Source organism: Phenylobacterium sp., assembly GCF_035475775.1.
Lineage (GTDB): Bacteria > Pseudomonadota > Alphaproteobacteria > Caulobacterales > Caulobacteraceae > Phenylobacterium.
In genome coordinates, this window is the sequence record NZ_DATIMC010000070.1 from 1 (window position 1) to 49,433 (window position 49,433).

General features: G+C 70.8%; 47 protein-coding genes and 1 pseudogene. 29 read left to right on the forward strand and 19 right to left on the reverse strand.

Annotated elements, in window-relative coordinates:
- Positions 1-792 (reverse strand): acyl-CoA thioester hydrolase/BAAT C-terminal domain-containing protein (locus tag VLI41_RS08895; protein ID WP_325267718.1); only part of this gene is annotated, 792 nt, incomplete at its 3' end.
- Positions 793-914: 122 nt separating this feature from the next.
- Between VLI41_RS08895 and VLI41_RS08900 the strand changes: the two genes are divergently transcribed.
- Both VLI41_RS08900 and VLI41_RS08905 read left to right on the forward strand, forming a co-directional pair.
- Positions 915-1,691 carry an ABC transporter ATP-binding protein gene (locus tag VLI41_RS08900; protein ID WP_325267719.1) on the forward strand — a complete coding sequence of 259 codons (777 nt, stop codon included), beginning with the start codon at positions 915-917 and terminating at the stop codon, positions 1,689-1,691.
- Positions 1,688-3,277, forward strand: coding sequence for a glycine betaine ABC transporter substrate-binding protein (locus VLI41_RS08905; RefSeq protein ID WP_325267720.1), 1,590 nt, complete (start codon positions 1,688-1,690; stop codon positions 3,275-3,277). Before VLI41_RS08900 ends, VLI41_RS08905 begins: the two co-directional genes overlap by 4 nt.
- Here VLI41_RS08905 and VLI41_RS08910 read toward each other — a convergent pair.
- Positions 3,240-3,728 (reverse strand): hypothetical protein, encoded by a 489-nt coding sequence (locus tag VLI41_RS08910; RefSeq protein WP_325267721.1) that lies wholly within the window; start codon positions 3,726-3,728, stop codon positions 3,240-3,242. The two genes, VLI41_RS08905 and VLI41_RS08910, sit on opposite strands and share 38 nt — an antisense overlap.
- Positions 3,729-3,933: 205 nt before the next feature.
- Between VLI41_RS08910 and fliQ the strand changes: the two genes are divergently transcribed.
- From fliQ to VLI41_RS08940, 6 genes are all read left to right on the forward strand, one after another.
- Positions 3,934-4,197 carry a flagellar biosynthesis protein FliQ gene (fliQ, locus tag VLI41_RS08915; RefSeq protein WP_325267722.1) on the forward strand — a complete coding sequence of 88 codons (264 nt, stop codon included), beginning with the start codon at positions 3,934-3,936 and terminating at the stop codon, positions 4,195-4,197.
- Positions 4,198-4,210: 13 nt separating this feature from the next.
- Positions 4,211-4,969 (forward strand): flagellar biosynthetic protein FliR, encoded by a 759-nt coding sequence (gene fliR / locus VLI41_RS08920; protein WP_325267723.1) that lies wholly within the window; start codon positions 4,211-4,213, stop codon positions 4,967-4,969.
- A gap of 5 nt (positions 4,970-4,974) precedes the next feature.
- On the forward strand, positions 4,975-6,057 hold the full coding sequence (gene flhB / locus VLI41_RS08925; protein WP_325267724.1) for a flagellar biosynthesis protein FlhB: 1,083 nt from the start codon (positions 4,975-4,977) through the stop codon (positions 6,055-6,057).
- A gap of 4 nt (positions 6,058-6,061) precedes the next feature.
- Complete coding sequence (cckA, locus tag VLI41_RS08930; protein WP_325267725.1) at positions 6,062-8,182, forward strand: cell cycle histidine kinase CckA; 2,121 nt, start codon at positions 6,062-6,064, stop codon at positions 8,180-8,182.
- A gap of 75 nt (positions 8,183-8,257) precedes the next feature.
- Positions 8,258-9,316 (forward strand): tetratricopeptide repeat protein, encoded by a 1,059-nt coding sequence (locus VLI41_RS08935; RefSeq protein WP_325267726.1) that lies wholly within the window; start codon positions 8,258-8,260, stop codon positions 9,314-9,316.
- Entirely contained in the window at positions 9,303-9,545 is a 243-nt protein-coding gene (locus VLI41_RS08940) for a hypothetical protein (RefSeq protein ID WP_325267727.1), read from the forward strand. Before VLI41_RS08935 ends, VLI41_RS08940 begins: the two co-directional genes overlap by 14 nt.
- On the opposite strand, the gene VLI41_RS08945 is transcribed toward VLI41_RS08940, so the two are convergent.
- The gene (locus VLI41_RS08945) at positions 9,542-10,435 is read right to left on the reverse strand and encodes a phytanoyl-CoA dioxygenase family protein (protein WP_325267728.1); all 894 of its coding nucleotides are present in this window, start codon (positions 10,433-10,435) and stop codon (positions 9,542-9,544) included. The two genes, VLI41_RS08940 and VLI41_RS08945, sit on opposite strands and share 4 nt — an antisense overlap.
- Before the next feature lie 128 nt (positions 10,436-10,563).
- On the opposite strand from VLI41_RS08945, the gene VLI41_RS08950 reads away from it, so the two are divergent.
- Positions 10,564-11,385 carry an SDR family NAD(P)-dependent oxidoreductase gene (locus VLI41_RS08950; protein WP_325267729.1) on the forward strand — a complete coding sequence of 274 codons (822 nt, stop codon included), beginning with the start codon at positions 10,564-10,566 and terminating at the stop codon, positions 11,383-11,385.
- A gap of 7 nt (positions 11,386-11,392) precedes the next feature.
- Positions 11,393-12,130, forward strand: a complete 738-nt coding sequence (locus VLI41_RS08955; RefSeq protein ID WP_325267730.1) for a dienelactone hydrolase family protein — start codon at positions 11,393-11,395, stop codon at positions 12,128-12,130.
- Between the two features lie 43 nt (positions 12,131-12,173).
- Here VLI41_RS08955 and VLI41_RS08960 read toward each other — a convergent pair whose 3' ends face one another.
- Positions 12,174-13,004, reverse strand: a complete 831-nt coding sequence (locus VLI41_RS08960; RefSeq protein WP_325267731.1) for a phytanoyl-CoA dioxygenase family protein — start codon at positions 13,002-13,004, stop codon at positions 12,174-12,176.
- Between the two features lie 32 nt (positions 13,005-13,036).
- Positions 13,037-14,104 (reverse strand): serine hydrolase, encoded by a 1,068-nt coding sequence (locus VLI41_RS08965; protein WP_325267732.1) that lies wholly within the window; start codon positions 14,102-14,104, stop codon positions 13,037-13,039.
- Between the two features lie 75 nt (positions 14,105-14,179).
- Between VLI41_RS08965 and VLI41_RS08970 the strand changes: the two genes are divergently transcribed.
- Both VLI41_RS08970 and VLI41_RS08975 read left to right on the forward strand, forming a co-directional pair.
- The gene (locus VLI41_RS08970; RefSeq protein ID WP_325267733.1) at positions 14,180-15,997 is read left to right on the forward strand and encodes a DUF885 domain-containing protein; all 1,818 of its coding nucleotides are present in this window, start codon (positions 14,180-14,182) and stop codon (positions 15,995-15,997) included.
- 164 nt (positions 15,998-16,161) lie between these two features.
- Positions 16,162-16,809: a glutathione S-transferase family protein gene (locus VLI41_RS08975; protein WP_325267734.1), complete on the forward strand. Its 648-nt coding sequence runs from the start codon at positions 16,162-16,164 to the stop codon at positions 16,807-16,809.
- A gap of 100 nt (positions 16,810-16,909) precedes the next feature.
- Here VLI41_RS08975 and VLI41_RS08980 read toward each other — a convergent pair whose 3' ends face one another.
- The gene (locus VLI41_RS08980; RefSeq protein WP_325267735.1) at positions 16,910-17,854 is read right to left on the reverse strand and encodes a LysR family transcriptional regulator; all 945 of its coding nucleotides are present in this window, start codon (positions 17,852-17,854) and stop codon (positions 16,910-16,912) included.
- 151 nt (positions 17,855-18,005) lie between these two features.
- Here VLI41_RS08980 and VLI41_RS08985 point away from each other — a divergent pair, with 151 nt between their 5' ends.
- The 3 genes from VLI41_RS08985 to VLI41_RS08995 are packed head-to-tail and all read left to right on the forward strand — an operon-like array spanning position 18,006 to position 22,088.
- Positions 18,006-19,088 carry an HlyD family secretion protein gene (locus VLI41_RS08985; protein WP_325267736.1) on the forward strand — a complete coding sequence of 361 codons (1,083 nt, stop codon included), beginning with the start codon at positions 18,006-18,008 and terminating at the stop codon, positions 19,086-19,088.
- Positions 19,089-19,099: 11 nt separating this feature from the next.
- Complete coding sequence (locus VLI41_RS08990; protein ID WP_325267737.1) at positions 19,100-20,629, forward strand: DHA2 family efflux MFS transporter permease subunit; 1,530 nt, start codon at positions 19,100-19,102, stop codon at positions 20,627-20,629.
- On the forward strand, positions 20,613-22,088 hold the full coding sequence (locus VLI41_RS08995) for an efflux transporter outer membrane subunit (protein ID WP_325267738.1): 1,476 nt from the start codon (positions 20,613-20,615) through the stop codon (positions 22,086-22,088). Before VLI41_RS08990 ends, VLI41_RS08995 begins: the two co-directional genes overlap by 17 nt.
- 71 nt (positions 22,089-22,159) lie before the next feature.
- Here the strand turns inward: VLI41_RS08995 and VLI41_RS09000 are convergent, their stop codons facing one another.
- From VLI41_RS09000 to VLI41_RS09015, 4 genes are all read right to left on the reverse strand, one after another.
- Entirely contained in the window at positions 22,160-22,600 is a 441-nt protein-coding gene (locus tag VLI41_RS09000) for a hypothetical protein (RefSeq protein ID WP_325267739.1), read from the reverse strand.
- A 71-nt stretch (positions 22,601-22,671) separates the two neighbouring features.
- Positions 22,672-24,021 carry an MFS transporter gene (locus tag VLI41_RS09005; protein WP_325267740.1) on the reverse strand — a complete coding sequence of 450 codons (1,350 nt, stop codon included), beginning with the start codon at positions 24,019-24,021 and terminating at the stop codon, positions 22,672-22,674.
- Positions 24,022-24,249: 228 nt separating this feature from the next.
- A complete protein-coding gene (locus VLI41_RS09010; RefSeq protein WP_325267741.1) occupies positions 24,250-26,280 on the reverse strand; it encodes an elongation factor G in 2,031 nt (676 codons plus the stop codon).
- Positions 26,281-26,465: 185 nt separating this feature from the next.
- Positions 26,466-26,738: a hypothetical protein gene (locus tag VLI41_RS09015; protein ID WP_325267742.1), complete on the reverse strand. Its 273-nt coding sequence runs from the start codon at positions 26,736-26,738 to the stop codon at positions 26,466-26,468.
- A gap of 109 nt (positions 26,739-26,847) precedes the next feature.
- On the opposite strand from VLI41_RS09015, the gene VLI41_RS09020 reads away from it, so the two are divergent.
- Together VLI41_RS09020 and VLI41_RS09025 are read left to right on the forward strand one after the other, a co-directional pair.
- Positions 26,848-27,330: an NUDIX hydrolase gene (locus VLI41_RS09020; protein ID WP_325267743.1), complete on the forward strand. Its 483-nt coding sequence runs from the start codon at positions 26,848-26,850 to the stop codon at positions 27,328-27,330.
- Positions 27,331-27,375: 45 nt separating this feature from the next.
- Positions 27,376-28,476 carry a phosphatidylinositol-specific phospholipase C1-like protein gene (locus VLI41_RS09025; protein ID WP_325267744.1) on the forward strand — a complete coding sequence of 367 codons (1,101 nt, stop codon included), beginning with the start codon at positions 27,376-27,378 and terminating at the stop codon, positions 28,474-28,476.
- Here VLI41_RS09025 and VLI41_RS09030 read toward each other — a convergent pair.
- Positions 28,451-29,053, reverse strand: coding sequence for a hypothetical protein (locus VLI41_RS09030; RefSeq protein WP_325267745.1), 603 nt, complete (start codon positions 29,051-29,053; stop codon positions 28,451-28,453). The genes VLI41_RS09025 and VLI41_RS09030 overlap by 26 nt on opposite strands.
- Positions 29,054-29,186: 133 nt before the next feature.
- On the opposite strand from VLI41_RS09030, the gene VLI41_RS09035 reads away from it, so the two are divergent.
- Entirely contained in the window at positions 29,187-29,882 is a 696-nt protein-coding gene (locus tag VLI41_RS09035) for a DUF1345 domain-containing protein (protein ID WP_325267746.1), read from the forward strand.
- A 134-nt stretch (positions 29,883-30,016) separates the two neighbouring features.
- Here VLI41_RS09035 and VLI41_RS09040 read toward each other — a convergent pair whose 3' ends face one another.
- Positions 30,017-30,238 (reverse strand): cold-shock protein, encoded by a 222-nt coding sequence (locus tag VLI41_RS09040; protein ID WP_414692540.1) that lies wholly within the window; start codon positions 30,236-30,238, stop codon positions 30,017-30,019.
- Positions 30,239-30,385: 147 nt separating this feature from the next.
- Positions 30,386-30,583 (reverse strand): annotated as a pseudogene (locus tag VLI41_RS09045) (cold-shock protein); the annotation flags it as partial.
- Positions 30,584-30,771: 188 nt separating this feature from the next.
- Between VLI41_RS09045 and VLI41_RS09050 the strand changes: the two are divergent.
- Positions 30,772-31,359, forward strand: a complete 588-nt coding sequence (locus VLI41_RS09050; protein WP_325267747.1) for a TIGR00730 family Rossman fold protein — start codon at positions 30,772-30,774, stop codon at positions 31,357-31,359.
- A gap of 4 nt (positions 31,360-31,363) precedes the next feature.
- On the opposite strand, the gene VLI41_RS09055 is transcribed toward VLI41_RS09050, so the two are convergent.
- Genes VLI41_RS09055 through VLI41_RS09065 form a run of 3 tightly spaced genes read right to left on the reverse strand, consistent with a single transcriptional unit; the run spans position 31,364 to position 34,710 of the window.
- Entirely contained in the window at positions 31,364-32,425 is a 1,062-nt protein-coding gene (locus VLI41_RS09055; protein ID WP_325267748.1) for an amidohydrolase family protein, read from the reverse strand.
- 52 nt (positions 32,426-32,477) lie between these two features.
- Positions 32,478-34,340, reverse strand: a complete 1,863-nt coding sequence (locus VLI41_RS09060) for an alkyl/aryl-sulfatase (RefSeq protein ID WP_325267749.1) — start codon at positions 34,338-34,340, stop codon at positions 32,478-32,480.
- A gap of 46 nt (positions 34,341-34,386) precedes the next feature.
- Positions 34,387-34,710, reverse strand: a complete 324-nt coding sequence (locus tag VLI41_RS09065; protein ID WP_325267750.1) for a DUF2061 domain-containing protein — start codon at positions 34,708-34,710, stop codon at positions 34,387-34,389.
- Positions 34,711-34,837: 127 nt separating this feature from the next.
- Here VLI41_RS09065 and VLI41_RS09070 point away from each other — a divergent pair, with 127 nt between their 5' ends.
- The 5 genes from VLI41_RS09070 to VLI41_RS09090 all read left to right on the forward strand — a co-directional run bounded on the left by VLI41_RS09070 (position 34,838) and on the right by VLI41_RS09090 (position 42,697).
- Positions 34,838-37,219, forward strand: a complete 2,382-nt coding sequence (locus VLI41_RS09070) for a TonB-dependent receptor (RefSeq protein WP_325267751.1) — start codon at positions 34,838-34,840, stop codon at positions 37,217-37,219.
- A gap of 56 nt (positions 37,220-37,275) precedes the next feature.
- Positions 37,276-38,094 (forward strand): SDR family NAD(P)-dependent oxidoreductase, encoded by an 819-nt coding sequence (locus tag VLI41_RS09075; RefSeq protein WP_325267752.1) that lies wholly within the window; start codon positions 37,276-37,278, stop codon positions 38,092-38,094.
- Positions 38,095-38,098: 4 nt separating this feature from the next.
- The gene (locus VLI41_RS09080) at positions 38,099-39,700 is read left to right on the forward strand and encodes a GMC family oxidoreductase (protein WP_325267753.1); all 1,602 of its coding nucleotides are present in this window, start codon (positions 38,099-38,101) and stop codon (positions 39,698-39,700) included.
- A gap of 99 nt (positions 39,701-39,799) precedes the next feature.
- Positions 39,800-41,647 carry a PBP1A family penicillin-binding protein gene (locus VLI41_RS09085; RefSeq protein WP_325267754.1) on the forward strand — a complete coding sequence of 616 codons (1,848 nt, stop codon included), beginning with the start codon at positions 39,800-39,802 and terminating at the stop codon, positions 41,645-41,647.
- Positions 41,648-41,701: 54 nt separating this feature from the next.
- Positions 41,702-42,697 carry a hypothetical protein gene (locus tag VLI41_RS09090; RefSeq protein WP_325267755.1) on the forward strand — a complete coding sequence of 332 codons (996 nt, stop codon included), beginning with the start codon at positions 41,702-41,704 and terminating at the stop codon, positions 42,695-42,697.
- 4 nt (positions 42,698-42,701) lie between these two features.
- Here the strand turns inward: VLI41_RS09090 and VLI41_RS09095 are convergent, their stop codons facing one another.
- The 3 genes from VLI41_RS09095 to VLI41_RS09105 form a co-directional block, all read right to left on the reverse strand.
- On the reverse strand, positions 42,702-43,433 hold the full coding sequence (locus VLI41_RS09095; RefSeq protein ID WP_325267756.1) for a hypothetical protein: 732 nt from the start codon (positions 43,431-43,433) through the stop codon (positions 42,702-42,704).
- A 32-nt stretch (positions 43,434-43,465) separates the two neighbouring features.
- Positions 43,466-44,839 carry a DEAD/DEAH box helicase gene (locus tag VLI41_RS09100; RefSeq protein ID WP_325267757.1) on the reverse strand — a complete coding sequence of 458 codons (1,374 nt, stop codon included), beginning with the start codon at positions 44,837-44,839 and terminating at the stop codon, positions 43,466-43,468.
- 322 nt (positions 44,840-45,161) lie between these two features.
- Positions 45,162-45,371 carry a cold-shock protein gene (locus VLI41_RS09105; protein WP_297695865.1) on the reverse strand — a complete coding sequence of 70 codons (210 nt, stop codon included), beginning with the start codon at positions 45,369-45,371 and terminating at the stop codon, positions 45,162-45,164.
- Between the two features lie 286 nt (positions 45,372-45,657).
- On the opposite strand from VLI41_RS09105, the gene VLI41_RS09110 reads away from it, so the two are divergent.
- The 5 genes from VLI41_RS09110 to VLI41_RS09130 all read left to right on the forward strand — a co-directional run bounded on the left by VLI41_RS09110 (position 45,658) and on the right by VLI41_RS09130 (position 49,345).
- Entirely contained in the window at positions 45,658-45,870 is a 213-nt protein-coding gene (locus tag VLI41_RS09110; protein WP_325267758.1) for a hypothetical protein, read from the forward strand.
- 95 nt (positions 45,871-45,965) lie between these two features.
- Positions 45,966-46,472: a MaoC family dehydratase gene (locus VLI41_RS09115; RefSeq protein ID WP_325267759.1), complete on the forward strand. Its 507-nt coding sequence runs from the start codon at positions 45,966-45,968 to the stop codon at positions 46,470-46,472.
- Positions 46,469-46,948, forward strand: a complete 480-nt coding sequence (locus VLI41_RS09120) for a MaoC family dehydratase (protein ID WP_325267760.1) — start codon at positions 46,469-46,471, stop codon at positions 46,946-46,948. The genes VLI41_RS09115 and VLI41_RS09120 overlap by 4 nt, the downstream gene beginning before the upstream one ends.
- Before the next feature lie 26 nt (positions 46,949-46,974).
- Positions 46,975-48,189 (forward strand): CoA transferase, encoded by a 1,215-nt coding sequence (locus VLI41_RS09125; RefSeq protein ID WP_325267761.1) that lies wholly within the window; start codon positions 46,975-46,977, stop codon positions 48,187-48,189.
- 247 nt (positions 48,190-48,436) lie between these two features.
- The gene (locus tag VLI41_RS09130) at positions 48,437-49,345 is read left to right on the forward strand and encodes a CoA ester lyase (protein WP_325267762.1); all 909 of its coding nucleotides are present in this window, start codon (positions 48,437-48,439) and stop codon (positions 49,343-49,345) included.
- Positions 49,346-49,433: the final 88 nt, after the last annotated feature.

Consider the following 49,433-nt stretch of genomic DNA (forward strand, 5'->3'; position numbering starts at 1 on the left):
CTCGCGATCCGCCGCGGGCGAGCCGCCCCAGGCGCGGTCCGCCGGTTCCGGATGTTCAGCCTCCCCGGGCAGGATCGTCCGGTGGCCGGCGCTCGGATGCGCCACGAGATCGCATCTGCGCCCGTGCGCGGCCAGTCTGCGCGCGATCTGCGCGGCGAAGGTGTCGGAGGGCCACAGCACGTCGCCTGCGCCCGCGACGAGCATGATCCGGCCACGCGCGGCCTCCACCGGGATCGTCGCGGCAGGAATGTCTTCCGCGAAGGTGGCGAGGCTCTTCTCGAACAGCGCGCGGAAGCGGACGCGGCCGGTCTCGGCGGGTCGCCACCTGGGGTCCACCGCAACGAAGGGCAGGGCTGTTCCGCCACGCGTCCACGACGAGCGCGCGAAGAAGGCATAGCCGTCGAACCCGGGTCCCGTGCTCGCCCAGGCGACGGAGCTCGGGCTGAAGGCGACCGCGAGATCGATGCGTGGATCGCTGGACGCCACGAGCAGCGTCGCCTCCGCGCCCTTGGAGACGCCGAGGAAAGCGATCCGCCGGCACCCCTCGGCGAGGAGGCGCTCGACGGCCGGCGTGAAGGTCTCCAGCGGGATTTCGCAGATCCCGGGGCTTTGACCCTCCCCGCCCCACCAGCGCTGCGCCAGCGCCGTGACGCCGCGCTCGGCGAACAGCCGCGCCCGGCCCGTCTCCAGGCGGCCGCTGGAGCCCGATAGGACCACGAGGCCCCAGCCGTTCGCCCGGTCCGGCTTGACGAGCGCGCCCTGCAAAGCGCCGGAAAGGGCGACCTCTTCCATCACCCCAGGTTCTTTCGAGCACCACGCGTTCGTCAAACGACATCCATGCAGCGCGTCTGTGATCCGCGCGCACCCAAAGGCTGCGGGTCTTGCGGCGCGGCGAACCGTGCTAGGCCATAGCCATGGCCGGGGCGGCGATCGAGCTCGAGGGGGTTGCAAAGCGCTATGGCGCGCAGGTGGCGCTCGCCGGCGTCGACCTGTCGGTCGGGCAGGGCGGGTTCACCGCCCTGGTCGGCGGATCGGGGTCCGGCAAGACCACGCTCCTGAAGACCATCAACCGCCTGATCGCGCCTGACGGCGGCCGCATCCGCATCGGGGGCGAGGACGCCGGTGGGCTGCCGCCGCACGAGCTTCGGCGGAGAATCGGATATGTTTTCCAGGAAATCGGTCTCTTTCCTCACCTGAGCGTCGGTGAAAACATCGGCGTCACGCCCCGGCTCCTGGGCTGGGACCGGGCGCGGATCGCCGCGCGCGTCGAGGCGCTGCTCGCGCTGGTCGCCCTGCCGCCCGACGTCGCCGGACGCGGGCCGGCCGAGCTGTCCGGCGGCCAGCGCCAGCGGGTCGGAGTGGCCCGCGCGCTCGCGGCGGAGCCGGCGATCATGCTGATGGACGAGCCGTTCGGGGCGCTCGATCCGCTGACCCGCGACCAGCTCGGCGCCGACTACCGGGCGCTGCACGACCGGCTGGGCCTGACCACGCTCATGGTGACCCACGACATGGCCGAGGCGGTCCTGCTGGCCGATCGCATCGTGGTGCTCTCCGCCGGTCGCATCCTGGCGCAGGGCCGGCCAGCCGAGCTGCTGGCGGGCGCGACGGACCCGGAGGTCCGCGCGCTGCTGGAGGCCCCGAAGCGGCAGGCCGACCGGCTGCAGGCCCGGCTGGCCGGAGAGCCGGGATGAGCGCGCGCCTCGCCGCCGCCTGGGCGCTGCTGCCCGATTATCTCGCCTGGCACGTGGTGCTCAGCCTGAGCGCGCTGGTGCTGGGCGTGGCGATCAGCCTGCCGCTGGCGGTTGCGGCCAGCCGCAGCGCGCGCCTGCGCTGGCCGGTGCTGGCCTTCGCCAGCCTGATCCAGACCATCCCCAGCCTGGCGCTGCTGGCGCTGTTCTATCCGCTGCTCCTGGCGCTCTCGGCGCTGGCGCGCGCGACGCTCGGCGCGGGGTTCCCGGCGCTGGGCTTCCTGCCCTCGCTGCTGGCGCTGACGCTCTATTCCATGCTGCCGATCCTGCGCAACGGCGTGGCGGGGATCCTGGGTGTCGATCCGGCGATCCGCGAGGCCGCCGACGGCGTCGGCATGACGCCTGGCCAGAAGCTCACGCAGGTGGAGCTGCCGCTCGCCGCCCCGGTGATCATGGCCGGCGTCCGCACCGCCGCGGTGTGGACCATCGGGGCGGCGACGCTGTCCACGCCGGTCGGCCAGACCAGCCTCGGCAACTACATCTTCGCCGGCCTGCAGACCGAGAACTGGGTGTTCGTGCTGTTCGGCTGCGCGGCCTCGGCCGGGCTGGCGCTGATCGCCGACCAGCTGCTCGGGCTGCTGGAGGTCGCGGCGCGGCGCCGCTCGCGCCCGCTGGCGCTCGGCGCGGCCGCGGCTCTGATCCTCGGCGCCGCCCTGGCGGTCGCGCCGCTGGCGAGCTTCGGGCGGCCCGCGGCCTATGTCATCGGGGCCAAGAACTTCTCCGAGCAATACATCCTGGCCGAGCTGATCGCCGAGCGGCTGGAGGCGCAGGGCGCCCGCGTCACGCGCAAGGAGGACCTCGGCTCCGCGGTCGCCTACCGCGCGCTGGCCGCCGGCGAGATCGACGCCTATGTCGACTACTCCGGCACCCTGTGGACCAATGTGCTGCAGAGCACCGACAACCCGGGCCGCGCGGCGGTGCTGCGCGAGCTCACGGCCGAGCTGAAGCGGCGCGACGGCGTCACCGTGCTGGGCTCCCTCGGCTTCGAGAACGCCTACGCCTTCGCCATGCGCCCCGACCGCGCGAGCGCGCTGCACATCGCCTCCATCGCCGACCTCGCCCGCGAGGCGCCGCGGCTGACCCTGGGCTCGGACCTGGAATTCCTCTCGCGGCCGGAGTGGAAGGCGGTGAAGGCGGCCTATGGACTCGCCTTCCGGGCGGAGCGCTCCTACCAGCCCACCTTCATGTACCGGGCGCTGGCCGACGGCGAGGCCGACGTGATCTCCGCCTTCTCCTCCGACGGCCGGATCGCGGCCCAGCACCTGGTGGTGCTGTCCGACCCCAAGGGGGCCATCCCCCCCTATGACGCGGTGGTGCTGATCTCGCCGCGGCGCGCCGACGATCCGCGGCTCAGGGCCGCCCTGCAGCCCCTGATCGGCAGGATCAGCGTCGAGGCCATGCGCGCGGCCAACTACAGCGTCGACCGCGACCGGGCCAAGGCGACGCCCGCCGAGGCGGCGCGGGCGCTGGCCGCGGCGATCGGCGCAGCGCCTACTTCGCCTCCACCTGCTCCTCGTCCGTCGCGTTGACGAGCTTGGCGAGCGCGTTGGCGTAGGCGCCGGTCACGTCGCCGAACGAGCCGGAGACGGAGATCGGCCAGGCCTTCTTGCCGCAGGCGTACTCCCAGGTGAGCTCGCCGCGCGATCCGGGAACGACCGGCTGGAACGGCTCCTTGGCCTTGGCCATCCAGGTGTCCTTGCTCTTCAGGTCGCCGTCGAACCAGATCACCATCTGCGGGCGGATGCGCGGATCGCCGTTGCAGGAGACCTCCCAGCGCGCCTTGACCACCGGCTCGTCCTTCTCCCCGACCTTCACCGAGGAGGTCCAGACGCTCACGTCGCCGTTCGAGTGCACGAAGCGGGTGTCGGTCTCCATCAACAACAGCTCCGCCGGGGTCGCGCCCATGACATGCCAGGTCTCGGCCAGGGCCGGCTTGGCGACGAGCAGGAGCGCCGCGGCGGAGGCGAGGCTTTTCCACATGCCTGTCAGCCTTCCAAGTTGTTCTCCGGCGGGCTGAACGCGGCGTGCGAGCCCTTGGGTCCCGCCGGGTCGCGGAAATGTGTTGCGCGCCGGCCGAGGCGTTCCCGGGGCGAGGGGCCCGGGTAGCCGTTCGTTAACCATACCCGGACGAAGGTGCCGGAGCGGTCCCCGCCCGCCGAATCCTGTTGCTTTCGAAGAGGTTCCCATGAACGGCGCCGAGGTTCTGGACGTCGGCCGCGACGCCATCTGGCTGACCATCCAGCTCTGCGCGCCGGTGCTGATCGTGGGCCTGGTCGTCGGCGTGGGCGTGGGCCTCTTCCAGGCGCTGACCCAGATCCAGGAGGCGACGCTGGTCTATGCGCCCAAGATCGTGGCGATCTTCGTCAGCCTGCTGATCTTCCTGCCGCTCATGGGCGCGCTGATGAGCGGCTTCATGCACCACATCGCCGAGCGCATTGCGGCCATGTAGCCGCGCGCAGGCCATGCAGCACTACGCCACCGCCCAGCAGGTCTACGCCGCCGCCCTGGTCTTCGCCCGGCTGGGGGCGATCGTCATGCTGATCCCGGGCATCGGGGAAGGCTACGTGCCGCCGCGCATCCGGCTGTCGTTCGCCTTCGTCATGGCGCTGATGCTGTTCCCGGTCCTCTCCGCAGGCGCGCCCGCCGTCCCCGCCGACCTGGGCGGCCTGGGCGGCTCGATCATCAAGGAGGTGCTGATCGGCCTGATGCTGGGCGGCATCCTGCGCCTGTTCATGACCGCGCTGGCGGCGGCCGGCGAGGTGATCTCGATCCAGACCACGCTCTCCTTCGCCCAGACCGCCAACCCGGCGGAGGCGCTGCCGTCGACCAGCCTGGGGACGTTCCTGGGCCTCCTGGGCCTGCTGCTGATCATGACCACCGACCTGCACCACCTGTTCCTGAGCGCGATCGTGCGCTCCTATGCGATCTTCCCGTTCTCCAGGGCCGTGCCGGTGAACGACGCCGGCCAGCTGGCGGTCCGCACGCTCGCGCAGGCCTTCGCGCTCGGCCTGCAGCTCTCCGCGCCGGTGATCGTCTTCTCGCTGGTGTTCAGCATCGCCACCGGCCTGGTCGGCCGGGTGATGCCGCAGTTCCAGGTGTTCTTCGTGGCCACGCCGCTGCAGCTTTTGCTCGGCCTGTCGGTGTTCGCGCTCAGCCTCGGCGCAATCGGCCTCGTCTGGGTCGAGCGCTACCGCGACATGGTCGCGGCCTTCGGAGCCTGAGCGGCATGAGCGACGCCAACGACGCCGCCTCGCGGACCGAAGAGCCCACCCCCCGAAAGCTGCAGCGCGCCCGCGAGCAGGGCGATGTGGTCAAGACGCCGGACCTCGCCTCGCTCGCCTCCCTGGCGGCCGTCGCAGCGGTGATCGCCATCTCCGGCGGAGCGCTGGCGCGCAACCTGGCGGCCGCGCTGGTCCCGTTCCTCGCGCGGGCCGATGCGATCCGGCTGCAAGGCGATGGAATCGGCGAGGTGGCCCGCCGGGCGATGATGGCCGCCGCCCCGGTGCTGATCGCGGTGATGGCGGCCGCGGCGTTCGCCGGCGCGGCCGGCAACCTCGTGCAGACCGGATTGCTGTTCACGCCCTCGCGGCTGCGGCCGCAGCTTTCCAAGCTTTCCCCGATGGCGGGCCTGCGCCGGATGGTCGGCCCTGACGGCCTCGTCCACTTTCTCAAGTCGCTGCTGAAGGTGGCCGCGACCGGGGCGATCGGCTGGTGGGTGCTCGCGCCGCACTGGTCCGAGCTGGCGGGCCTGGCGAGCCTCGATCCCCTCGCCATGCTGCCGTTCGCCGCCGAGGTGCTGCGGCGGCTGGTGTTCGCCACCGTCGGCTTCCTGCTGGTGGTGGCCGGGGCTGACTGGCTCTTCCAGCGCCAGCGCTACATGGCCCGCATGCGGATGAGCAAGGCGGAGGTCAAGGAGGACTTCCGCCAGTCCGAAGGCGATCCGCAGATCAAGGGGCGCCAGAAGCAGATCCGCGCCGAGCGGGCGCGCCGGCGGATGATGCAGGCGGTGCCGAGCGCGACGGTGGTGGTCGCCAACCCGACGCACTACGCCGTGGCGCTGCGCTACGAGCAGGGCGAGACCGCCGCGCCGATCTGCGTGGCGAAAGGACTCGACACGCTGGCCCTGAAGATCCGCGCCGTGGCGGAGGAGGCCGGCGTGCCGGTGATCGAGGATCCGCCCCTGGCGCGCGCACTCTACGCCGCGGTCGAGGTCGACGAGATGATCCCTCAGGCCCACTACCAGGCGGTCGCCAAGATCATCGGCTTCATCCTCACCGGCGCGCGCCGTGCCAGAGCGCGGGCCCTGTGACACTATGCGACTGAGACCGTTGGATGATTCGGAGGCCGCCCTGGCCAGGCCGTCTGCAGACAAAAGGCGCGGAGCGGGGTTCGACCCGCTGGCGGCGGCCGCCGTGGTGTTCTTCCTGATCGCCGTGGCGTTCGCCGGCGCGCCGCTGCTCAAGGCCGGTTCCGCCACGCAGGCGGGCCTGCTCCTGCTGATCGGGCTGGCGGGCGTCTCGCTGCTCGGCGTGTTCGTCCTGCGCGCCGGGGCCGAGCCGGCGGACGAGAGCGAGCCCGGTGCGGAGAAGCTGATCGCCGCCCTCTCCGAGGCGGCGGCGGTGGCGGCCCCGGACGGCCGGATCATCGCCGCCAATGCGGCCTGGAAGAGCCTGGTCGGCCCGAGCCCGCGGCTGCCCAAGGGCGGCGCCTCCGCGGCCAGCCTGTTCGCGGCGCTGTCGGCGGCGCGCCGTGGCGAGCCCGCCCGCGCCAGCCTGAGGACGGCCCGAGGCGAGCAGGAGGCGCTGGTGGCGACGCTCGCGCCGCGCCGCTTCCTGGTGCGGCTGACGGGGCCTGGAGCAGGGACGCTCGCCCTGCCGTCCGCCGCCATGGAGGTGATCGCCGCGGTCGCCAACGCCGGGCGCGCTCCGCCCGCCGTGCTGGACGCGTTCGCCGCGGCTTCGCCGTTCGGCGCGGCGCTGCTCGAGGGTGAGGATCCCTTCGCCGCCACCATCGTCGAGGCCAATCCGGCGCTGAAGGCGGTGGCCGGCGCGGGCGGCGAAGCCGGCCAGGTGTTCGGTCAGCTGATCGAGGCCGCCTCCCGGGTCGACGCGGTCCAGCGCCGGGGCGAGGGCCGCGGCGCGGGCGCGCCGCTGGAAGTCCGGCTGGCGCACGATCCGGCGCGCATCGCCCACCTCTACCTGACCCGGACGGACGCTCGCTGGGTCGCCTACCTGGTCGATGTCTCCGAGCAGAAGCAGATCGAGCTGCAGCTCGCCCAGAGCCAGAAGATGCAGGCCATCGGCCAGCTGGCGGGCGGCGTGGCGCACGACTTCAACAACCTGCTCACCGCCATCTTCATGCAGCTCGATGTCCTGGCGGCGCGGCATCCGGTGGGCGATCCCTCGTACGAGGGCCTGAACGAGATTCGCCAGATCTCGACGCGCGCCGCCGATCTGGTCCGCAAGCTGCTGGCGTTCTCGCGCAAGCAGACGGTGCAGCGTGAGATCCTCGACCTGGGCGAGCTGATCAGCGAGTTCGAGGTGCTGCTCCGGCGCGTTCTCTACGAAGACGTGAAGCTGGAGACCGAATACGGCCGCAACCTGCCGCAGGTCCGCGTCGACCGCGGGCAGCTCGAGACGGCGGTGATGAACCTCGCCGTCAACGCCCGTGACGCCGTGCGCGCCCACGGCGGCGGCAAGGTCAGGATCCGCACCGCCCGCGTCACGCAGGAGCAGGCCCGCGAGATGGGCTACGCCGTGGCCCAGGGCGACCAGGCCTTGATCGAGGTCTCCGACGACGGCCCCGGCATCCCGGCCGAGGTGGTGGACAAGATCTTCGATCCCTTCTTCACCACCAAGCCGGTGGGCGAGGGCACGGGGCTCGGTCTCGCCACGGTCTATGGCGTCATCAAGCAGTCGGATGGCTGGATCTCCGTCGAGTCGAGGCCGGGCGAGGGTGCGGCCTTCCGCATCTTCCTGCCGGTCTGCCACATGGCGGCGGTGATCCAGGCCGCACCGGAGCCGATCCGGTCGAAGCGGCCGGCGGCGCGCGACCTCTCGGGCGCGGGGCGCATCCTGTTCGTCGAGGACGAGGACGCGGTCCGCGGCGTCGCGGCCAAGCTGCTCAGAGCCCGCGGTTACGAGGTCATCGAGGCGGCGAGCGGAGAAGAAGCGCTGGGTCTCGCCGAGACCCACGCCGGCCAGATCGACCTGATGATCTCCGACGTCGTCATGCCGGGCATGCAGGGGCCCGATCTCCTGAAGCAGGCGCGGCAGTACCTGGGCGCGGCGCCGGTGATGTTCATCTCGGGATATGCGGAGAGCGAGTTCTCCGACCTGTTGGAAGGCGAGGCCAACGTCTCCTTCCTGCCCAAGCCGATCGACATCAAGACCCTGGCCGAGCGGGTCAAGCAGGAGCTTCAGAAGGCGGCCTGAGCCGTCAGGCCGCGCTTGCCTTGGGCGCGTTCCGCCCTCAATCATCGCCCCGCCCAAGCCACTCACCCAGCGCTCGTGTCCGACACCGCCCCCGGCCAGACCCGCACCCTCAGCGTCCAGCAGGCCTTCGACCTCGGCTTCACCGCCTTGCAGGCCGGCCGGCCCGACGCGGCCGAGCAGCTCTTCCGGCCGGTCTGGACGGCGACCCGCGCCCCCCACGTCGGCCTCAGCCTGGGCCTGGTGCTGGAGCAGCTCGGGCGCTTCGAGGAGGCGGAGGCGGTCTGCCGCGAGGTGCTGCGCGAGCACCCCGGCGATCCGACAGCCGAACGCCAGCTCGGTTTTCTCGTGATGCGCTTCGGCCGTTACGCCGAGGGCTGGCCGCTGCTCGAGGCGCGCATGCGGATCGCCGGCGACAGGCGCCGGCCCGACCTGGCGACCCCGGAATGGGACGGCGGCGCGGTCCGCACCCTGCTCGTCTGGCCGGAACAGGGATTCGGCGACCAGATCCAATACGTCCGCTTCGTGAAGGTGCTGCAGGCACGCGGCATCCGCCCCATCCTGGTGTGCGGCTCCTCCACGGCGCGGCTCTTCCAGCATCTCGGGTGCGAGGTGGCGCAGGCCCGCGGGCAACCGCTCCCCGGCCACGACGCATGGGTCATGCTGGCGTCGCTGCCCTTGCGCCTGGGTGCGACGCTCGAGACCGTTCCGCAGCCGCCCTACCTGCCGGGCGGCCCGGTCGGCTCAGGCGTGGGCTTCGTCGCCAAGGGGAGCCCGGCGCACGTCAACGACGCCCATCGCTCGCTGCCGCCGCCGCTCGCCGCCGAGATCGCCGGCTGGCCGGGCGTGGTCAGCCTGCAGCCCGAGGACACCGGCGCCTCCGACTTCGAGGCCACCCGCCGGCTGGTCGAGCGCCTGGAGCTGGTGATCAGCGTGGACACGGCCGCCGCGCACCTGGCCGGCGCCATGGGCAAGCCCTGCTGGCTGCTCCTGCCGCATCTGGCCGACTGGCGCTGGATGCAAGACCGACTCGACAGCCCCTGGTATCCTTCGCTCCGCATTTTCCGTCAGCCCGCACCGGGCGATTGGGCGAGCGTCATGGCCGCGGTTCGAGGAGCTCTCGATGAATGCGCTTAGGCCCCGCTACTCGCGGCGAGAGCCGCTGCCGTTCCGCAAGCCGCCGCCGCCGGCGGCGTTCTGGACCGTTTCGGCCTTGGGCGCCGCCGCCCTGGGCGCGCTGGCGTTGGGCGCTGTCGCGATCGGGCGCATGGCGATCGGCCGCCTCGCGGTGGGACGGCTCAGGATCGGCCGCCTGGACGTGGACGAGCTGACGGTGCGCCGCCTGAACATCCGCGAGCGGGCCTAAGCCTCCGCCGCCGCCGGCGCAGCCGCCTTCGCGCCATACGGCGTCAGATCGATGCCCGGATACCGCAGGGCGACATCGGACAGCGTCTGCGCGTTCCAGTACGGATGCCCGGCGGGAGGCCAGCCGAACAGGTCCCGCTGGCGCGGAGTCATCCTCACCATGGCCTCCTTCCAGCCGGGATTGAGCGCGCGGTCGGGCCAGGCGAGCTTGCCCTGCCATTGCCAGCCGCGCTTCTTGAAGTCGATCGGCATGACGAACCGCGAGCGGCCGGGGGCCTTGAAGTTCGAGCCGCGGTGGAAGACGTCGGTCTTGTAGATCAGGATCGAGCCCGCCGGGCCGGTGACCGCCACCTCGTCGTCGAAGAACTCGCCCATCTCCGTGCGCGTGACCCCGAGCGGGATATGGCGGGTCTTGTCCAGCGGCACGGCCTTGGTCGGCCCGTCCAGCTCGGTCACGTCGGAGAGCAGGATGAAGCAGGTCATCTGCGGCATCAGCTGATCGGCGCGGGGCACGACGATGGTGTGGTTCTCGTAGTCGCGGTGATGCGCCTGGTCGTAGTCGACCGCGCCCGAGTACTTGGCCCACAGCTCGATCTTGTAGCAGTCGATCTCGGTGGTCTGCAGGAAGCGCTCGGCCGCCTCGATCAGGTCCGGATAGACGCACACCCGGTTGATCGCCCAGGCGGGGTAGGGGAAGAACCGAAGCCCGGCGAACTGGCTCCTGGCGTACCGCGGGTGCGCTTCGGGATCGGCGAAATAGGCCTCGGGGCGGGGATAGATCTCCCAGAGCGCCTCCTGGCAGGCGCTCAGCGTCTCCGGGTCGAGGAAGCGCTCCACCACGGTGAAGCCGCGGTCGAACACCTCGGCGAGATTGGCGTCGGGTATGCGCATGGGGACCGCTCCTGAAGAGCGCCGATTGATAGCCGAGGCGAACGGTTTCGCAACGCCGGCCTTGCGCTCGGGCTCAGGCCGCGCTTCCGTTGGGACATAGCGAGGAAACGGATTTCAGGGAGGTCCCCATGGCCAGCATCAATCCGAACGGCAAGCTCACCGGCAAGGTCGCCATCGTCACCGGCGCGAGCCGCGGCATCGGCGAGGCGATCGCCACGCGCCTGGCCATGGAGGGGGCCAAGGTGGTCGCCTCCGCCCGCACCGCCGAGGCCGGCGAGAACACCCGCCTGCCCGGCACGCTGCACGAAACGGTGGACCGCATCCGCAAGGCGGGCGGCGAGGCCACCTTCATCAAGGCCGACCTCGCCCAGGCGGTCGACCGCGAGCGGCTGGTCGCCGATACGGTCGACAGCTACGGGCCGGTGGACATCCTCGTGAACAACGCGGCGATCACCTACTTCATGCCGGTCACGGAGTTCACCGAGAAGCGCTTCAAGCTGATGATGGAAGTGCAGGTCTACGCCCCCTTCCATCTGTCGCAGATGGTCCTGCCCTCGATGCGCGAGCGCAAGCAGGGCTGGATCGTCAACATCTCCTCCGGCGCGGGCATCCACCCGAAGCAGCCCTACCAGCAGCGCGGCGGCCGTGGCGGCACTGTCTACGGGATGTGCAAGGCCGCGCTGGAGCGCTTCACCACCGGCCTGGCCTCGGAGGTCTATGACGACAACATCGCCGTCAACGTCGTCTCGCCGGGCCTCGTCGAGACCCCCGGCACCCTGCTGCACGGGCTGGTCAACGATCAGACGCGCGCACGCGTGCAGCCGATCGAGTACATCGCCGAGGCCGTCTTCCGGCTGGCCTCGGGCGATCCGAAGACCATGACCGGCCGCATCGACTACGCCGAGCCGTTCCTCAAGGAGTTGTCGGTCCAGCCGGCGGAGCTGGTGTAGCGGCCGGATGATCGAGCAGACCGTCGATATCGCCACCAAGGCCGGGGCGAGCACGACCTTCATCGTCCATCCGGAGCGGAACGGGCCGCATCCGGTCGTGCTGTTCTTCATGGATGCGCCGGCCATCCGCGAGGAGCTGCGCGACATGGCTCGGCGGATCGCCGCGGTCGGCTACTACGTGATGCTGCCCAACCTCTACTACCGGCGCGGCGTCATGGAGCTGAAGGACCTGCCGCCGCTGCCCGAGGCGGGGTCCCGCGAGCGCATGTTCGAGCTGATGAACTCGCTCAGCATCCCGCTGGTGATGGACGACGCCGACGCCCTGCTCGACTTCGCCGATCGCGATCCGGCGGCGGCCTCGGGTCCGATCGCCACCCTCGGCTACTGCATGAGCGGTCAGTACGCGATCGCCTTCGCGGCGCGCTGGCCGGAACGGGTTGCGGCGGCGGCCTCGATCTACGGCGTGCGCCTGGTCACCGACGAGGCCGACAGTCCGCACCTGGCCGCCGCCAGGGCCCGAGGCGAGCTCTACTTCGCCTGCGCCGAGCACGACACCTGGGCGCCCCTGGAGACGGTGGAGGCGCTGGACCAGTCGGTGAAGGCGCGAAACCTCAACGCCGAGGTCGAGCTCTATCCCGGCGTCCACCACGGCTTCGCCTTCCCGCAGCGCCCGGTCTACGACAAGCCCGCCGCCGAGCGGCACTGGGAGCGGCTGTTCGCGCTGTGGAAGCGGAACCTGGGATGATCGAAGCCTCTCCCCCTCTCTCGCTTCGCCCGGGGAGCGGCTTTCAGGGCTTTTGCGCCACCACCGGCGGGATCCAGCCGGGCTCCAGAGCCTTGGCCGGATGCGAGGCGGTGACCATGCCGAGGAACGGCGGGGCGATCTCATAGCCCAGCAGCTTCTGCGCCTGCGGGCTCATCTCGCGCACCATCTCCTTCGGCACGGACAGCCAGAAGTTCTCCTGCGGCCGCGCCCAGGGCTCGCAGTACTGGTTGGTGAAGGCGAGCCGCGGCCGGTCGGTCAGGTTGGCGCCGCCGCGGTGCAGCAGCGTGCCCGGGAAGACCAGCGCCGCCCCCGCCGGGATCTCCATCGGGACCAGCCTGTCCGCGAGCTCGGCCCGGTCCTTCGGCCAGCCCTCGCCGTCGGGCTCGCCCCACAGATGGCTGCCCGGGATGACCTCGGTCGCGCCGTTCTCCTTGGTGAACGCGGAGATCGCCCCGATCACGCTCACCCCGATCGGCGCCCTCGGCCGGCGCTGGTGATAGAAGCCGTCGTCGGAATGGATGTTCTGCGGCGTCTCGCCCGGGCCCAGGTCGATCGCGTGACTGGCCGAGAGCAGGAAGTTGGGCCGCAGGAAGCGCCCGATCAGCGCCATCAGCCGTGGATCGGCGGCGATCTCCTCGAACACTTTGCCGCGCGCGACCAGGGTGTAGATGCGTTCGGTCTTGAAGCCCTCGAAGTCGTTGCGGCCATGGTGGCTGCCGAGATAGGGCGCGAGGCCCTCCCGGAAGGCGGCGAGCCCCGCCTCGTCGAGGAAGTCCTCGATGACCGTGTAGCCGTCCTTGCGCAGGCGCTCGGCGTGGGCGTCGACATCGAAGCGGGTGGCGATCGCGTCCATGACTGCAGCCTCCGCGCCCAGCATACGCCCGCTCAGGCGCGACGGAAGCACTCGACGAGCTGGGCGGTCCAGGCGCGCAGGTTCTGCTTCTTGTCGAGCGGCGTCGCCCCGTGCCGGACGAGCACCAGGTCGAGGTCGGGAACGCAGACGATCGACTGGCCGTCGTAGCCGAGCGCCGCGAACGAGCCTTCGCCGCCGCGATCGAGCCACCAGTGCGCGCCGTAGCGGCCGTCGACGTCTTCCGCCCCGGGCTGCTGGTAGGTCGGCGTCCGCGCGTGGTCGACCCAGCCCGCGGGCAGCAGGCGTCGCCCGTCCCAGACGCCGTCCCTGAGATAGAGCAGGCCGAAGCGGGCGAAGTCGCGCGCCGTGCAGAAGCAGAAGGACGAGCCGATGAAGGTTCCGGCGGCGTCGAACTTCGGGACCGGGCTCATCATCCCGATCGGCTCGAACAGCCGCGCGCGCATGTGCGTCTCGAAGTCCGGGCCGAACGCGTCCACGGCCCGCGCCAGCGTCCGGCTCACGATGTTGGTGGTCCCGCTCGAGTAGTAGAAGAACGTCCCGGGCTCGTGCGCCAGCGGGACGGAGGCCGCGTAGGCCGCCACGTCCGCCTGGCCCGCCCCGAACAGCATCTCGATCACATCGGAGGGCTCGCCCGGCACGTACTCCTCGATCCAGCGCAGCCCGCTCGACATGCGCAGCAGCTGATTGAGCGTGATCGCCCCGCGGGGATCGCCGGCCGCACGCCACTCGGGGACATCGGCCGGCGAGCCGATCTCGAGGCGGCCATCGCCCACCGCGATCCCGACCAGGGCGTGGGTGATGCTCTTGCCCATCGACCACGACGGATAGGTCTGGTCCGCGCCGAAGCCCTCGCCGTACCGCTCGTAGATGAGCCGCCCCTGCTGGACGATGACCAGCGCGTGGGTCTCGCCCAGGCGCTCGGAGCTTGGCGCGCCGAACGCGTCCTCGATCAGCGCGGCGAAGGGCGTCGACGAAAGGTCGGGCAGCGGGCCATCCGGCCAGGACTCGGTCGGCCAGGCGACGCCGGCCGGCTGGGCGGGAAGCGGGGCAAGGCGGCGGTTCGTCAGGGTCTCGCTCATGGGCTGCAGCCTCTCAGCTTTTCAGCAGCCCATCCAGCGTCGTAAGGCTTTTCCGCCAGCACGCCCGGGTCCGTCATGCTCAGCCGCCGAGACGTCCTCCTCACCGCCGCGAGCGCGGCGCTTGGCGGCCGCGCCGCCGCCGCGCCTTCGCCGGTCGCGTCCGGGGTGGAGCAGAAGCTCTCCGCCCTGCTCGACGCCTTCTTCGCCGAGGACCTGCAGGAGAGCCCCGAACTCGCCACCTCGCTCGGCCTCGATGTCGGCGCGCACGCCGATCTGAAATCGAGGCTGCAGCAGGCCTCCGTCGCCGACCTCGAGCGCCGCAAGCGGCGCACCGCCGACCAGCTCGCCCGGCTCTCCGCCATCGATCGCAAGGCGCTCACGGCCATGCCGGCGGTGAACTACGATTCCGTGTTCTACGACCTGCAGACCACCGACGCGGCCAACCGCCGCTTTCATTACGGCCACGAGGGCGCGGGCTCGCCCTATGTGCTGAGCCAGATCACCGGCGCCTACCAGAGCGCGCCCGACTTCCTCGCCACCCAGCACACCATCACCACGCGCGCCGACTGCGAGGCCTATGTGGCGCGGCTTTCCGAGCTCGCCCGGGTGATGGACCAGGAGATCGAGCGGGTGCGCCGCGATGCGGGCCTGGGGGTCATCCCGCCGGACTTCGCCCTCCAGGCCGCGCTCGGCCAGATGAAGACCATGCACGTGCCGGCCGAGCAGTCGACGCTGGTCACCTCGCTGGTCGGTCGCGCCAGGGCCAAGGGGATCCCCGGCGACTGGCAGGGGCAGGCTTCCGCGGTCTATCGCGAGAAGGTCGCCCCGGCGCTCGCGCGCCAGATGGGCTTGCTGGCGGAGCTCCTGCCGAAATCCGTCCACGAGGCCGGGGTCTGGCGGCTTCCGGACGGCGAGGCCTACTACGCCGCCGCGCTCGCCTCCGAGACGACCACGCGCATGACGCCGCAGGAGGTGCACAAGCTGGGCCTCGAGGTGGGCGCGCAGCTTTCGGCGCGCGCCGACGTGCTGTTCAAGAAGATCGGGATGAGCCAGGGCACGATCGCCGACCGCTACCGGGCGCTCTTCAAGGACCCGAAGTACGTCTATCCGAACACCGACGCTGGCAAGGCGAAGCTGATCGCCGACCTCAACCAGCTGGTCCAGGCCATGCAGCGGCGGCTGCCGGCCTACTTCGACACCCTGCCGAAAGCCGGGCTGGAGATCCGCCGCATCCCCAAGGAGACCGAGCAGGGCGCCTCGACGCATTACACCGAGGGCAGCCTCGACGGCACGCGGCCGGGCATCTACTGGCTGAACCTGCGCGACACCGCCGAGGCCCCCTGGTGGGACATGCCGACCACCACCTACCACGAGGGCATCCCCGGCCATCACCTGCAGCAGTCGCTGCAGCGCCAGGCGGACCTGCCGATGCTGCGCAAGGTGGCGAACTTCGACGCCTATGTGGAAGGCTGGGCGCTCTATGCCGAGCAGCTGGCCCAGGAGATGGGCGCCTACGCGACCGATCCGGCCGGCGAGCTGGGCTACATCCACGACGCCCTGCTGCGCTCGGGCCGGCTGGTCACCGACACCGGCATCCACGCCTTGCGCTGGAGCCGCGAGAAGGCCGTCGCCGTCCTCTCCGACACCGACGGCGACCCGGCCTCGCTGGCCGGGCAGGAGATCGAGCGCTACGCGGTCTGGCCGGGCCAGGCCTGCAGCTACATGGTGGGCAAGATGGCCATCCTGCGGCTGCGCGATGGGGCGCGCGCAGCGCTTGGAGCTGGCTTCGATATCCGCAAATTCCATGACGCGGTGCTGCTCGCCGGCGCCCTGCCGCTGGGCGTTCTGGAGACCAAGGTCGGCGACTATATCGCCGCCGCCCGGCGCGCCTGAGGGACCGGCCGCGGCCGTTCAGGTCCGGAGGGACGTCGTCGGGGCCGGGCGCCCCGCCGAGGCTCAGCTCGCATGGCCGATCACGGCTTGCTGACACGAGGTTGTCAGTAGAGGCGTCTAAAGTGGCCGGGTGGGCAACGACAACCGCTGAGAAAGGCTCCGCCATGTCCGAACAGCTCGTCTTCTACACGAACCCGCAATCGCGCGGCCGGATCGTCCGCTGGATGCTGGAGGAGGTCGGCCAGCCCTACCGCACCGAGATCCTCGACTACGCCACGACGCTGAAGCAACCGGCCTACCTGGCCATCAACCCGATGGGCAAGGTGCCGGCGATCAAGCACGGCGAGGTGGTGGTCACCGAGTGCGCCGCGATCTGCGCCTACCTGGCCGACGCCTTCCCGCAGGCGGGGCTCGCGCCGCCCGTGACCGACAAGCGGCGCGGGACCTACTACCGCTGGCTGTTCTTCGGGGCCGGGCCGCTGGAGGCCGCCGTCACCAACAAGATGCTGGGGTTTGAGACCAAGCCCGAGCAGGGCCGCATGGCCGGCTACGGCTCGCTGGAGGACGCCCTCAGCACCGCCGAGACCGCGCTCAAGGCCGGCGACTACATCCTGGGCGACACCTTCAGCGCGGCGGACGTCTACTTCGGCTCCGAGCTCGGCTTCTTCACGCAGTTCGGCGCCATCGAGACGCGGCCGGCCTTCGAGCGCTACCTGGGCCGGCTGATGAGCCGGCCGGCCGCGGTCCGCGCCCGCGAGATCGACGACGCGCTGTCGCCGCCCCAGCCGCAGCCCACGCCCGAGCCGGCGTAAGCGACGGCCTTCACCGGACTTCTCCTCCGTCGCGGGCGAGCCTCGCGGCGGAGGAGCCCCGTCGGCCCGTCCGCCTGGCGCGCCTGAGGCGCGCCCGAGCCTAAAGGGTCGAAGCGACCTCGTCGATGAGGTCGCGCATCCAGGCGATGGCCGGCTCGTTCAGCCGCTCCCTCAGATAGACCAGGGCGACCTCCACGGTCGGCTGCGGATAGGGCGCCTCGATGATTCCGACGCGCCCGCTCTGGGCCGAGACCTGGGCGAGGCGCCTGGGGGCGAGCGCCGCCATCTCCGACCGCGCGGCGACGGCCAGGGCGGAGTAGGTGTCCGGCACGCTCACCCCGATGCGCCGCTTCAGCTTGGCCGTGGTCAGCGCCGATTCGAACGCGCCGGCGTCTTCCCAGCTCGCCTGGACCACCAGGCCCGGGCGGCTGGGGGACGATTCCGTGGCTCCCGGCGCGATGACGATGTGCGGAACGCTCGTCAGGACCTCGAGCGTGATCGGGCTGCGCGACAGCAGCGGATGGCCCGCGCGCACCACCCACACCAGCGACTCGGTGAGGATCACGTCGCGGGCGAAGCGTTCCGGAGCGGCGGTCACGCCGCCCACCAGGAAGTCGACCCGCCGGCTGTCGATCCGCTCGAGCACGTCGGGCGCGTTCTCCACGACCGCAAGCTCGGAAAGCGGCGCCTCGCGGCCGAGCCGGCTCACCAGGGTGGGCGCCAGGACAGCGCAGGCATAGGCTCCGGCCGAGAGGGTGAAACGTCGTTCACTGGTGGCCGGATCGAAGTCCGGGAAGCTCAGGGCCGCCTGCAGCTGGTTGAGCGCCGCGTGCACCTGCGGCCCCATCTCCAGCGCCCGCGGCGTCGGCTGCATGCCGGAGGGACCTCGCACGAACAGTTCGTCGTTGAGCGCGTAGCGCAGGCGGTTGAGCGCGTGGCTCACGGCCGACTGGGTCAGCCCGAGCCGCGCGCCCGCTCGCGTGACGTTCCGCTCCTCGAGCAGGACGTCGAACACGCGCAGCAGGTTGAGGTCGGGCGTGGTCATGCAAGTGGCTCATTTACATCGTGACGACATATCATTTTGATCATCAAGGAACGCACACTATCTGAACTTGCAACGGGAGCCGGCGGCGCAGCTTTGCGCGCGCCCGATCCTGCTTTGTCCGTCGAAGACTCCGGGGCCCCCGATGCGTGACATGAGCGATGCCGAGGCGATCCCTGCCCAAGGCAACGCCGAAGTCGATCCCAACGCCGGCAGGCCCAGCCTGCTGCGCCGCTGGCGCTGGCCGCTGATGATCGCCGGGCCGCTGCTGATCCTGGCGGCGGTCGGCTATTTCGTCCTCACCGGCGGACGCTATGAATCCACCGACGATGCCTATGTGCAGATCGCCAAGGCGCCGGTGGCCCCCTCGATCGGCGGTCGGGTGACCGACATCTACGTCCATGAGAACCAGTTCGTCCGCAAGGGCCAGGTGCTGTTCCGGCTGGATTCCCGCGACTACCAGGCCAACGCCGCGGCCGCCCAGGCGCAGCTCGCCGGCGCGAAGCTGCAGCTTCGCGCGCAGCGCGCCGCCTACCAGCAGCAGGAGGCGAACGTCCGCATGGCCCAGGAGGCGGTGAGCTACGCCACACGCGAAGCCGCTCGCCAGCACCAGCTCTCGAGCGCGGGGGTCGCCTCCCAGCAGCAGGTCGACCAGGCGGTGCACGCGGCGCAGCAGGCCCGCGACCAGCTCGCGGCCGCGCAGCAGCAGGCCGCCCAGGCGCTCGCCGCGCTCGGCGGCGACCCGAACATCGGCGACCAGGCCTACCCCGCCGTGCTGCAGGCGCAGGCTCAGGCGCAGCGGGCCGAGCTCAACGTCTCCTACACGACCGTGGTCGCCCCCGCCGACGGGATCGTGACCCGCGTCGACCAGATGCCGCTCGGCACCTACCTGAACGCTTCCCAGACCGGCTTCTTCCTGCTCTCGGGCCAGCCCTGGGTGGAGGCCAACTTCAAGGAAGACCAGCTCGCGCACATGAAGGTCGGCCAATCCGTGGACATCCACGTGGACGCCTACCCCGACGCCCACCTGAAGGGCCACGTCGCGAGCTTCGCGCCCGGCACCGGCGCGGCCTTCTCGCCGCTGCCGGCCCAGAACGCGACCGGCAACTGGGTCAAGGTCGTGCAGCGCCTGCCGGTGCGCATCGACTTCGATCGGCCGCCGCCCGGCATGGCCGCCCGCGCCGGCCTCTCCGCCAAGGTCAAGGTCGACGTCCGCGCGCCGGGCCACGCCGGCTAAGGGCGCGCGCCGTGTCCGAGGCCCAAGACACCGCCAACCGGTGGCCCATCACCATCTCCATCATGCTGGCGACGGTGATGAACTCGCTGGACACGACGATCGCCAACGTCGCCCTGCCGCACATCCAGGGCAGCGTCTCGGCGAGCGCGGACCAGGTCACCTGGGTGCTCACCTCCTACATCGTCTCGGCGGCGATCATGACGCCGCTCGCCGGCTGGCTGGCCGACCGGATCGGGCGCAAGAAGATGTTCCTGATCTCGATCGGCGGCTTCACCGTCGCCTCGATGCTCTGCGGGATCGCCACTTCGCTGCCTGAGCTGGTGGGCTTCCGGCTGCTGCAGGGGCTGGCGGGGGCATCGCTGATCCCGCTGTCCCAGGCCGTGCTGCTCGACATCTATCCGCCGAAGCAGCATGGCCAGGCGATGGCCATCTGGGGCGCCGGGGCGATCCTGGGCCCGATCCTGGGCCCCGCGCTCGGCGGCTATCTGACCGACAACTTCTCCTGGCGGTGGTGCTTCTACATCAACCTGCCGGTGGGCATCCTGGCGCTGCTCGGCGTCTGGTTCTTCATCTCCGGCGACCGAAATCCGCGCCGCAAGCCGTTCGATTTCCTCGGCTTCGGCATGCTGTCGCTGTTCGTCGGCTCGATCCAGCTGATGCTCGACCGCGGGCCGGGTCAGGATTGGTTCCACTCCGCCGAGATCACCACCTACGCCATCGTGGCGGCCATCGCCGGGTGGATCTTCCTGTCCCACACCATCACCGCCGCGCATCCGTTCTTCGATCGCCAGCTCGCCCGCGACCGCAATTTCGTGACCGCCTCGGGGTTCGGCTTCGTGGTCGGCGTGCTGCTGTTCTCCACCATGGCGCTGCTGCCGCCGATGCTGCAGGGGCTGATGGGCTATCCGGTGCTGACCTCGGGCCTGGTGACCATGCCGCGCGGCATCGGCTCGTGGCTCGCCATGTTCTTCGTCGGCCGGCTGATCGGACGGATCGACACGCGCTTCATCCTGCTGTTCGGGCTGTCGCTGAACGCCTACGCGCTGTGGCAGATGACCCACTTCGACCTGTCGATGAGCGCCCGGTTCGTGATCGTCTCCGGCCTCATCCAGGGGTTCGGGATCGGCTTCCTGTTCGTCCCGCTCTCGACGCTCGCCTTCGCCACGGTGCCCCCGGTGCTGCGGCCGGAGGGCTCCTCGCTCTACACCCTGATCCGCAATCTCGGCTCCAGCATCGGCATCTCGATCATGGAGGCCCAGGTGGTCTCGCGCTCGGCCGAGGCGCACTCGGGCCTCGCGAGCCAGATCGACATGTCCAATCCGGTGGTCCGCGCGACGCTGCCGCCGGGCATGAACCCGTCCACCGCCGCGGGCGCCATGACCCTCAACAACGAGGTGACGCGGCAGGCCGCCATGGTCGGCTACGTGACCGTCTTCCACATCATGCTCTACGTCACCCTCGCCTGCATTCCGCTGCTGCTGCTGATGCGCGCGCCGAAGCGTCAGGCCACCGGGGAGCCGATCCATGCCGCCGCCGACTAGGAACCTCCTCGCCGCGTGCGCCTCGGCGCTCGCGCTCGCCGCCTGCACGACGGTGGGCCCCAGCTTCAAGGCCCCCGCGCCGCCGCAGGGCGCGGCCGCCGCCGGCTACGCCATGGCCGGGGATCCGGCGGCCGCCCAGGCGCGCCTGTCGCCGGGCGCCAGCGTCGCCGGGCCCTGGTGGAGGGCGTTCGGCTCGCCCGAGCTCGACCGCGTGATGGACGAGGCGCTCGCCGGCAGCCCGACGCTCGCGGAAGCCAACGCCACCCTGGAGCGGGCCCGCCAGCAGGCGAACGCGGCCGCGGGCGCGCAACTGCCGCAGGTCGACGCCAACGCCTCGGCGCAGCGCGAGCGGATCAACCTGCAGGCCTTCGGCTTCAAGGGGTTCCCCGGCTTTCCGACGCTGTCAAACCCGACCATCGACCTCTATTCGGTCGGCGGATCGGTGGGCTACGACCTCGACCTGTTCGGCGGCAAGAAGCGCGCCACCGAAGCCGCCCGGGCCCGCGCCGAACAGGCCGCCCGGCAGGCCGACGCCGCCTACCTGACGCTTTCCGGGAACGTCGCCCTGCAGGCCATGCGGGTGGCGAGCCTGCAGAGCCAGATCGCCGCCGTGCAGCAGGTGGTCGCCGATGACGCCAAGGTGCTCGACCTGATCCACGCCGCCCAGCGGGCGGGCTCCGAGGCGCCGTCGGCCACCGCCGGCGGGGAGGCGCAGCTCGCCGAGGACCAGGCGCTGCTGCCGCCGCTGCAGCGCGATCTCGCCGCCGCCCGCCACCAGCTGGCGATGCTGGTCGGCAAGTCGCCCGCCGAGTGGACGGCGCCCGACTTCGACATGGCGCGCATCGTCCAGCCCACGGCGATCCCGGTCAGCCTGCCCTCGGAGTTGGTCCGCCGCCGCCCCGACATCACCGCCGCCGAGGCCGAGCTGCACGCCGCCACCGCCGATATCGGCGTGGCGGTCGCCGCCCAGTACCCCGACATCCGGCTCTCGGCCAACGTCACCCAGAGCGCGCTCACGCCCGACAAGCTCTTCAACTACAACGCCACCGGCTGGCAGCTGCTGGCGGGCGTCGCCGCGCCGATTTTCCACGGCGGGACCCTGAAGGCCAATCGCAAGGCCGCCGAGGCGGAGGCCCGTGCGGCGCTCGCCCGCTATCAGGCCACCGTGATCCGCGCCTTCGTGCAGGTCTCCGACGTGCTGGCCGCCTTGGCCACCGACCAGCAGGAGATCACGAGCCTGGCCCGCGCCCAGACCTCGGCCGAGGCCAATGTCCGCGACGCCCAGACCGCCTATCGGCTGGGCGGCGGCACGCTGCTGCAGGTGATCGACGCCCAGCGGCAGCTCAACCGCGCCCGTCGCGCCACCGTCCAAGCCCAGGGCCAGCAGCTCGCCGACGTGGTCCAGCTCTACACCGCCACCGCCGCCGACTGGCGCACGGCGCAAACCGCGGCTCGCTGAAAAGGCCTTCTCCCCTTGCGGGAGAAGGTGTCAGCGAAGCTGACGGATGAGGGGTCGCTCAGGCGACCCGGTCAGCCAAGCTCGGGCTCGTCAAGCAGCCACGGAACGGACCTGCTCTCGAATTCCAGCTGCACCACTTCCGCATCCTTCAAAGTCGCCAGTCGCGGCGCATTGGCGCGCGCGAGGTGCGCGCTGAAGTCCGGCCCGAACTCGACGGGCGGAAAGTCACCGGTTTCCTCCAGCCGTCCGATGAAGTGATACCACCCGCCGTACAGGTGGAACCCGGCCTCGAGCCGGCAGAGCTCGTAGACTTCGCCGTCCTTCCGGTAGTCGATCCCCAGCTCGTCCAGGAAGGCCAGGAACCGCTCCGGAAACACCTTGTCACGCGCCAGCCTGAAGTTTCGGCACCAGGCGCAGTCGCAGGTGTCGGCGCCCCCACCTGTCGCTGTGGCGTAGGCTCTTGCCGTCGCCTCGCGATCGACCGTGAACTTCCAGTCTCCGAATCTCGGCATCGCCGCCGCGACCCCTCATCCGTCGGGCTGCGCCCGAGACCTTCTCCCGCAAGGGGAGAAGGGCCACAATCTTACGCCGCCGCCTTCGCCTCGGCCGGCCTGCGGTCCTCGCGCTTATGGGTCTCGGCGAGGAACAGCACGGAGAAGAAGGAGATGGCGCACAGCCCCGCCATGTAGGCCGAGATGGCCATGGCGGTGTGATAGCGGGCGAACAGCGCCGTCGAGATGATCGGGGCGAAGCCGCCGGCGCAGATCGCGCCGATCTGATAGCTGAGCGAGGCGCCCGAATAGCGGAACTCGGTGGAGAACATCTCCGTCATCATCGCCGCCTGCAGCCCGTACATCACCGAGTTGAAGCCGAGGCCGCCGACCAGCGCCAGGACCATGGCCGCGAACGAGCCGGTGTTCAGCAGCAGGAAGAACGGGAACGCCCAGGCGAGCTCGAGCGCCGCGCCGGCCAGGAACACGCCCTTGCGGCCGAACCGGTCCGAGAGCGCCGCGGTCAGCGGCAGGATGGGCGCGGAGATAATGCTGCCCAGCATCACGGCCCAGAGGATCGATGTCTTGGGCAGATGCAGGGTCCCGGTGGTGTAGGCCACCGCATAGGTGATCATCACGTAGAAGGTGCCATTGGCGGCCACGAACGAGCCCGCGGCCAGCAGCAGCTCCTTCGGATGGCGGGCGAGGACCGTCAGGACCGGCGAGCCCGTCCGCTTCACCTTCGTCTTCTCGGCTTCGGCCTGCAGCGCCTTGAACTCGGCGGTGTCCTCCAGCCTGAGCTGCACGTAGAGCCCGAGCCCCACCAACGCGATCGACAGCAGGAACGGAATCCGCCAGGCCCAGGCGGCGAAGGCTTCGGGCGCGACGATCGAACCCATGATCAGGAAGATCAGGTTCGCCGAGACCACGCCCGCCGGCACGCCCATCTGCGCAAAGCTGCCGAAGAAGCCCTTGCGGTGCGCCGGCGCGTTCTCGATGGCGATCAGCGCCGCTCCGCCCCACTGGCCGCCGACCGCCAGGCCCTGCAGGAAGCGCAGCACGATCAGGATGATCGGCGCGGCGACGCCGATGGTCGCGTAGGACGGCATGAGCCCGACGCCGGTCGTCGCCAGTCCCATCATCAGAAGCGCGGTCGCCAAGGCGCGCTTGCGTCCGACGATGTCGCCGAAGTGCCCGAAGACGATGCCGCCCACCGGCCGGGCGATGAAGCCCACTGCAAACGTCGAGAAGGCGGCGAGTTGCGCCACGGCCGGCGGCAGGGAGGCGGCGAAGAACAGCTTGGGGAACACCAGCGCCGCGGCGGTGCCGTAGATGAAGAAGTCGTACCACTCGATGCTGGAAGCCGCGAGCGAGGTGAGGGCGAGCCGGGCGATGCCCGGCGCGGCGGTGGCGGGCCTCGCGCCCGCGGCGACTGCTGTCATGGAACTCCTCCCGAACTGGCGCGGTGTCGTCCCGCGCTTGGGGGCAGCCTATCCGAGGGCCTGACGTAAAGGGAAGCCTTTCCCTCCCTGCGGGGAGGGTGGCCGAGCAAGGCTCGGCCGGGTGGGGAGGCGAGGGGCCAGAACTCCGAGCCGGAGCTTGATCCGCACTTCCCCACCCTGACCGCTTCGCGGTCTGTCCCTCCCCATGAAGGGAGGGAGGCTCGCGGCTCAGTGCGCCGGCGCCTGGGCCTTGCCGGCGGCCTGGGCGGCGACCTCGGCCAGGCGGCCATGCAGTTCGGCCATGTGGTCGAAGTCCGCCTCGAAGGCGCCCAGCCCCTGGGTCAGGCCGCGGATCTCGGCGATCAGGTCCTGCCGCTCGCTCTGCGGCAGATAGGCTTCGATCCGCTCCCAGCCGCGCCAGTCCTCGCGCGGCGACAGGCCCAGGATCTGCCCGCGCCGGGCGGTGAGCGCCGAGGTCACGTTGGAGGCCGCCGGCGAGGGCGAGTAGACCACCAGCCGCTCGATGGGCTCCAGCAGGATGGTCCCCGCCGCCTCCAGCGCCTCCTCGAGGGCCAGTCGTCCGGCGGTCCGGAACGCCATTTCGGAGGAATCCACCGGGTGGGTCATGCCGTCGGTCAAGGCGACCTCCAGGTCGGTGACCGGGAAGCCGAGCGGGCCTTTGACGAGGCCGTCGCGCAGTCCGGCCTCGACCGCCGGGACCCACTGCTTCGGCACGGCCCCGCCCACGATGCGCGACTGGAAGACGAAGCCGGAGCCGCGCGGCAGAGGCTTCACCTCGATGGTCACGTCGGCGAACTGGCCATGGCCGCCCGACTGCTTCTTGTGCCGCGCCCTCTGCGTCACCGCCTTCTGGATGGTCTCGCGGTAGGGCGTGCGCGGCTGGTCGGTGTCGATCTCCACGCCATAGCGGCGCTTCAGCCGCTCCAGCGCGAGCCGCAGGTGGCCCTCGCCCTGGCCGGCGAGCAGCACCTGCTTGGCCTCCTGGTCATGGGTGAGCAGCAGGCCGGGATCCTCTTCGACGAGCTTGGCGAGCGAGGAGGAGAGGCGCACGTCGTCCTTGTGGTTCTTGGCCGAGAGCGCCACGGCGAACAGCGGCCGCCGCACCTGGGCCGCGGCGCGGACGCTCTGCGGCTTGGAAGTCAGCGACAGGATCTCGCCCGCATGCGCCTGCTCGACCTTGCCGATGGCGCAGATGTCGCCGACCGGGGCCGAGGCGATCTTCTTCAGGTTCGCCCCCTGCACGGCGAACAGCCCGCCCGCGCGGCTGTGCTCGCCGCCGCTCAGGGTGAGCTCGGCGCCGTCCGCCAGCGGCTGTCCGAACACCCGCGCATAGGCGAGCTTGCCGGACTGGCCCGCGTGGGCGGTCTTCAGCACATAGGCGCCGGCCTCGACGCCCAGCCGCTCGGCGGCGCGCTCGGGACCGGGCGTCTCGTGGCGCAGCGTCTTCAACAGCCGGCGTATGCCGAAGCCGTTGGCCGCCGAGCCGAAGAACACCGGCACGATCAGGCCTTCGTTCATCTCCTTCACCAGATCGGCGAACACCGCGTCGCGGCTGGGCGTCACGTCGGAGAGCAGCTGTTCCAGCAGTTCGTCGTCGAAGTCGGCGATCAGCTCGAGCATGTGGAAGCGCGCGTCGGCCTCCGCCTGCTGCAGGCCGCTCGGGATGTCGATCTGCTGCGAGGGCTCGCCCGGCCGGTAGACGAAGCAGCGCTCGAGCGCCAGGTCGATGTAGCCGGTGGCCTTCTCGCCCTCGAAGGTCGGGATCTGGCGGGCGACCAGCGGGGCGCCGCTCACCGGCGCCAGCGCATCCAGGAGGCCCTGGAGCGAGCCCCTCGCCTGGTCCATCTTGTTGATGAACAGCGCGCGCGGAATGTTCATCCGCTCCAGCTCGCGGAGGGTGGGCTGCAGCAGCGCCGCCTTGGCGGGATCGGGCTCGGCCACCACCACCGCCAGGTCGACCGCTGGAAGCGCACGGTCGAGGTCGGCGCAGAACTCGAGCGAGCCGGGGCAGTCGACCACCTGATAATGGTCGCCCATGAAGTCGAACCCGGCGAGGTTCAGCTCCACCGAGTGACCGCGGGCCCGCGCCTCAGGACTGGCGTCGCCCACCATCTCGCCGCCGGTTCGCGACACCGCCCCGGTGGCCGCGAGCAGGGCCTGCAAGAGGGTCGTCTTGCCGGAATTCGTGGGGCCCGCGAGCGCGAGCGCGCGGACGGACCCCGCAGATTGGATAGGCATGGCCGTTCTCCCATCACCTCGGGCGCCACAGACGCCCCGCTGAACCGGAGTTCGACCATGGCGCGATTGAGAGCGGTCGCGTGACCAACCAACCAGGCGCGCGCAACCGCCCAGACGGCAGGAGCCTACGCCCGGGCTTCCGGGCGCGTCCATAGCGGCGAATCACATGTCCGGGAGCGGCGCGGCTAAGCCGCCTCGCCCTGCCGCGCGCGCCGGTGCTGCAGCTTGCGCTTGCGGTCCTGCAGCACGCCGTAGAGCCGCATCCGCTGGGTTTCGCCGGCGGGCAGGGGGATCCGGTTGTGCTGGATCTGCAGGTCCTTGTCGGCTTCCAGGGCGAGCTGGTCCATGGCGGCCGGATCGACGCGCCACAGCAGGTCGATGAGATCGGCGACGAGCAGCTCCAGCGTGGCCACCCGGGTCACGAGGTCGTGCTTGCTGGTGCGGATCTCCTCGGGCATCGGACGGCCTCGGGTTACGCCTACAATGACGGGTGAGGGTGCGCCCTACACCTTAAGGTTTTCATAGCGGGGCGCCTCGCCTTGCGAGGTTCTGTGGATAGAATGCGCCATGCGCGAGCGTCGGGCGGCCAGGGTGCTGCTGTTCGATCCCGTTGGACGGCTGCTGCTCATGAAGGGGCGGCTGGCGAGCGCGCCGGATGAACCAGGCGAGTGGTTCACGGTCGGCGGCGGCCTCGAACCCGGCGAAAGCGTCGCCGAGGCGGCCCGGCGCGAGATCGCCGAGGAGGCGGGCTTCGTCGATGCGACGGTGGGCCCGGTGGTCTGGCGTCGCCAGGGCCATCTCGCCCTGCAGCCCGGCGAGCCCCTGCTGATCAGGGAGAGCTACATCGTGGCCCGTTGCGTCGGCGGCGAGCCGAGCCGCGAGGGCTGGCTGCCCCACGAGCGCGCCCTGATCGACGACATCCGGTGGTGGACCCTCGAGGAGCTGCGCACGGCCCGCGAGACGATCCACCCGATCGGCATCGCCGAGCTCCTTCCCGACATCCTGGCCGGCCGCTACCCCGACCCGCCGCGCGAGATTCCCTGGAGCTAGCCGTCGGAGCGATCAGGCGTCACCATAGGGCTTCGGGAGGACCCCATGCTCTTAGCCGCACTCGCCGCCGCGCTCGCCGTCTCCGCCGCCTGCGACCTGGAGCGACCGTCCGGCGCGCCCGGCTGCACGCGGGCCGCCGTCGACGCCCTGCCGATGAACGCCATCCAGGTGGTCGGCACCCACAATTCCTACAAGATGGCGATCGCGCCCAAGGAGATGGAGCAGCTGCGCAAGGCCAATGCGAAGGCCGCCACCGAGCTCGACTACAGCCACAAGCCCTTGACCGAGCAACTCACCGGCGGCGCCCGGCAGCTGGAGCTCGACTTCGTCTATGACCCTGAGGGCGGCCGCTACACGACGCCGCTGTTCCGCAAGGTGGTCCCCGACACCACGCCCTACGACCTGGCGCCCTACGCCAGGCCGGGCCTGAAGGTGATCCATGTGCCCGACGTCGACTACCGCTCGGTGTGCCCGCTGTTCGTCGATTGCCTGAAGGAGATCCGGCGCTGGTCGAAGGCCCATCCCGACCATGTGCCGATCCTGATCATCATGAACCTGAAGCAGGACCAGCTGAAGGTTCCGGGGGCCGTGAAGCTGCTGCCGTTCGACGCCAAGGCGATGGACGCCATCGACGCCGAGATCCGCTCGGTGTTCCCCGAAAGCGAGCTGATCACGCCGGACAAGGTCCAGGGCCGCCATGCCACCCTGCGCGAGGCCGTGCTGGCCGGCGGTTGGCCGAAGCTCGGGGCGGCGCGCGGCAAGTTCATGTTCGCGCTCGACGAGAGCCCCGGCGTCGTCGCGGTCTATCGCGGCGCCCGCAAGTCGCTGGAGGGGCGGGTCTGCTTCATCAACTCACCCAATGAGGACAGCCCGGCGGCCGCCTACCTGACGCTGAACGAGCCCGTCGAGCTACAGAAGCGCATCCGCGACGACGTGAAGGCGGGATACATCGTGCGCACCCGCGCCGACGCCGACACCTACGAGGCGCGCAGGAACGACCGCGCGCGCCAGGCCGCGGCCTTCGCCTCCGGCGCGCAGTACGTCTCGACGGACTACATGCAGCCCGATGTCCGGTTCGGGCCCTATGAGACGCATCTACCGGGCGGCGGGATCGCCAGGCTCAATCCGGTGCAGGCGGCGCGCTGAGCGGCGGGGCGTCCGTCAGCTCCGGGGGCGGAGCTTCGGCGGGCGCCGGCGGCAGGGGAGACGGCGGTCCGGCCTCCGCGGGCGACGCGGCGGTGGGCGGAGCGGAGGCCAGCTCGGGCGGAAGCGCGGGCGGGGCCTGAGCGGCGTCCGTCGCGTGTTCGCTCGCCGCTGCAGCGGCAGGGGCGGCGGCTTCGGCCTTGTGGCCGCCGCCGAACAGGCGCTTGACGAAGCTCGCCAGTCCCGAGCCCACGCGCTGACCCACCAGCCCCGCGGCCGCGCCCCCCAAGGGACCTCCGGCGGCCGAGCCGGCGGCGCTCGCCAGCACGCCGCCGACCGTCGCGCCGACGGTCTCGGCCGCGCCGGGCCGCTTGGCCGGCGCCTGAGCCGTCCTCCCCGCGGCAGGCTTGGCGCTGTCCGCAGGGACGGGCGGCGCGGCCGGGGCCTCAGGTGGCGTCGGCGTGGCGTCGGGCGGAGCCTCGAGCGAGCCGGGCGGCGGCGCGGGCGGGATGTCCTGCGCCTGGGCCGCCCCGGCGGCCGCCAGGAGCGCGGCCGCGCCAAGGGCGGTGAACCTACGCATCAAAAGGCACTCCTCGCGTGTCGCTCGCGAGCCCTCACAACGTCCCGGGCGGACGGCGGTTCAGAGGCCGGTCCCTGGCGCGGGGGCCGGACTCGCGCGATGCTGCCGGCGTCGAGGGCTGGGGAAGGGCGCGATGGCCGAGGCGGACGCGGATGATCGGCGGCCCTGGTGGGGCGTCTTCGCCAGCCGTCCGCGCCTGCTGGGGGCGCTGCTTTTGGGGACGACGGCGGGCCTCGGCCTCGCCAAGTTCGTCCCCGGCCTGCCGGGCGTCACCGACGGCGTGCTCGGCTGGGACGTGCTGTGCGCCGCCTTCATGCTCTCGGTGAGCGCGGCCTTCATCGACCACAGCCCCGACGACATCCGCGCCCGCGCCGAACGCGAGGACGAGGGCCGCGGATTGATCCTCACCCTCGTGCTGATCGCCGCGACCGCCAGCATCGCGGCCATCGCCGCGGAGCTGTCGTTCGCCAAGGGCGAGCACGGCTGGCTGAAGATCGGCCACATCGCGCTGGCCTTCGGGACGGTGGCGGCTTCATGGCTGATGATGCAGCTGGTCTTCGCGCTGCACTACGCTCACGAATACTACGACGAGAACCCGGATTGCGGCGGGCGCGACATGAAGGGGCTCGCGTTCCCGGGCGGCGAAAGTCCCGACTACTGGGACTTCATCCACTTCGCGGTGGTCATCGGCGTCGCCTGCGCCACCGCCGACGTCGAGTTCACCTCCAAGCAGCTGCGCCGCATCGGCACGGTGCACAGCCTGGTTTCCTTCGCCTTCAACACCATCATCGTGGCGCTGACGATCAACCTGCTGGCCGGCTTGTTCTGACGGATTCCTCCCCAGAGGGGGAGGTGACCCGAAGCGTCGGAGGGGGCTTCCGCCGTAGACTCGCAGCTGCGACGTCTGTGCGGGAACCCCCTCAGTCCCTCAGGGACAGCTCCCCCTGAGGGGAGCAACTCGTCCTAGTCCTGGACCCGCAGGTTGGTGGCCGAGGTCTTGCCGCTGCGGCGATCCTGCTCCAGGTCGTAGGCGACCGTCTGGCCCTCGTTGAGGCCGCGCAGTCCCGCCTGCTCCACGGCGGAGATGTGGACGAAGACGTCCTGGCCGCCGCCCTCGGGCTGGATGAACCCGAAGCCCTTGGTGGGGTTGAACCACTTCACCTTCCCGGCGCCGGAGCCCGCGATCTGGCCGCGCGGCCGGTCGAAACCGCTGCCGCCGCCGCCGCCGCCGCCGCCGCGCGGTCCGCGATCGAAGCCGCCGCCGCCGCCACCACCGCCGAAGCCGCCGGAGCGGGGCGCCCGGGCCGGCGCCGCGCCGTGGCCGGTGACCACCAGATTGCCCGCCGCCAGCTTGCCGCTGCGCCGGTCTTGTTCGAGTTCGTACTCGACCTGATCGCCCTCGTTCAGGCCGTTGAGGCCCGCCTGTTCGACCGCTGAGACGTGGACGAAAACGTCTGCTCCGCCGTCGTCAGGTTGAATAAATCCAAAGCCCTTAGCCGTGTTGAACCACTTGACAGTGCCGCTCGCCATTCGTGTGCCTAACCGAGATAGAAGTCCTACGCCGCCTGTCGTTCTGCGCGGCGCCCCGGCCATCGACGTGACGAGCCGTTCGGGGGTTGTAACCGCGATAATTGCGTCAGGCCAGCCGAACGGTGACAGAACGCGGCAATCGGCTTATCAGCCCAGGCTCTTTTCTCCAGGTCAGGGATGGCCGCCCGTTGCAAAGCATCTGTGTTTATTGCGGTTCCTCGCCCGGGACCGACGCCGCGTTCCTGGCCGAAGCCAAGCGGGCCGGCCGCATCATCGCCGAGCAGGGGCTCACGCTGGTCTACGGCGGCGGACGCGTGGGGCTGATGGGCGAGGTGGCGGACGCGGCGCTGGCGGCCGGCGGACGGGTGGTGGGCGTCATGCCGGCCGACCTGGTCAGCCAGGAGATCGCCCATGCCGGGCTTTCCGACCTGATCGTCGTCGAGTCCATGCACGAGCGGAAGTGGAAGATGGCCGAGCTCGGCGACGCCTTCCTGTCGCTGCCCGGCGGGCCCGGCACCTTCGAGGAGTTCATCGAGCAGTGGACTTGGGCCTTGCTGGGTTTCCACGCCAAGCCCTGCGGGTTCGTCAACGTGAACGGTTACTGGGATCCGTGGCGCGCCACCGTCCAGCAGATGGTCGACAAGGGCTTCGTCGCCCAGCAGTACGGCGACATGCTGATCTACGAGCCCTCCCCGGAGGCGGTGATCGAACGGTTCCGCGCCTATGTCCCGCCGCCGCCGAAGTGGGGCGTGGCCCCGGTCGAGCAACGCTACTAGGGCCTCAGGCCGCCGCCGCCAGCTCGGGGGAAAGCTCCAGGCGATAGACCCTGGTCGCCGTGCCGGAAAACAGCGCCCGCTTCTCGCCGGGCGAGGCGCTCTTGGCCAGGTGCTTGAACGCGTTCCAGAGCGTGCGGTAGTCGCAGGCCCCCATGTCCACCGGGAAGTTGCTCTCGAACATGCAGCGCTCCGCGCCGAACGCCTCGATGCAGGTCTCGACGTAGGGCCGCCACTCCTGGGCGAGCTGCTCGGAGGGCGCGCGCGGCTCGGCCAGGAACGAGGGGAAGTTGCAGAACGACATCGCCAGGCCGCCCAGCTTGACGGCGACATTGGTGTTCTTCGCCAGCTCGCGGATGTTCTCCCGCCAGATCGGGAAGCGCTCCTCCAACCGCCCCTGATAGCTTCCGCGCCCGAGCGGCGTGCCGACGTGATCGAGCACGATGGCGGTCTCCGGGAAGGCGCGCGCGAGGTCGATGAGATCCGGCAGCTGCGGCTCGAGCAGCCAGGCGTCGAACGACAGGCCCAGCCGGGAGAGGTGGCGGAAGCCCTTGCGGAACTGGTCGGAGAGATAGAGGCCGGGCTCGACGCGGTTGAGGGGGCCGAGCACGGCCTTGTCCTGGTCCCACGAGGCCGAGTTGCGGATGCCGCGGAAACGGCCGCCGCCGGCCCGAAGCTGCGCCTCCAGCACCGGGACCACGCCGTCGCCCAGCAGCAGGTCCGCGCGACCGACGATGCCGGCGCAGGCCCGCGTCGGGCCATAGGCGCCGCTGGCGCTCATCGCGGCCACGCCGTTGATGAACTCCGTCTCGCCGACGGGCCGCAGGTCCACGGGGCCGTCGGCCTTGTAGAAGGCGCCGCACTCCACGAACACGGTGCCCACGACGTTGTGGCCGCTTCCGGTGTCGGCCAGCAGCTCGTCGAGCAGATAGCGCCGCGCGGGCCGGATCGCCGTCACGAAGGGATGCTCGGTCGCCGGGTCGGTGGGGGGCGCGTTGCGGCGGTCCCACAGGTGATGATGCGGGTCCACGATCGGCAGGTCGGGATCCAGGATCTGTTCGGCCGCCATGGCGCCCTCCGTTTTTCTCGGACGCCACCCTAGCGGCGGCGGCCCGTCCGCCTCAAGGCGCGACGATCTCGAACCAGAAGTCGAACCGGTCGAGGAGCGGCAGAAGCCGCGCGAACGCGGTTGCGCCGGGGCCCGAGACCGTCCCCGCCTCCAGCGCCGCCTCCAGCGTGGTTTCCCCGATGACCAGCCCGACGAGGCTCGCCCGGGCGAGCCGCGCCTCGGGGCCGCCGACGCCCGGCCTGTGGTGCAGGACCGCGTTCTCGACGCTGAGTGCGAACCGTTCGCCGGTGTCCTCGAACACCATCGTGAGCGCGATCTCGGCCGCGCCCGCCGTCTCGCCGTTCAGCCGCACCGAGAGGGCGTCGAGGAGCCGCTCGGCCGGCAGCGCGCGCAACTGCCCCGCCGCGCCTTGCCGCGGCGTGGCCGAGGCGGGCCGCGGATTGCGCAGCTCCATGGCTCCGGTCAGGTAAAAGGCCCGCCACGGCCCGCTCTCGGCCTGGTAGCCCATCTGCTCCAGGGCGTCGGCCTCCAGCTCGCGCGCCGCCCGGTTGGCGGGATCGGCGAACACCAGGTGGCTCGCCACCTCGGCGGTCCAGCGGTAGTCGCCGGCGTCATAGGCCGCCCGCGCGTTTTCCAGCAGCTTCTCGGGCCCGCCGGCGAGCGCGACATACCGCCGGCCGGCCGCCTCCGGCGGATGCTTGTGCAGGTTGGCCGGATTGCCGTCGAACCAGCCCAGGTAGCGCTGGTAGACCGCCTTGGCGTTGTGGTTCAGCGTCCCGTAGTAGCCGCGGGTGTGCCACTCGGCCTCGAGGGTCGGGGGCAGCCGCAGGCGCTCGCCGATCTCGGCGGCGTTCAGCCCGTGGTTGGCCAGCCTGAGCGTCTGGTCGTGCACGAACTTGTAGAGGTCGCGCTGTTTCCGGAGGAACGCCGCCACCGGGCCTTCGCCCCATCGCGGCCAGTGGTGGCTGGCGAACATCACCTCCGCCTCGGCGCCGAACAGCGCCAGCGCCTCGTCGATGTAGAAGCTCCAGGCCTTGGCGTCGCGCACCTGCGCGCCGCGGGGCGTATAGAGGTTGTGCAGGTGGCAGGTGCAGTTCTCCGCCATGCACAGGGCCCGGAACGTCGGGAAGAAGAAGTTCATCTCGGCCGGCGCCTCGGTGTCGGGCGTCACCTGGAAGACGATCTCCACGCCATCCAGCGTCAGCCGCTCGCCGGTCCTGGCGATGCTGATGGTCGGCGGGACCAGGCTCACCGAGCCGGTGGAGACGGTCTTGCCGAGCCCGGCGTCGACGTGGCCCTTGGCGTCCTTGGGCAGGAGGGCGCCGTACATGTAGGTCGCCCGCCGGCCCATGGCGGGGCCGGCCAGCACGTTCTCGCTGACCGCGGCCTCGAGGAAGCCCTCGGGCGCCACGATCGGCAGCCCGGCGGCGATGTCGTCGGCTGTGACCACCCCGCGGATACCGCCGTAATGGTCAACGTGGCTGTGGGTGTAGATCACCGCCGTCACGGGCTTGTCGCCGCGATGCTCGCGCATCAGCTTCAGGGCCGCCGCCGCCGGCTCGGCGGAGATCAGCGGATCGATGACCACGTAGCCGCGCTCGCCCTCGATGAAGGTGATGTTCGAGAGGTCGAAGCCGCGGACCTGGTAGACCCCCTCGGTCACCTTGAAGAGCCCGTGCAGGGCGTTGAGCTTCGCCTGGCGCCACAGGCTGGGGTTCACCGTCCCTGGCCGCTCGCCGTCCAGGAAGGCGAACGGCGCCATCGACCAGGCGCCGGGCACGGCGGCGTCCGCGATCGTGCCGATGAAGCCTCGCCGCGCCAACGCGAAGTCGTGGCCGTCGTCGGGCGGCAGGGCCGCCGCCAGGGCCGCATGGGCCGCCCGCGTCGCCTCGGTGGCGTCGTTCCGTTCGGCCATGCCCATTCCCCTTGCGTCGCAGGGCGCCGAGCCTGGCCGCATGCCGCTAGGTCAGGGCAACCTCGGGCTGCGGACGGGCCGGCGCTTCTTCCGACACCAGGACGGGCTCGGCGCGAGCTTCCGGCGCTCGCGGCGCCTGCGCGGGAATGATCCTGTCGGCGCGGCCGAACGGGACCCGCGCCCAGGCCTGCTCGTGGAAATAGAACAGCACGATCTTGGTGAAGGTCTCGACCGAGGCGATGGAGGCGGCGAACACCAGCCGGCCGGTGACGAAATAGCTGATGATGAAGGTGTCGATGCTGCCCAGCATGCGCCAGGTCACGGCCTTGATGAACGAGCGGGAGTGGGCTTCCGGTGCGCGCAGGAACATGGCTCTTCCCTCGATCGAGTGGCGGCGCTTCCTTATTGCCAACACGCCTGCCCAGCGGCGCGCAAGTAATTCCCACGTGATCGATAGGTTTTCTGAATCGGAACCGCTCGCTAGGGTGGCCGCCCCCATGCGCCGCGTCCTTCTGCTTGCCGCCGCCGCCCTCGCGGGCGCCCCCGAGTTCGCCCGCGCCGCCGACGCGCCGGAGGTCTCCGGCGTGGTCGTGGTCGCGCCCACGCCGCTGGAAGGGCGAGGGGTGGATCCGCAGAAGCTGCCCGCGGTGGTGGAGACGCTGGGCGCGGATGACTTCCGGCGCTCCGGATCGCGCGCCGTGACGGACGCGCTGGAACAGCACGTGGCGGGGGCGACGCTCGCCGACACCCAGGGCAACGCCTTCACCAAGGACTTCGAGTTCCGCGGGTCCGACGCCTCCCCCGTGCAGGGCGAGCCGCAGGGTGTCGCGGTCTACATGGGCGGCGTGCGGCTCAACGAGGCGTTCGGCGACACGGTGAACTGGGATCTCGTCCCGGAGGTCGCGATCGCCCAGGCCAACCTGTTCACCAGCAATCCGGCGTTCGGCCTGAACGCCCTGGCCGGCGCGGTGACGCTGCGGATGAAGACCGGGTTCGACTTTGCCGGCGGCCGGGCCATGCTCGAGGGGGGCTCGTTCGGGCGGATCGACGGCAGCCTCGAGGCCGGCGCGACTTCGGGGCCGTTCGGTCTCTATGTCGCCGCGGACGCCGGGCGAGACCACGGCTGGCGGCTGCATTCGCCCTCCGACATCGCGCGCCTCTACGCCGACCTCGGTTGGAAGGACGCCGCGAGCGAACTCCACCTCGTCGTGGCCGGCGCGTCCGACAAGGCGGGCGCGGTGGGCCCGACGCCGCTCGACCTGCTGGCGCAAGACCGCAAGGCCGTCTTCACCTTCCCGCAGACCACCCGCAACAGCTCCGCGCTGGCCGCTGTGAACGCCCGCCATGAGCTCAATGCCGACTGGTCGCTGCAGGGCGCCGCCTATGTGCGGAGCTTCAAGCAGCACCACCTCGACGGCAACGACGGCAACTTCGCGGCGTGCGGCAACCCGCTGAACGGCGAGCTCTGCCTCGACTCCGCAGATTTCCCCGAGGGCCTCCGCCGGCCGGGAGACTTCCAGGTGCTGGACAAGGCCGGCGCGCCGATCCCTTGCCCCGACGGGATTTCCTGCGACGAGGTTCCCTACGGGACGCTCGACCGCACCCGCACCGACAGCATCGGCTGGGGCGGCTCGCTGCAGGCGTCGAGCGACGGCAAGCTGTTCGGCCACGGCAACGTCTTCGCCATGGGCGCGAGCGGGGATTTCTCCCGCATCCGGTTCTCGGCGAACAGCGAGCTGGCGCTGATCCATCCGGACCTCTCGGTCTCGCCCGGCGGCGACATCCCCGGCGAGGGCGACGTCATCCGGACCGCGGGCGACGTCGCCTACAGCCCCGTGGAGCTGCGCGCGACCACGGCCTACCTCGGCCTCTACGCCACCGACACCTTCGATCTCACGGACCGGCTCTCGCTGACGCTCAGCGGCCGCTACAACCACGCCCGGCTGCGGATGAGGGACCTCACAGGCGATGCGCCGGACCTCAACGGCGCCCACAGCTTCGACCACTTCAATCCCGCGGCGGGCCTGGCCTTCCGGTTGGGTCAGGGTCTTTCGCTCTATGGCGGCTACGCCGAGGCGAACCGCGCGCCCACGCCGCTGGAGCTCGCCTGCAGCGACCCGCTGGATCCGTGCCTGATCGAAAACGCCCTCGTCTCCGATCCGCCGCTGAAGCAGGTGGTGGCCCACACCTGGGAGGCCGGCGTCCGCGGCCAGCGCCGCCTGAGCGACGGCGGCGTCAAGTGGCGCCTCGGCCTGTTCCGCACCGACAACGACGACGACATCGTGGCTCTGGCGAGCGCCATCCAGGGTCGCGGCTCGTTCGGCAACGTGCCGAAAACCCGCCGCGAAGGCGTCGAGGCGGAGGTGGAATGGGCCTCGGGCCGATGGTCGGGCTACGCGAGCTACGGCTACCTGAGCGCCACCTACCAGTTCACGGGCGAGCTTCCCTCGCCCAACAGCCCCTTCGCCGACGCTCAGGGCAACCTCCGGGTGACGCCGGGCAAGCGCATCGGCGCCGTGCCGGCGAACCGGTTCAAGCTCGGCGGCGACTTCGCCGCGACTCCCGAGATCACCGTCGGGGCCGACATGGTGGGCGTGGGCTCGCAGTACCTGGAAGGCGACGAGGCGAACCGGGACGCCAAGCTGGGCTCCTACTGGTTCGCCAACCTGCACGGCGCCTGGCAGGTCACGCCCGGATTGCAGCTGTTCGCACGCGTCGACAACCTGTTCGACCGCCGCTACGCGACCTTCGGGAGCTACTTCGAGACGTCCGCGCTGGACAACCTCGATCCCTCGCCCCTGCCGAGCCAAGCAAATCCGCGCACCCTCACGCCCGCGCCGCCGCGCGCCTTCGCCGTGGGCGCGAGGACGCGCTGGTAAGGCCTTCGGCTCAGCTTCCAGCGGCGACTCGGCCCATGCTCGCGTCGGGAGGCGTCATGGCGGAGCAGGGCAGGGAACATCGGCCGCTGGCGCTCGTCACCGGCGCCTCATCGGGGATCGGCGAGGCCTTCGCCCGCGCCTACGCGGCCCGCGGCCACGACCTGGCGCTGGTCGCCCGCCGCGCCGACCGCCTGCGCGCGCTGGCTGACGAGCTTGCCGCGGTCCACCGCATCGAGGCCTTCGCCATCCCCGCCGACCTGGCGCTGTGGGAGGCGCACGCGCCCATCCTGGGGGCGATCGCCGAGCGCGGCCGCGCGGTCGACGTGCTGGTCAACAACGCCGGCTTCGGCATCGCCCAGAGCTTCACCGGCGTGGCCTGGCCGCGGCAGCGGGATTTCCTGATGACGCTGGTGGTCAACGCCTGCGGCCTGGCCTACGGCGTGATCGGCCCGATGGTCCAGCGCGGGGCGGGCGCGATCGTCAACGTCGCCTCGCTGGCGGGCTTCGCGCCGGGGGCGGCCGGCCACACCCTCTACCCGGGCGCCAAGAGCCTGATGATCAAGTTCTCGCAGGCGCTCGACGCCGAGTACCGGGCCAAGGGGATCCGTGTCACCGCGGTCTGCCCGGGCTTCACCAGGACCGAGTTCGCCCTGGCGGCCGGGACCCAGGCGATCATGGACGCCTCGCCAAGGCCGTTCTTCCAGACGGCGGAGCAGGTGGCCGAGGCGGCGATCCGCGCCAACGCCCGCGGCCAGGTGGTGCTGATCCCCGGCTGGCACAACCAGATCGCCGCAGCCCTGCTGCAGCACTTGCCGCAAGCCCTGGTCGGCGCTGTGATCCGCCGCGGGGCGGCGAAGTACCATCTGGAGGACTGACGGCTTGGCCCACTTCGACGTGGTGATCATCGGCTCAGGCGCGGGCGGCGGCACGCTGGCGCAGCGGCTCGCCCCCACCGGCAAGTCCATCCTGATCCTCGAGCGCGGCGAGCATCTGCCGCGCGAGGCGGAGAACTGGGACGCCCGCGCGGTGTTCATCCAGCACCGCTACCGCACCACCGAGACGTGGCTCGACAAAGCGGGCAAGCCGTTCTCGCCCACCACCCACTACTGGGTCGGCGGCAACACCATCTTCTACGGCGCGGCCCTGATGCGCTTGCGGGGGCGCGATTTCGAGGAGGTGGTCCACGCCGGCGGGACCTCGCCGGCCTGGCCGATCGGGCTGGCCGACCTCGCGCCCTACTACGCCGAGGCCGAAGGGCTGTGGCGGGTGCACGGCGCCCGCGGCGACGATCCGACCGAGGCGGGCGACGAGCCGCCCTACGCCTATCCGGCGGTGAGCCACGATCCCGGCATCGCCCTGCTCAAGGCGCACTGGGAGGCGCAGGGCTGGCGGCCCTTCTCGCTGCCGCTCGGGGTCGATCTGGACCAGGCCCGCCCGGCCACCTCGGCCTGCATCCGCTGCAAGACCTGCGGCGGCTATCCGTGCCTGCTGAAGGCCAAGTCGGACGCCCGCACCATCGCCATCGAGCCCTTGCTGGGCGCGCCCAACGTGACCCTGCTCACCGGCCGCAAGGTGATCCGGCTGGAGACCGATCCGAAGGGCCGCAGCGTCACCGAGGTGGTCTGCCGGACCGAAGCCGGGGAGGAGCGCTGGACGGGCGACATCGTCGTGCTGGCGGCCGGCGCCGCCAATTCCGCCGCCGTGCTGCTGGCCTCGGCCAATCCGCAGCATCCGCAGGGTCTGGCGAACGGCTCGGACCAGGTCGGGCGGAACTACATGTTCCACACGCTCACCGCCATGGTCTCCCTGACCCCGGCCCACGTGCAGGTGACCTTCCCCAAGACGCTGGCGGTCAACGACTTCTACTGGGGCGATCCGGCCGGCGGCTACGACAAGCCCATGGGGCACATCCAGCTCCTGGAATACATGTCCGGCCAGACGCTGGAGGGGCAGGTCGCCGACTGGCTGCCGCCGGGCCTGGTCCCCGACGTGCTTTCCGAGGCCCTGGCCGAGCGCATGCTTTCGATGCTGGTCATCTCGGAGGACCTGCCGCTGCCGCAGAACCGCGTGCGGCTGACGCCCGAGGGCGGCATCCAGCTCGATTACGCCTACAACAACCTGGAGGGCCACCAGCGGCTGGTCGGCAAGCTCAAGGCCTCGCTCGACGGCTTCGCCGACCACGCCCACCCGATCTCCCAGCACCACTTCCAGTTCGACAGCCTGCTGCCGGTCTATGGCACCGCGCACCAGGCGGGCACCGTCCGCTTCGGCTCGGATCCGAAGAGCTCGGTGCTGGATCCCTGGTGCAAGGCCCACGAGCTCGACAACCTCTATGTGGTCGACACCAGCTTCTTCCCCTCGATCGCCGCGGTGAACCCGACGCTGACCACCGTCGCCAATGCGCTGCGGGTCGGCGACCACCTGAAGGAACGGCTTCGCGCCCGCACGCCGGCCTCGAAGGCCGAGGCGCCGGCGGCTTAGCGCCGCGGCCGTCCGGATTACCGCGAATTATCTTTTTCGGCCTAAGCCAAGCAGGCAAAAACCTGTCCGGCGCTGGGGGGCGCCCATGGAGCCCAAAGCGTGGTCGTCGCCCTAGCTGTCGCCGCCTCCCTGTTCTCGCAGGGCCCCGAACTTCCCCAGCTCCCGCCGATCCGGCGCGAGGCCCAGATCACCTATGTCGACCGCTCCGGCGCGGTGATCGGGGTGCGCGGCGGCCGTTTCGCCCCGCCGGTCGACGTCGCGCGCCTGCCGGGCTACGTGCCGGCCGCCTTCGTGGCCATCGAGGACCACCGCTTCTACGAGCACGAGGGTGTCGATCCGGTGGGCATCGCCCGCGCCCTGGTCGCCGATGTCACCAAGGGCCGAATGGCCCAAGGCGCCTCGACCATCACCCAGCAACTCGCCCGCGACCTGTTCCTGTCGACCGACAAGACCGTCGAGCGCAAGGCCACCGAGCTGGTCTACGCCATCCAGCTCGAGCGCACCTATTCGAAGCGTCAGATCCTCGGCCTCTACCTGAGCCGGGCCAACTTCGGCTCCGGCGCCTGGGGGATCGAAGCCGCCGCCGAGCGCTATTTCGGCAAGCCCGCCTCGCGCCTGACCCTGCGCGAGGCCGCGATCCTCGCGGGCGTGATGAAGTCGCCCACCCACTACGATCCGGCGACCGAGCCCGAGGCGGCGCTGGACCGCTCCAGGCTCGTGCTCGCCGCGATGCTGCAGAGCGGCGCGATCAGCCAGGCGCAGTACAGCCGCGCCCTCGCCGAGCGGCCGCACATCTACAAGACCTCGCCGATCGACGGGGCGCAGTATTTCGTCGACTGGATGGACGCCCAGGTCCGCCAGATGGTCCCGCGCGTGACGCAGGACCTCGTCGTCGAGACGACCCTCGACCTGCCGATGGAGGAGGCCGCCGAGGCGACCGCGCGCGCCACCCTCGTCCGCTACAAGGCCGCGAGGATCGAACAGGCGGCGCTGGTCTCCGTGGACGGCGCGGGCCGCGTCTGGGCGCTGCTGGGCGGGATCGACCACCAGTCCGCCCCCTACAACCGCGCCGTCGACGCCCGCCGGCAGGCGGGATCTTCCTGGAAGCCGTTCGTCTACCTGACCGCGATGGAAGCCGGCCGCACGCCCGACATGATGGCCGTGGACGAGCCGGTCACCATCAACGGCTGGTCGCCGAAGAACTACGAGGCGGGCTACGAAGGCCCGGTGACGCTGGAGAAGGCGCTCGCCCACTCGATCAACACCGTCGCCGCCCGGCTGGCCGACGAGATTGGCCGCGACAACGTCGCCGCGACCGCCCGTCGGCTCGGCATCTCCACGGAGATCTCGACCGATCCCGCCATGGCGCTGGGCACCAGCGAGGTCACGCCCCTGCAGATGGCCCAGGCCTACGCGGCGTTCTCGAACGGCGGCTACCAGGTGAGGGCCTGGGGGCTGTCGCGCATCAAGACCGCCACCGGCCAGCTCCTCTACCAGCACACGCTGACGCCGCAGCCCGGCGTCATCGGCAATCCCGCGCTCTCCGAGCTCAACCGGATGCTGCACGCGGTGGTCGCCTACGGCACCGGGACCAAGGCCGCGATCCCGGGCTACGACATCGCCGGCAAGACCGGCACCACCCAGGATTCCCAGGACGCCTGGTTCTGCGGCTTCACCGGCGACTTCACCACGGTCGTCTGGATGGGCCGCGACGACAACCGGCCGATGCGCCGGATCACCGGCGGCATGGCCCCGGCCGAGATGTGGAGGGCCTACATGGTCCGCGCGCTGAAGCGCGTGCCCGCCAAGCCGATCCCGCCCGGTCCGCCGCCGCCCGCTCCGCCGCTCGACAACACGGTGATCCCGGCGTCCGCGCCCGGCGCTCCGGCCAATCCCGCCGCGCCTGCCCCGACGGCGGTCGCGGCCCCGGTGGTCACCCCGAGCTAGGAACGCCGCCCGCTTCGTTGCATGCTGAGGCGAGGTGAACGGGCGGAGGCGCGAATGCGCAAGATGACGATCGGTCTGGCGGCCGGGGCGGCGGCGCTGCTGGCGACCGCGGCTGCGGGGCAGGGGGCGGACTACCGCGTGCTCGACAGGATCGCGGGTCCGGACGGCGGCTGGGATTACGTGCGGGTCGATCCGGCGGTCGAGCGGGTGTTCGTCACCCGCGGCTCCTCGGTGATGGCGCTGGACCTGAAGACCAACAAGCTGATCGAGGGGCTCGCGCCGGGCGCCCGCGAGCACGTGGCGCTGCCGGTGGACGGCGGCCGCGAGATCCTGGTCACCAACGGCGGCGACGACACCGCGGTGTTCGCCGACGCGCGCAGTGGTCGCTCGCTGGGCGCCGTTCCGGTCGGCAAGGGTCCGGACGCGGCGACCTTCGATCCCCACTCGGGCCTGGTGCTGGTGATGGATCATGCGGGCGGCGAGGTGACCCTGGTCGATCCGAAGACCCGCAAGGCCGCCGGCTCGATCCCCATCGGCGGAACCCTCGAGGAGGCCTCGGTGGACGGCAAGGGCCTGGGCTTCGTGAACATCGAGAGCTCGGCCGAGGTGGCGGTGATCGACATCGCCGCCCGCAAGCTGGTCCGCAAGATCCCGCTGACCGGCTGTCAGGGGCCCACCGGCAGCGCCTATGACGCGCAGGACAAGCTGCTGATCGTCGCCTGCCAGGGCGTCACCGCCTTCGTCGATCCGGCCAAGGGCGAAGTGGTCCAGACGCTACCCACCGGCCAGGGCGCCGACGGCGTGGTCTATGACCCGGTCCGCCATCTCGCCTTCACGCCCGCGGGCCGCGACGGCACGCTCTCGGTGATCGCGATCGAGAAGGGCCGGGGCCGCATCATCCAGACGCTGCCGACGCAGAAGGGCGCCCGGACGCTGGCCGTCGACGAACGCTCCGGCCGGATCTTCCTGCCGAGCGCGGAATACACCGTCGCCAACGGCCGTTTCGCCACCGTGCCCGGCACCTTCCACATGCTGGTCGTCGGCCGCTGAGGCCTCAGTAGGTCGCCTCCAGCGCCAGATAGAAGGCGTAGCGGCCCTCTTCGCGGGGGTTCTGGAGTCCCGGTCCCGCGGCGGCGAGCAGCGACCAGTGGTCCACGAGCTTGTAGATCACGCCCAGGTTCGCGCCGGTGAAGTCGCGGCCCTCAGCGCTGTCGCGGGTGTGGTGATCGACCTCGGCCCCGATCGTCAGGCGATCGCTGAGCGCACGCGTCACCGCCAGGCCGCTGATCCAGAAGTCGCGGTTGCCGGGCCCGGGGTTGATCTGGTAGCCGCCGCCCCCGAACACCGACCACTTGCCGGCGTCCTTCCCGACCCAGACCGGCAGCAGGATACCGAGCCGGTCCGATCCGAAGCGGCGGTCGGCCGTCGGCAGGAAGACCCGCGGGAACACCGCCACGTCGGGGATCCATGAGCCCTCGCGTTGGTGAAGCACCTTCAGCTTGGCGGCGGCCTCGACGGTTCCAGCGCCAACCCGGAGCCTGTCCGTGTCTTCCCAGCCGGCCGGCAGCACGAGCGTGAGCTGCAGATCCTTCGCGGCCCCGTAGTTGAGGTCGAAGCCGGCCTCGCCGCTGGTCACGCCGGGCGTGTGGGCGCCGGCGACGAAGTTGTAGATCTCCCAGTGGCCGAAGTCGGTGGGCTGCGGATCGTCGGTCACGAACGGCGGCCCCGCCCAGGCGGGCGAGGCGAGGGCGGCGGCGAGCGGCGCAAGGAAAAGGCGGGGCGTCACGCCCCGCCTCTCTCACGATTGCCGTCCGGGTTCTAGCGGTTCGACCAGACGCCGGGGCGCGCGTTCGAGCGGCCGCCGCGCCGCGGACCCTTGAAGCCGTTGCGCGGGGGCTGGCTCTCGCCGGAGCGCGGAGCCCCGCCTTCGTGCCGATGCCCCGGCTTGGCCGGCGCGTGGTTGCGGTTGGGCCTGGGCTGGTGGCTGGTGCGGTGCGGCTGCGCCGGCCTGTCGGGCTTGCCGACCTCCGGCAGCACCGCAGTTGCGGCGCCCAGCTGGCGGTCGTTGCGGCGGTCGAAGGCGGGGATGCGCTGGCGCGTCACCTTCTCGATGTCCTTCAGCAACGACCGCTCGTCGTCGGCGCAGAACGCCACCGCCGAGCCGTCGGCGCCGGCGCGGGCGGTGCGCCCGATCCGGTGCACATAGGCTTCCGGCACGTTGGGCAGCTCGAACTGCACGACGTGGCTCACCGCATCGATGTCGATGCCGCGCGCGGCGATGTCGGTGGCGACCAGGGCGCGGACTTCGCCGGCCTTGAACTGCGCCAGCGCCCGCTCGCGCTGGCCCTGGCTCTTGTCGCCGTGGATGGCGGCCGCCTCGACGCCCACCTGCTCCAGGCTGCGGGCCACGCGGTCGGCGCCGCGCTTGGTGCGGGTGAAGACGATCACCCGGGTGAAGCTGCCGTCGTCGAACAGCTCGGCGAGCAGGGCGCGCTTGCGCACCTGCTCCACGAACAGCACGCGCTGGTTCACCTTCTCCACGGTGGTGGCTTGCGGCGCCACCGAGACCTTCACGGGATCGGGCCCGAGGATCTCGGCGCCGAGCTTCTCGATCTCGGAGGGCATGGTGGCCGAGAAGAACAGCGTCTGCCGCTGGCGCGGGATGTGCTTCACGATCCGGCGGATCGGCATGATGAAGCCCATGTCCAGCATCTGGTCGGCCTCGTCGAGCACGAAGGTCTCGACGCCCTCCAGGCTGATGGTCTTCTCCTGCAGGTGGTCGAGCAGGCGCCCGGGGGTGGCGACGAGCACGTCGACGCCGGGCGCCATGGCGCGCAGCTGGCCGCCGTACTTTACGCCGCCGAACACCACGGCGACGGAGACGCCGATGTGCTTGCCGTAGGTCTTGAAGCTCTCGCCGATCTGGGTGGCGAGCTCGCGGGTGGGCGAGAGCACCAGCACTCGGCAGCTGCGCCGCGGCGCGGGCTTGCGGGCCTCGGCGAGGCGCTGGAGGATCGGAAGCGCGAAGGCGGCGGTCTTGCCGGTGCCGGTCTGGGCGATGCCCAGCAGGTCACGGCCGGCCATGACGCCGGGGATGGCCTGCGCCTGGATCGGCGTGGGCGTGGCGTAGCCTTCGTCGGCCAGCGCCTTGAGCAGCGGCTTGGCCAGGCCAAGGTCGGTGAATTGGGTCAAACTTGATCTTTCGCGTAGGCGCACGATGCGCGGCCTCTCGAACATCGAGGGCCGCGGCGGGCGCGGGGTCTGTTGGGAGCGCCCCGCGTGATGGGCGATCGGTGGGGAAGTCCACTGCGCTCGACAGGCTGGGCCGCGCTTGCGGCCCCACGCGGCTGGAGCGCCGAAGGCGCGGCATCTGTCGCCGCGCGTGGCTCACATCGGCAATGGCGACGGTGAAGTCAACCCGGGCCGGCCACTTGGCCGCGGCCCTGTGCTTTCGGCGCCGATGCGAACGGAAGAGAAGTGAAGGGCCGGACGAGCCGGCCCTTCGTGTGGTGGTTCAGCTGGCCTGCAGGTTGGCCGCGGCGTTTTTCCCGCTGCGCGGGTCCTTCTGCAGCTCGAAGCTGACCTTCTGGCCTTCGTGGAGCGAAGCCAGCCCGGCGCGTTCCACGGCCGAGATGTGAACGAAGACGTCGCTGCCGCCGTCGTCGGGCTGGATGAAGCCGAAGCCCTTCTGGCCGTTGAACCACTTGACTGTGCCGGTCGTCATAGAATGTCCCTTTCGGACGTAGTACTCGCGCGCCCACCGTGGGCGCGGAGATCAAATTTTCGGAGAGGGTCGAGGGCGGATCCTGAGCCGGAATACTAAAGTTCCAACCGGAAGGCAGGCGATCCAATGCGATATTCGATGCGCGGGAAGATGGTCGCCGATCGCCGCTGATGCAAGTTTTATTTGCAGATTCTCGCCCCGGGCGCTGATCTTTCTGCTATTTGACGGTCCGAAGGGGAGCTGGTCGCCCTCGCCGATCGGCTCCCAGTGCGAAGGAATCCCACTCATGCGCGTCGCTGCCGATCGGGCCATCTTCACTGTCGTCCGTCACGACGGACGCTGGGCGGTAGAGCACGACGGCGAGTATTTCGGGCACTCGGTGGACAAGGAAGTGGCCAAGGCCGCCGCCAACAAGCGGGTCCGCCAGCTGCAGGATTCCGGCCGTCCGTGCCAGGTGCGGGTGTTCGGCGAGCAGGGCTTCTACGAACCGGCGAACTGATCGCCGGGCAATCCTCCGCCTGGGCGCCTGCGGGCGTTGCAGAGCCCGCCTCGCCGTGGTTTCAAGGCCCTCGATAAAACCGAGGACACGGCAGGATGGCGGAGGACTTCCGCGCGCGGGCCAAGCTTTGGCCCAAGGGCCGCCTCTATGAGGACTTCGCGCTCGGCGAAGTGCGCGTCCACCACTGGGGCCGCACCGTCTCCGAAGCCGACACCCTGCTCTTCACGACCCTGACGCTCAGCTACAATCCGCTCTACTCCAACCGGGCCTTCGCGGAGGCCCACGGCCACCCGGACCTGGTGGTCAATCCGCTGCTCGTCTTCAACATCGTCCTCGGCCTCTCGGTGGAGGACAACTCCGAGATCGGCGGCCCCTTCGTCGGCGTGGGCAAGCTCACCTGGCGCCAGCCGGTCTATCCGCGCGACACCCTGGCCGCCCGCTCGACCACCACCGCCATGCGGCTGTCGGCCAGCAATCCCAGGAACGGCATCGTCACCTGGCATACGGAAGGCTTCAACCAGCGCGACGAGCGGGTGATCGACTTCGAGCGCTCGAACCTGGTGCGGCTGCGCCATCCCCCGCGCCAGGAGGCCTCGGCATGAAGCTCTCCGAGCTCACCGGCAGCGCCAACTACTTCGAGGACTTCGAGGTGGGCCAGGTCATCAAGCACGCCCGCGGCAAGACCATCGAGGGGCTGGAGAACGTGCTGATCACCAACCTCGTCATGAACACCGCCCAGGCGCACTTCAACGAGGACGCCATGAAGGCCAGTCCCTATGGCGGCCGGCTCTCGTACGGCGGCGTCAACTTTTCCGTGGCCATGGGCTTGGCCATGCAGGACTGCGGCGAGAACGCGCTCGCCGAGCTCTCCATGGACAATATCCGCCTGCTGCACCCGGTGGTGCACGGCGACACCCTCTACGCCTACTCCGAGGTGCTGGAGACCCAGGACGCCGAGCGCGACGACGCCGGCGTGGTCACCTTTCGCCACTACGGCGTCAACCAGGACGACAAGCTCGTCTTCCAGGGCGAGCGGACAATGCTGATCAAGCGCCGCAGCCACTGGGGCGAGCGTTGAGCGCCGGGCCGGGAGCCTCCGGCCCCTTGCAGGGCCTGCGCGTCCTGGATTTCACACAGGCGCTGGCCGGGCCGTTCTGCACCCAGCAGCTCGCCGACCTCGGGGCCGAGGTGGTCAAGGTCGAGGGCTTGTCCGGCGGCGACCTCTCGCGCGGCTCGGGCCCGTTCCACGAGGCCGATCCGGAACACCGGTATTCGGGCTATTTCCACTCGATCAACCGCGGCAAGAAATCCATCGCGATCGACCTGAAATCGGCGGCCGGCGTCGACATCGTGAAGCGGCTGATCGCCGGGTTCGACGTGGTGGTGGAAAACTTCCGGGCCGGCGTCATGGACCGGTTCGGGCTCAGCTACGAGACGCTCAGCGGGCTCAATCCGAAGCTCGTCTACTGCGCCATCCGCGGGTTCGGCGATCCGCGCACGGGCAAGAGCCCCTACGTCGACTGGCCGGCCTACGACGTGGTCGCCCAGGCGATGGGCGGGATGATGGGCGTCACCGGCCTGGCCGGCGGCACGCCGATCAAGATCGGCCCCGGCGTCGGCGACTCCATCCCGGGCCTCTACGCGGCGCTGGGGATCGTCGCCGCGGTGCTGCACGCGCGGGCGACCGGCGAAGGGCAGTTCCTCGACGTCGGCATGGCCGATGCGGTGCTGGGCGTCTGCGAGCGGATCGTCCACCAGCAGGCGTTCGGCCACCAGGTCCCGGGGCCGGAGGGCAACCACCATCCGTTCCTGCTGCCGTTCGGGGTCTATCCGGCCACGGACGGCTTCGTCGCGCTGGCCTGCCCCAACGACCACTTCTTCCGCGCGCTCGTCGAGGCGCTGGACGCGCCGGAGGTCCTGCACGACGAGAGGTTCGCCACGCCCAAGGCGCGCGCCCAGAACCGCCAGGCGGTGATCGAGCGGCTGTCGGACCTCACGGCCCGGTTCAGCAAGGCCGAGCTGCAGCAGCGCCTCGGCGGCCGGGTCCCGTTCGGGCCGGTGCTGAGCATCGCCGAGATCGCCATCGACCCGCACTTCGCGGCCCGCGACATGCTGCCCGAGCTGGAGTTTCCCGGCTTCCCCGAGCCGATGCGGGTCGCCGGCCAGCCGATCAAGTTCACCCGCACGCCGGCCGCCGTGAGCCGCCGCGGCCCCGACCTCGGCGCCGACACCGAGGCCGTGCTGCTGGCCCACGGCGCCTCGCCCGCCGACATCGGCCGCTGGCGGAAGGCCGGCGCCATTCCGGGAGGCGACGGATGAAGCGCCGCCGTATCGCGCGAAGCGCCGTACGAAGGACCGCGGAAAACGCGGAAGGACGCGGAAGCACGCTTCGCGTGGCGCCACGGATTTCACGGACACGCACAGATCGACCGTCCGGCGCGTGCGGCGAGGAACCGATGGCGCCTGCGGCGCACCGCGCGACAATCCGTGCCATCGGTGAAATCCGTGGTTCCTTCGTTCCGCGTTGTTCCGCGTCTTCCGCGGTTCTTCCCTTCGGAGAGCTCAGATGACCGACCGCCCGATGCGCCTGCGCCGAAGCCAGCTATCGGTGCCTGGCGTCAGCGAGAAGATGCTGCAGAAGGGGGCGGCCTCGGACGCCGACCACGTCTTCCTCGACCTGGAGGACGCCGTCGCGCCGTCGGAGAAGCGCGGCGCGCGCAAGACCATCGTGGCGGCGCTGAACGGCCTCGACTGGGGCAGGAAGACCCGCTGCGTGCGGGTCAACGACGTCACCACCGAGTGGTGCTTCGAGGACATCATCGAGGTGGTCGAGGGCGCGGGCGCGAACCTCGACACCATCATGCTGACCAAGGCCGTGGGGGCGGCCGACGTGCAGTTCGTCTCGCTGATGCTCGACCAGCTGGAGAAGAAGCTGAAGCTCCCCCGCCGGATCGGCATCGAGGTGCTGATCGAGGAGGCGGGCGGGCTGCAGCACGTCGAGGCGATCGCCGCCGCCAGCCCGCGCATGGAGAGCCTGATCTTCGGCATGGGCGACTATTCGGCCTCGCAGCAGATGAACCTGCGCGGCTGGGGCGGCGAGGGCTATCCCGGCGACATCTTCCACTACCCGCGCTTCCGCATCGCCATGGCCGCGCGCGCCGCGGGGCTCGATCCGGTGGACGGGCCCTACGCCAACTTTCGCGACGAGGACGGCTTCCGGCGCGAGGCCAAGTACGCCCACATGCTGGGCTTCGTCGGCAAATGGGCGATCCACCCGGCCCAGATCGCCCCGGCCCTGGAGATCTTCTCGCCCACCGAGCGGGAAGTGAGCCGCGCGCGCGAGCTCGCCACAGCCTACGACAAGGCGCTGGCCGAAGGGCTGGGTTCGGTCAACGTAAACGGGACCATGGTGGACGCCGCCTCGATCCGCATCGTCATGAACACCGTCCGCCGCGCCGACCTGATCGGCCTGTAAGGAGCTTCGAGATGGCCGACGACGCGATGCGCCTGGAGAACCCCGGCTACCTCACGCCCGAGCGGATCATGATCCGCGACCTCGCCCG

Coding starts and splice junctions, on each gene's coding strand:
- VLI41_RS08900 (WP_325267719.1), top strand. CDS start 915: ATGGCCGGGGCGGCGATCGAGCTCGAGGGGGTTGCAAAGCGCTATGGC.
- VLI41_RS08905 (WP_325267720.1), top strand. CDS start 1,688: ATGAGCGCGCGCCTCGCCGCCGCCTGGGCGCTGCTGCCCGATTATCTC.
- VLI41_RS08910 (WP_325267721.1), bottom strand. CDS start 3,728: ATGTGGAAAAGCCTCGCCTCCGCCGCGGCGCTCCTGCTCGTCGCCAAG.
- fliQ (WP_325267722.1), top strand. CDS start 3,934: ATGAACGGCGCCGAGGTTCTGGACGTCGGCCGCGACGCCATCTGGCTG.
- fliR (WP_325267723.1), top strand. CDS start 4,211: ATGCAGCACTACGCCACCGCCCAGCAGGTCTACGCCGCCGCCCTGGTC.
- flhB (WP_325267724.1), top strand. CDS start 4,975: ATGAGCGACGCCAACGACGCCGCCTCGCGGACCGAAGAGCCCACCCCC.
- cckA (WP_325267725.1), top strand. CDS start 6,062: ATGCGACTGAGACCGTTGGATGATTCGGAGGCCGCCCTGGCCAGGCCG.
- VLI41_RS08940 (WP_325267727.1), top strand. CDS start 9,303: ATGAATGCGCTTAGGCCCCGCTACTCGCGGCGAGAGCCGCTGCCGTTC.
- VLI41_RS08945 (WP_325267728.1), bottom strand. CDS start 10,435: ATGCGCATACCCGACGCCAATCTCGCCGAGGTGTTCGACCGCGGCTTC.
- VLI41_RS08950 (WP_325267729.1), top strand. CDS start 10,564: ATGGCCAGCATCAATCCGAACGGCAAGCTCACCGGCAAGGTCGCCATC.
- VLI41_RS08955 (WP_325267730.1), top strand. CDS start 11,393: ATGATCGAGCAGACCGTCGATATCGCCACCAAGGCCGGGGCGAGCACG.
- VLI41_RS08960 (WP_325267731.1), bottom strand. CDS start 13,004: ATGGACGCGATCGCCACCCGCTTCGATGTCGACGCCCACGCCGAGCGC.
- VLI41_RS08965 (WP_325267732.1), bottom strand. CDS start 14,104: ATGAGCGAGACCCTGACGAACCGCCGCCTTGCCCCGCTTCCCGCCCAG.
- VLI41_RS08970 (WP_325267733.1), top strand. CDS start 14,180: ATGCTCAGCCGCCGAGACGTCCTCCTCACCGCCGCGAGCGCGGCGCTT.
- VLI41_RS08975 (WP_325267734.1), top strand. CDS start 16,162: ATGTCCGAACAGCTCGTCTTCTACACGAACCCGCAATCGCGCGGCCGG.
- VLI41_RS08980 (WP_325267735.1), bottom strand. CDS start 17,854: ATGACCACGCCCGACCTCAACCTGCTGCGCGTGTTCGACGTCCTGCTC.
- VLI41_RS08985 (WP_325267736.1), top strand. CDS start 18,006: ATGAGCGATGCCGAGGCGATCCCTGCCCAAGGCAACGCCGAAGTCGAT.
- VLI41_RS08995 (WP_325267738.1), top strand. CDS start 20,613: ATGCCGCCGCCGACTAGGAACCTCCTCGCCGCGTGCGCCTCGGCGCTC.
- VLI41_RS09000 (WP_325267739.1), bottom strand. CDS start 22,600: ATGCCGAGATTCGGAGACTGGAAGTTCACGGTCGATCGCGAGGCGACG.
- VLI41_RS09005 (WP_325267740.1), bottom strand. CDS start 24,021: ATGACAGCAGTCGCCGCGGGCGCGAGGCCCGCCACCGCCGCGCCGGGC.
- VLI41_RS09010 (WP_325267741.1), bottom strand. CDS start 26,280: ATGCCTATCCAATCTGCGGGGTCCGTCCGCGCGCTCGCGCTCGCGGGC.
- VLI41_RS09015 (WP_325267742.1), bottom strand. CDS start 26,738: ATGCCCGAGGAGATCCGCACCAGCAAGCACGACCTCGTGACCCGGGTG.
- VLI41_RS09020 (WP_325267743.1), top strand. CDS start 26,848: ATGCGCGAGCGTCGGGCGGCCAGGGTGCTGCTGTTCGATCCCGTTGGA.
- VLI41_RS09025 (WP_325267744.1), top strand. CDS start 27,376: ATGCTCTTAGCCGCACTCGCCGCCGCGCTCGCCGTCTCCGCCGCCTGC.
- VLI41_RS09030 (WP_325267745.1), bottom strand. CDS start 29,053: ATGCGTAGGTTCACCGCCCTTGGCGCGGCCGCGCTCCTGGCGGCCGCC.
- VLI41_RS09035 (WP_325267746.1), top strand. CDS start 29,187: ATGGCCGAGGCGGACGCGGATGATCGGCGGCCCTGGTGGGGCGTCTTC.
- VLI41_RS09055 (WP_325267748.1), bottom strand. CDS start 32,425: ATGGCGGCCGAACAGATCCTGGATCCCGACCTGCCGATCGTGGACCCG.
- VLI41_RS09060 (WP_325267749.1), bottom strand. CDS start 34,340: ATGGCCGAACGGAACGACGCCACCGAGGCGACGCGGGCGGCCCATGCG.
- VLI41_RS09065 (WP_325267750.1), bottom strand. CDS start 34,710: ATGTTCCTGCGCGCACCGGAAGCCCACTCCCGCTCGTTCATCAAGGCC.
- VLI41_RS09070 (WP_325267751.1), top strand. CDS start 34,838: ATGCGCCGCGTCCTTCTGCTTGCCGCCGCCGCCCTCGCGGGCGCCCCC.
- VLI41_RS09075 (WP_325267752.1), top strand. CDS start 37,276: ATGGCGGAGCAGGGCAGGGAACATCGGCCGCTGGCGCTCGTCACCGGC.
- VLI41_RS09090 (WP_325267755.1), top strand. CDS start 41,702: ATGCGCAAGATGACGATCGGTCTGGCGGCCGGGGCGGCGGCGCTGCTG.
- VLI41_RS09105 (WP_297695865.1), bottom strand. CDS start 45,371: ATGACGACCGGCACAGTCAAGTGGTTCAACGGCCAGAAGGGCTTCGGC.
- VLI41_RS09110 (WP_325267758.1), top strand. CDS start 45,658: ATGCGCGTCGCTGCCGATCGGGCCATCTTCACTGTCGTCCGTCACGAC.
- VLI41_RS09115 (WP_325267759.1), top strand. CDS start 45,966: ATGGCGGAGGACTTCCGCGCGCGGGCCAAGCTTTGGCCCAAGGGCCGC.
- VLI41_RS09120 (WP_325267760.1), top strand. CDS start 46,469: ATGAAGCTCTCCGAGCTCACCGGCAGCGCCAACTACTTCGAGGACTTC.
- VLI41_RS09130 (WP_325267762.1), top strand. CDS start 48,437: ATGACCGACCGCCCGATGCGCCTGCGCCGAAGCCAGCTATCGGTGCCT.